Genomic DNA, 57671 nt, shown 5'->3' on the forward strand with positions numbered 1-57671 from the left:
GTTGTGAGCGCTGGTAATTGCGTGAAAGTCGCCGGTGAAGTGCAGGTTGATGTCCTCCATCGGGACGACCTGCGCGTAGCCGCCGCCCGCCGCGCCGCCTTTCATCCCGAAGCACGGACCGAGCGACGGTTCGCGGAGTGCCATCATGGCTTTCTTGCCGATGCGATTGAGACCGTCGCCGAGGCCGACAGTCGTGGTCGTCTTGCCTTCGCCTGCAGGGGTCGGACTGATCGCCGTCACCAGGATCAGCTTGCCGTCTTTGTTGCCTTGAATCTTGTTGATGTAGTCGAAGGAGACTTTGGCCTTCGTCCAACCGAAGGGAATGAGAGCTTCGGCAGGTACGCCGATCTTGGCCGCCACATCTGCAATCGGCTTTGTTTTTGCTTCGCGCGCAATTTCAATGTCGGTCTTGACAGACACTGGCACTTCCTCCGAAGAAATATTGTTTCTCGCGACTGATGTTCACAGTCGCGGCGTTTGGGTTGGCGGGGGATATTGGACTTTCGCAAGCCGGACGCCAAGCGCCTGCGTCCAAAAATCCAGCTCTGAGCGCCCCATAAATCCCGCCGTTACGCGTCGTGCGACAGCGAATCCCCATTTGCAAACGTTCGCGAAGAGAGCGTCGACATACGCAAGCCGTTATCATGCGATGGGGTGCCAGCATGGGCTGACGAATACGGGGACCGCCTTGCAATACAAAGCCGCGCGATTGTCAACACGTCACCGCGCAAAAACGCGACGGCGACGCATCTATGAAATCATCGAGATGGGGCACGGCGAAGACCGGGCAAGCCGTTATTTCGATGCTTTCATCGTCACACTGATCTTATTGAACGTCGCGGCGTTCGTTGCCGAGACCGTTCCATCGATCCGAGCACAATGGAAACCTTGGCTTTACGACTTCGAAGTTTTTTCGGTTGCGATCTTCACCGTCGAGTATGCGTTAAGGCTTTGGACGGCGGTCGAGGTTCCCTATCTTTCAAAAATGCCTACGGCAAAAGCGAGACTGATATTTGCAGGACGGCCTTCGCTTCTGATCGACCTCTTCGCGATTCTACCCTTCTATCTCAGCTCGTTCTTCGCCGTCGACCTCAGAGTGCTGCGGACGCTGCGGTTGCTGCGTTTTCTCAAGCTGTCGCGCTATTCGCCCGCGATGTACACATTGATCCGTGTGCTGTCCAACGAGCGGCGGGCACTGCTCGGCGCCACGTTGTTGCTCGCCACCGCGCTGCTCTTCTCATCGACGCTGATGTATTATATCGAGGGGCAAGCTCAGCCTGACAAGTTCGGGAGCGTTCCCGCCGCCGCCTGGTGGTCTGTCGCAACACTGACGACGGTCGGTTACGGAGACACGATCCCCGTGACTGCGCTCGGCAAGTTTGTTGGTGGACTGACGATGATCGTTGGGCTTTGCATTCTCGCATTGCCGGTCGCCATCATATCCACGGGGTTCGCTCAAGAACTCCATCGTCGGGATTTCGTCGTGACGTGGTCGCTAATGTCGCGCGTGCCGCTTTTAGCCGGACTCGACGCAAAGGAAGCGGCCGAGATCATGCCGCTTCTGCAGGCGCATAATTTCCCGCCGAATGTCGAAGTGATCCGCAAGGGTGCACCTGGCGATGCAATGTATTTCATCGCATCCGGCAAGGTTTTCGAAAACGGTGATGGTGGACCGCAAACCTACAGTGCTGGCGACGTTTTCGGGATCGCCGCGATGCTCGGTAATGATCTCAATCGCAGCGATATCGTCACCTCTTCGAAATGCCGTCTACTGAAGCTGCAGCGTGAAGACTTTCACAGGCTCGCGGCGGCGAAGCCGCGTATTGCCTCGCACCTTCGCGATCTCGCAGAGCGGCTGCAGTCCGATACTGCAGATCTGGCACGAGTCGCGGCAATGGCCAGCGGCTGATTTAGCATTGGAGCCCGCTGCGGAGAGCAATCCTGTCTCGAACGCTCTCCTATTCAGCGCGATAGCGATGTTGATTATGTAGAGCCGCATTCCATGTCGGTCGGAACGGCTTTCTTTATCTCCTCGGGAGTCATATCGCGAACGTGCGTCGCGATTGACCAGCGATGGCCAAACGGATCTTCGACCTGGCCATAACGGTCACCCCAAAACGCATCCGAGACGGGCATCACCAGTTTCGCTCCCGCGTCGACGGCGCGCTGCGCGAAACTATCGGCATCTTCGACGTACAAATGAAGCGTGACCGGCGTCCCATTTAGTGATTTTGGGCCGTATGCATGCCATTTCGGCGATTCTTCCGCGAGCATGACGCGGGAGTTTCCGATTTGAATAGCGGCGTGCATGATTTTCCCATCGGGGCCATCAAGTCGAAACATCTCTTGGGCGCCAAAGGCTCTTTTGTAAAAATCGATCGCGCTTGCTGCCTCCGCGCAAATCAAGTGAGGCGTTACGGTACTTAGTCCTTCCGGAACTGGTTTGACGGCCATGGCTCCTTTACCTCCTTTATGCACGTCGCGATGCGACAAGCGGGATTCCTCCCTGTCTTAGATAAAGACGAACAACGGTTCGGATTTCCGACTTCCGGCGAAAATATTTATGACGGCGCGCAATTCGGGGCAGACATCGCTTCGTCATTTCGGCGTCTCTTGACGGCGGGCGTTCGGGCTGGTTGCTTTCGGCGCGGGTGGGATACTTCGCGATACCGTTTCTGGGGGATTTCGATCATGGCGCAGCTTAACTTACGGCGCAGACGCGAGGATGATCCTGCGGCGCTTGCTATCGAGGCAAGCGGGCACGCCACCAGCGGTGGCAGCGGTCAGTTCACGGCAGCGATTTCCGCACTCGCTCTCGTTTTTTCCGGTTACAGCCTTTGGGATAGCTCGCTAAAGGGGCCTGAGGTCAAAATCTTCGTGCCGCCCGTGACGCAATACAGCTCACCCTACCAGAATAGCAATTTCGAGGTCATCGAAGTGCCGATGACGATCCTGAACGACGGCGGCCGCACGGGCACGATCTTATCGATGGAGTTGCAGGCTACAAATCCAAAGACGAAGGAAACAAAACATTTCTATGCCGCAGACTTCGGGCGGTGGACGATGGATAAAGCTCGCGCCGGGTTCGAGCATTTCGCGCCCATTCCGATTGCTGGAAAAGCGAGCCGTACACAAACGGTGCTCTTCTATCCCAAATCGCCAGCGGAAAAACCAGATCAGCTCATTCATGAACCAGGCGTCTATCAATTCAAGCTGATCGCCGATGAAGCTCGGCCTAATGAATTCGGATTTTTGGATCGGATATGGCCGTCGAAGCCCGCCCAGGTGAACTTTTCTTCCGAACTCCGGTTTTACGACGCGCGCTCATTCCAGAACGGCACGATCGCGATGTATTCGACGACTGGGCAATCCGCGAAGAGCGATGACGAAAATGCGCGATAACGATTGCCACGGAATCATAATGTCGGCGCTCGAACCGAGAAAATCGAATGCCGTTCATCTACTTTACGGAAGGGTAAGTACCCTCACGGATGCGAAACTGCTTAGGTTCGCTACCGTCGATAAAACGCATGGCACTGGCACGGGTGGGACTTAAAGAAAGTGTGCCGCCGTTGCGTCCGACGCGATGCAACAGAGTTTGCAAGTTGCACCAGCTTGCTGCTCGCTCGAGGAGAACAACACATGAAGACGATCTTGGCCGCAGCGGCTTTCGCGGCGCTTGCTCTTGGTTCGACGGGTGCGGCGAATGCCGTCACGCTTGCTGGCGTTCATGCGGGCGACACCGCGACACTCGTGCAGCAAACGACGTTCCATCATCATCGTCACAAGCATTGCGTTATTCGTCACGGCCATCGCCATTGCTGGTGGAAGTAATTTCGTCTGAAGCGGACGAATTCGGGGACAGTGCTTCGGCGCTGCCCCCTTTTTTATGGAGCGATTGGGCGATTAGCCGACGGCCCGCACGACGAGCACAGTCGCATTGTCCTGGTAGGGCTCTCGCACGGCCTCGATCGCGCGGATAAGCGCCTTCGCAACCGCGGCGGCACCGTCGCTGGCGTAGCCTTGGATGACCCGGGCGACTTCGTTTTGATCGAGCGTCGCGATGCCGTCGCTTGCAAGCACGACGTAATCGTCGGCTTCGAGCGTGAGCGGGCGCTGTGACACGTCGAGCAGATCGATATCTTCGCCAGTCACGGCAGAGCGCAGCATATGGCGGCGCGGATCGCGGCGTGCTTCAATTTCCGTCAGCTTGCCTTCGGCCACCATGCGATCGAGTTCGGGCGCCAGGGAATGGTCTTCGTTCAACAGCGCGACCTCGCCGCGCCGGAAGAGAAACAGGGGGCTATCGCCAACGCTTACCCATTCGATCCCGTGCGAACCGAACGCGGCACCGATTAGCGTCGAGCCCATGCCGGCGAGTAACGGGTTTTCCGAGATCTTTGCCGCGACTGCGTTGTTGGCAGCCTTGAGCGCCGCGATCAGGCGATCAACCGAGGTGCCGGGGTGGTCAGCAACGGCCGCGAGAAATTCCTCGCAGACTGTACGGCTCGCAAGCGCGCCGCCAGCATGACCGCCCATGCCATCGGCGAGAACGGCGAATCCGCTCAGATCAAAGCCCGGACCTTCACTCGACAGCCGGACAGGTTCGCCGCCGTCCGGACGGAACGCGGCAGCGTCTTCCTGGTAGTCTCGGGCTCCGCGCGTCGCGGCGACTGCATGCTCGAACGGCGGCATTCGATCCTTAGGCTTCGGAAATCTCGGACCAGTCGAACTCGCTTCCGCAGAACGGCAGGAATGCGACTTGCGTGCGCCCGAGCGTGATGACGTCCATCGGCTGTAACGGCACAGGACCCGCCGGTCGCTTGTCGTTCACGGACACGACGTTGGTCTTAGCAAGATTTGGCACAAAGAGGAAAGACCGATCGCTCGAATCGTAGCGCAAATAGGCCTGTGCCTCGTTGGAGATCGCGTCGTCGCCGAAATCCAGGGGGATGCGGTTATCGGCTGAGCGGCCCACAGTGTTATTGCCCTCGAAAATGGGCCTGTAAGACCCGAGGCCAGGGCCTCCGACGACGACCAGAAATCCGACGACGGGGTCGCGTTCGAAAACGCCGCGTTCGATCTGCTGGCGTCCCCTGACAAGGACGGTGCGTGCAGGTGCTTCGATCGGGGGTTCGGGCTTCTTAGCCCGGTTTTCGGGCCTGACGACCCGCGTCGTCGGGGGGATATCTGCGTCCTTCTCGACGAGAACCGGCTCCGGCGCTTTCGGCTCGGGAGCGGTGCGGGCGAGTTTTGCCGCTTCCTCGGCGCTGAGGCTCTGCGGCTTGGGAGGTAAAGGCGGGGGAGATTGTTCATCCGCAGACATCTTTGCAGGCTGGACAGGCTTTGCCGGCATTGCAGTCTCCATCGGGGTGTCGTCGCGACCGGCAGCCATCAGCGCGTCGCGTAGCGAGCCAAGGAACTTATGCGGCTTCATGGCTTTCGCCTCGTTGCCAACGGTCGTCTCGCCATGCTCGATGGCCATTCTGAAGTCTCCTCATGGTTTGGCGTGCACGGAGTTTGCCGTGCCGGCGGATTCGCTATGAAACGCATGAACTGAAACTCGTGCGGACGACTATTTACGGAACTCAGGCATTCCCGAGGTGAAACCGGAGTTTGCCAGGACCCAGCTGAATAAGATCGCCGTCGTTGAGGCGAGCCTCGCAGCAGCGGCGCCCGTTGACGATCAAACCGTTGCCCTCGACTCCAGACAAATCGGCGATATGCCAGTCGTTATAGTCTTCGCGATAAATTGCGGCGTGATAACGATGGACAGCGCTACTTGCGATGCGAATGTCGTTGTCGTCCTCACGGCCGATCCGGAGCATGTCGTGCGGAATTGGACAACGCATTACTCCTTTTTCCGCCGGGATCTCGACAAAGGGATGTCCGCTGCGGACAGCCTCCTGATCGCCATCCACTTCGGCCTGGAAATCTTCACTTTTTCCCGGTCTGTAGCGCCGCGTTGCATCGGCTGACAGGCTGACGGTGCGAATGATTGGCGAGGCGAGCGCAATCAGCGGAAAGCCGATTGCAAATGCCAATCCCAGCATCAGTGCCGGAGCCACCTTGTATCCCTGCAGAATCGCGAATTTTATTCCGCGCACGAGTTGCGCACCGGCTTCCATCGCATCGCCGCCGAGATGATGAGCCGGATGCATAGACAGAAAGAAGAGGATGAGAGCCGAGAATGCTCCAATCGCCCATATGCCTGTTCGCAAGTGCCCGGCGATCATGATTTGTGCCCAAATCGCGCTGGCAGAATCAGACGTCAAGATGTCGGCGGCAACATGGCTGGAAAGCGACACCGCCAGGATTTATTCATCCAACGTTCATTGCCCGTCGAGAAGCCATATTCTTGCGTCATGCGAGCGAAGCATAGACAAGGGTGGTCGGGCTGGTTTCTCTCACGCCAGCGTAAGGATTGAACAACCGCAAGCGCGAACACGCGCATGGGGATCATGACGCAACTTGTCGCTTTACCGGATGGCACGGAACTCGCGGGCGATTACAAAATCGTGCGCGTTCTCGGGGCGGGCGGATTTGGCGTCACCTATCTTGCGGAAGAGCCGGAGCTCTCGCGTCTCGTCAGCATCAAGGAATACTTTCCAAGCGATTTCGCGTCACGGTTGCAGAACCTCGAAGCGACGCCTCGCTCGGAGGGCTGTCGAAGCGACTACGATTGGGGCCTCGATCGTTTCGTCGACGAGGCGCAGACGCTCGCCAAGTTCAACCACAGCAATATCGTCAAGGTCCATCGCGTTTTCCGTGCGAACAACACCGCTTACATGGTGCTGCATTTCGAGGAAGGTCAAAGCCTCAAGTCATGGCTGAAGAACCTTGGCCGCGCCCCGCGCCAAAAGGAACTGGACGCGATCGTCGGTCCGCTGCTCGATGCGCTGGAAGTTATCCACAACGCTGACTTCCTGCATCGGGACATTGCACCTGACAACATCATCATCCGGAATTCAGGCGACCCGGTGCTGATCGATTTCGGAGCGGCGCGCAGCGATATCGCCGCGCACTCGAAAACCAAGACAGTCTCGGCGCTCGTTAAACCCGGCTACAGCCCGTACGAGCAATATGCCGAGACGAGCCGGCAGCAGGGGCCGTGGACAGACATCTATGCCTTCGCGGCGACGCTCTATCACGCAGTAACAGGCAAGCGGCCGCCCGATTCGCCTTCGCGCATGTTGAAGGATGAGATGGTGCCAGTGCGCGAAGCGGCACTTGGGGGTTATCGCAGCACGTTTCTCGACGCCGTTCAGCAGGCGCTCGCATTAGCGGTGGATAGCCGTCCGAAGTCGGTGGCCGTCTGGCGCAGTGCGCTTCTCGCACCGGAGCCCGAGAGACCGGGCATTTTTCAACGCTTCAAGGACAAGACCGAGGTTCGCCGACGGAAAGAGGAAGAACAGCGGGCCGCAGAGGCGATCATCAATACTGCCGTTCCACCGCCGCCCGACGCTCCGGGTCCGAAAGGCGGTCTTCTCGATTTTGTCGAGTCCCTGAAGCCGCCGGTCGGAGCTGAGGTACCGCCGCCACCCGCTGCCGCGAAGCTTCCCGCGTCGAAAAAGCAGCCCGTTGCGGAAAAGCGCAAACCGGAAAAAGCAAAGGCCGAAAGGAAGAAGGCGCAGGACAAGCTTCCCGCTCCGCTTCCGGCACGCCGGCCCGCCGCAGAAAAACTACGCTCGAAGCCGAAAGTTCGGCCGCAGCCGGACGTCGGGCGCAAGCCGCTGACGCGCGGTCTCAAATCACGCGTGATCGTCGCCCTGGCGCTGGCAGGACTCGGCTTTGCCTTCCACGACCGGCTGCCGCAGCTCCTAAAAGTGCACGAGTCTAACATCACTACGGGTGCTATTGGGCCAACGGCTTCCTCCGCTGAACCTGCACTCAAGCAGACCGCAGAGATAAAGGCCTATGACGGAGCGATCGAACAGCTAGCGCTGAACGGCGACGGGCGTTTGATTGTGACAGCCTCGCGGACGCCGGAACTCAGGATCTGGTCTTTCGATTCGCATCAGGCCAGCGGTATCATCACCCTCGAAGATGGACCTGCGACGTCGCTAGCGGTGCGCAACAATCGCGTCGCGACGGGACACGCGAATGGCGCCGTCGCAATCTACGATCTCGATACGAAACGACGGCTCTATCGCTTCAAGCGCAACGATGCGCGAATTTGGTCTGTCGCGTTCGTCGGTTCGGAGGACCGGGTCGCGGCGGCGAGCCATGATTGGACGGTGGCGCTTTGGGAAACGTCCTCCGAGACCACGCCGGAAGCGGTTCTCGAAGGGCACGAGAACGCGGTGCAGGCGGTGGCGGTCTCTCCATCAGGCGATTGGCTGGCCTCCGGAGGCGCGGATCGGACTATCCGGATTTGGAATACCGCCGCGCACGACGTTCGGCGTATCTACCGCAACAATAGCGATTTCGTCTCGGCGCTCTCGTTTTCGCCGAACGGCTCTTTGCTTGCGACTGGCACGCTCGATGGCACAGTCAAAATCCTGTCGCTCAATTCTTATCGGCTGCAACGCACTTTCCTCGGTCAAAAGTCCCGGATCACGTCGCTCGCATTGTCGAGCTTCGATGAACTTCTCGCTTCGGCTTCGGAAGATGGTGTCGTGCGCGTGCGAAGCCTGAAGCGATCGCGCCAACTTCGCACGCTGCCGGGCATCGGCACAGGCGCTATGACTGTTGCCTTCACGAACGACGGACGCACGCTGCTTACCGGCGGAAAGGACGGCGTTGTTCGATTCTGGCAGCCTTCCGATTCCCAGGTTGCACAGAAAAATTGATTCCATTCGAAGTGCGCCGCGCACCGTTGGCGACTTTTGGGCAGAACGGCATTATGCTCTCGCCGACCGAATCGATGGAGGTGCTTCGTAATGGACATGGACGCCATCTTGCTGGCGCGTATCCAATTCGCCTTTACCGTAACTTTTCACATTATTTTCCCAAGTTTCTCGATTGGGCTCGCGGCTTTCATCGCGACGCTTCTCGTTCGCTGGCGAATGACGGGGGAGGAGCGCTTCCGCAGACTCGCACGATTCTGGACGAAGATTTTTGCGGTGTCATTCGCGATGGGCGTCGTGTCCGGCATCGTTCTTTCCTATCAGTTCGGCACCAACTGGGCGCGCTTTTCGGTCGTCGCCGGAAATATCATTGGCCCGCTGATGGGCTACGAAGTGCTGATGGCGTTCTTCCTCGAAGCGACCTTTCTCGGGATTATGTTGTTCGGATGGGAACGTGTTTCACCTAATCTGCACGTCCTGGCGGCCATTCTGGTCGCGGCCGGAACGTCGCTCTCGGCATTTTGGATTCTCGCCGCTAACAGCTGGATGCAAACGCCGGCTGGATACGAGATGAAGGACGGCATCGCCTATCCGGTGAGTTGGCTCCATATCATTTTCAATCCAAGCTTTCCGTACCGCTTCGCGCATATGTTCACGGCTGCATACCTGACCACATCGCTGGTCGTCGCAGCTGTCGGTGCGCGCTATCTCGTTGCCAATCGCTTTGTCGAAGAATCGAAGACGATGCTCCGCATGGGGCTAGGAATGGTCGCTGTTCTCGCGCCGTTGCAGCTTTTGATCGGCGACGCGCACGGGCTGAATACCGCTGAGCATCAACCCGCTAAGCTTGCTGCGATGGAGGCGCATTGGGACGGCAGCAAACCGGCGGAGCTGGTATTGTTCGCGTGGCCCGACGCAAAAAAAGAAGCCAACGACTATGAGGTCGGTATTCCGCACCTCGGTAGTCTCATCATCAAGCACGATGCTGATGGGCTTTTCAAAGGCCTAAAGGATTTCAAGCCCGATGAGCGACCACCGCTACTGCCGATCTTCTTCGCGTTTCGCGTGATGGTCGGCATCGGTCTTCTGCTGATCGCCATTGGATTGACCGGCGCGTATCTTTGGTGGCGCCGTAAGCTGTTCGAAGCGACATGGTACCTGGCCCCGCTCACCTATGCTTGGCCGCTCGGGTTTATCGCGATCATTTCCGGATGGTGGGTCACCGAAACGGGACGACAGCCCTATCTGGTCTACGGCATCCTCAAGACGGTTGACGCGGCGTCGCCCGTATCGTTTGGCGCTGTTCTGACGACGCTCATCCTTTTCGTACTCATCTATACGAGCGTGTTCTCGATGGGCATTCTCTACATCAACAGATTGATAGAGAAAGGTCCGCAAGGAAAAGCTATCTCGCCCGAGGGTGATCCTTCCGTCGGCGCCCATCCGCTCGCTGCCGCGCAAGGTGCGACCCGAAGCGCGCTTGGATCGGAGGAATAGCATCGATGGATACGCTCGCTTATGCGTTGCCGCTCGTCTGGGCCGCGATCCTTGCCGTTGCCGTTACGCTCTATGTCATCCTCGACGGCTTCGGACTCGGACTTGGCATCCTGTTTCATCTCGAACGGCGGGAAGAGCAGCGCGATGTGATCATGAACACGATCGCGCCGTTCTGGGACGGGAACCAGACGTGGCTTGTCCTCGGTGGCGGCGGGCTTCTGGCGGCCTTTCCTAAAGCCTACAGCGTGGTTATGTCGGGCCTCTATATTCCGATCATCGTGATGCTTCTGGCCCTTGTCTTTCGTGGCGTCGCCTTCGAATTTCGCTGGGTCGCCAAGCCAAAGCAGGAATTTTGGGATCTTGCCTTTTCATGGGGGGCGCTCGTCGCGACATTCGCGCAGGGTGTGGTGCTCGGAGGACTTTTGCAGGGGCTTTCGGTCGACGGGGACCGCTACAGTGGCGGGACATTCGACTGGCTCACGCCGTTTGCGCTTTTTTGCGGCGTCAGCCTTGTCGCGGGTTACGCGCTGCTCGGCACAACATGGCTCATCTACAAAACAGACGGCGACTTGCAGGACTGGGCTCGCAACACCGCAAAGATCGTTCTACCGCTCATGCTTCTTGCAACGGCTATCATCAGCATTTGGACGCCCTATTCCGTTCCGCGCATTGCGGACCGCTGGTTCTCGTGGCCAAACATTATATTACTCGCGCCGGTGCCTCTGCTGACACTCTATGCTGCGTACCGTTGCTGGCACGGAATCGAAAATATTGGCCGTGATGCGGAGCCGTTCGTCGCGGCCGTTGCCCTGTTCCTGTTGGGATTTGTCGGGCTGTTGATTTCCAACGTGCCATATCTCGTTCCGGGTGCAATGACCGTCTGGGAAGCTGCCGCGGCTCCAAGTTCGCAACTGTTCATGTTGATCGGGACGCTTTTGCTTCTGCCTATCATCCTCGGGTATACGATTTTCGTGTATTGGACGTTCCGGGGTAAAGTCCGCGCCGGCGAAGGCTATCACTGACAGCCGTCGCAACCTTCGTCGCCGCTTCACAATGTGCGATGACGCGCCTGCGAGACAAAGGGCTGCCATACTTCGTACGAAATATTTGCGCGCGAGTCGTGTGGGAGGTTGCGGGAAATGTTCGGCTGGCGGAGGCGTAGCGAAGGCTTCGAATGGAAAGAATACGTGCGGACCACGGTGCTCGTGCGACGCGCAGACCGGCAACGCCGGGTTGAAGATGCGCGCGCTGCAGCCATCGAAAAGGTGAAGCACGTTGCCGATGCGGGCGCTGAAGCCGGGCGGGCCAGCGCGTCGTATGTCGGATCGCAATTTTCCAAGGTCCTCTCATTTATTGTCGAAGCCTTGCTCGATCTCGCTGCCGCGACGTTTCTCGTCGCGGTGCGTTGGGCGAAATTTTTGGGTGCCGTATTTTCGGATGCGTTCGCCACGCTGTTGGCGCCACTCGCAAAAGCTTTCCGCGTGCCTATCGGTGCAGCGCGAGACAAGATGCAGCGGTGGCCGGACTTCGTTGAAAAATTTCCGATCAAATCGCATCACGTGATAGTGGCGCTCGTTGCATTGGGTTTGATTTACATCGGCGGGCCCATGCTTCGGAGCGCTGATGGCGTCGCCGTTGCGGACATTCCCTCCGAGGCTGCCAAGCCCGTGACGGTCAGCACCGACATTTCCGGGAGAGCGCTCGCAATTGCGGGCGACCTGATGAAGGTCGACGGTACGCTTGTCCGCATCAACGGCATTGAGGCGCCCTCCACCGGGCAGCCCTGCTATCGTGCTAACGGCCGGCGCTGGAACTGCGCATCCGTCGCACGATCAGGCTTGGCCCGCATTGTCCGTGGTCGCAACTTGACCTGCACGCCATCCGGCCAGGACAACAGAGGCTATGTGCTCGCCGATTGCCGCATCGGGCAGACCGATGTGGCAAAGGCGTTGGTTCAACACGGCTATGTCTTTGCCGTGCGGTCTTTCTTCGGCCAACTGAATGAAACGGAGGACGCGGCGCGGGCCGCCAAGAAAGGTATCTGGCAGGGCAAGGTGCAGCGTCCACAGGAATGGCGCGATCAGCAATGGCAGGATGCGGCCCGGACAGCTCCAGACGGTTGTCCGATCAAAGGTGTCGTGCGCGCTTCATCAAAATACTACGCGTTGCCATGGTCGGCGGGCTACAGCCGGACCAAAGTTCGTACCGACCGCGGGGGACGCTGGTTCTGCAGCGAGGATGAGGCGAGAGCTGCGGGCTTTACGCTTTCGAGCCGATCGTAATGGGCAGCAGACACAAAGAACCCGCGGCCGGGGGAGACCGCGGGCGAAAATAGAACCAGCGCGCTATGGGGGTATGTGGAACGGCGCCAAAGCTCTACTTGCCCCAATACACTTCAGCATCCGTTCTGTTTCAAGTTCGCGCGCGGTCTGATTCGTATTTTGTTGTCAAGATGTGCCTCTTTCGCCGGAGCGACTGGCGGAATTGCAACTGACATTTTCGCTTTTCCCCGTTCTTCACAGCGCCCGCACGCCAAGAATGCCGCTTTTGGCGGTTTACTAAACATCGGAGCTATAGACACAAAGTCTGTGTTGCAGATTCACATCAGGCTTTCATCGGAACGCGTTCCAAGCCCTGTGAAAACCCCTCCGCCCGCTGCCTTTTCAGTTCTGCGCCGTTAGAGTGCGCCTTCGTCGGGGCAAGGGCGCGTCAGTAACCAGAGGGGTTTTGTTATGTTTCGAAGACTGGTTCTAGGGCTGTGCGCGGTCCTGGCAATGAGCTTGTTGTCGAACGCCGAGGCACGCCGCCGGCACCATCATTGGCAGCACCGGAATCAGCTCATTCTCATCGCCGAAACCGACGTCGATCTTTCGCTTGATCACTACACGATCGACGTCAGCCAAGCTAAGGGCGCCTACAAGGGCATTCGCATCAAGAATGCGATGGGCAAGCTCTTCGACGTCCGGCGCGTGCAGATCGTCTATAGCGACGGTTCGGTCTGGAACGAGGATCGCCAGATCGACATGTATTGGGGCGAGCGGAGCCGGCCGATCAATCCGACGTACGAAAGCAAATTTATCGATAAGATAAAGATCACTCAGGAACCGGGCTACGGCCGCGGCCGACTGCAGATCATCGGCATTCAAAGCCCCCACGGACGCCGTATGGATCGCAATGGCTATGAGGGCGAAGGACGATATTCGGGCAGGCCGGACCGCTCTGAACATCTGGTGTCGGATGACCGCTCCGACCTTCCCGTCAAACCGACGGTGCCGATCGCGACTCCAACGGCACCCGGCCAGGCGACACCCGGCGGCGATGTGCTCTTTGGTGCCCAATACGTCGGATTTCTGACGGACCGCGACGTCATTCGCGTCGGAAACGAAGTTGGCAAGTTCGCTAAGATTCGTCTGCGCGTGCTCGACAACGATATTCACATCAAAGAGATGAAGGTCGTCTACAACAACGGCGAAAGCGATACGCTGGCTGTCAACGCCGACATTCCTAAGAATTCGCGAACGAGCTGGATCGACCTTCGGGGTGATCGCTTCATCAAGGAAATTCAGCTCGTCTATCGCTCGCGACCGAATTTCAACGGTCAGGCGCGCATTGAAGTTTTCGGGCGATATGCGCCCGGATGGCTCGGGCCGAACGGCGAAGGCCGCAAGTATAATCAAGGTTGGTTGCTGCTTGGGGCCCAGACCGCCGGTTTCGTCGGTTTCGATAAGGACATCATCCCGGTTGCGAGCAACGTCGGCGGCTTCCGGCGCCTTAGGGTCACCGTGAGAGACCGAGCAATCACTCTGAACGAAATCAAGGTCATCTATGCCGATGGCTCCGATGAGACGATCCCGATCCGCACGCGCGTCGATGCCGGCGGCACATACGGGCCGATCGATCTCCAGGGCAAGCGTCGCCAGCCGATCGACCATATCGAAGCGCGATACCGGTCACGGTTCTTCGATTCCTCGGCCAAAGGGAAAGGCGCCGCAATCGTCGAGATTTGGGGCAAGCACTAGGCCATCCATACAAATGACACAAAAACAACGACTGAGAGGAGCCGGCGGAAAACCGGCTCCTTTTTTAATAATCCCGGCCAGCGGCTGCCTGAGCCTGGTCCGCTTTTTCCGAACACGACGCGTAACACACGAGTTTCTACCGATCACACCGTCAACGCCGTTTCGCGAGCCAGAATGAATATGCTAACCGACGTTGGCCGGTGGACCATATTCGACGCCACTCACGGGGGACCCACATCTTGAACCTCAGTCTCAAGCCGCCGCTTCGTGCGGAGAGCCGTGCCGACCTTCGGAGCGATAAGCGACTGGGAACGGTTATCGAGCCGGAGTCTATGCCCGAAACGCAGAAGCAGCGTGTGCGTCGCCTGGCAGCACATTGTCAGCGTTATCGCGGCTCAGTGCACCGCCTAGCCGTACAACAGCTTGTTACGACCTTGGTCCCCCTCGTGCTCGTTGTCGCGGCGATGTTCGCGACGGTGGAACATGCCTACTGGGCGACGCTTCTCCTCGCCGTTCCCGCGGCGGGTCTTCTCGTTCGCGCATTCATCATCCAACATGATTGCGGGCACGGCTCCTTCTTTGGTTCTCGGGCTCTCAACGATCTCGTCGGGCGATGCATGAGCGTGTTGACAATGGTGCCCTATGGCGTGTGGCGACGGGAACATGCGCAACATCATGCGACGTCGGGCAATCTGGACCGGCGCGGGGCCGGCGATATCGACACATTCACGGTCAAAGAATATCTGCAGCTTTCGTCGCTGCAAAAGGTCCGCTACCGGCTTTATCGGCATCCCTTGTTTCTGTTCGGCATCGGTGTCCCTGCGTATTTCGTTCTGTTGCAGCGCCTGCCGTGGCTACACGCGCTACCGCCGCGCGAGACTTGGCGCAGCGTCGCCGGGCTCAACGTCGCGCTCGTCGCGTTCTACCTACCGCTCGTTTATTGGTTTGGTCTTGCTAACGTTCTCTGGGTAGGGCTGCCGGTTCTACATATCGCGGCGGCGGCTGGCGGATGGCTGTTCTTCATCCAACATCAGTTCGAGGAAACGACGTGGGACAAGGCAGAAGGCTGGGATTTCCAAGTGGCTGCGCTGTTGGGCTCTTCCTACTATAAGCTGCCGCCGCTGTTGAACTGGTTCACAGGCAATATCGGACTGCATCACATTCATCATCTGAACAGCATGATCCCCAACTACCGGCTCATGGCGTGTCTCAATGCGAGTCCGGAACTGAAGGCGATCAACAAGCTGACGCTGCGCGACAGTTTGAAGTGCGCACGGCTGAAACTCTGGGACGAAAATGAGCGTCGCCTGATCCGCTTCGATGAGTTACCTCGGGCCACATGACTGTGGATTCTGCGCAATGGCGGAGAACGATCGGCAGGACGTGGAGCATGAGCTTGTTACCGTTCGCGACTGGTTGCGATATGCTGTGACGGCAATGACGCGGGCCGGTCTCGTTTTTGGGCACGGGACCGACAATGCCGTTGACGAGGCCGCGTTTCTCATTCTTTCGACGCTCGACCTGCCGATCGATGACATCAACGCGTGGCTGGACTGCCGATTGCTCTTAGACGAGCGCAAGGCGATCAACGCCATTCTATCGCGACGTATCAAAACGCGGAAACCTGCGGCCTACCTGACGAACCGCGCCTATATTCAAGGCTATAAATTTTACGTCGACGAGCGCGTGATCGTACCGCGATCATTCATCGGCGAGCTGCTGGCTCGGGATGCTCTTGCTTCTGTCATAGACGATGCCACGGCGATCCGGCGCGTGCTCGATTTATGTACGGGCTCGGGCTGCCTTGCGATCCTAGCGGCGGACGCTTTTCCCAAGGCGGAAATCCATGCGAGCGATCTTTCGGCGGATGCGCTTGCCGTCGCCGAGCATAACATCAAGGATTACGGATTGCAGGACAGGATACGTCTGTTTACCGCCGATCTATTCGACGGGCTTCGTCCCGTCACGTACGACCTCATCATCTCAAATCCGCCTTACGTCGCGGCCGAAGAAGTCGCGGCGTTTTCGCCTGAGTATCGCGCGGAGCCGCAGCTCGCACACCTCGGCGGTGTGGACGGTCTTGATCTCGTGCGACGCATCCTTGCCGATGCGCCGGAGCGATTATCGGCCAACGGGAGCCTGGTCGTCGAGATCGGTACAGGGCAGGAGCGGCTTGAAGCAACGCGGCCCGATCTGCCGTTTTTCTGGCTCGATACCGAATCGAGCTGCAACGAGGTCTTTTCGCTTACCGCATCCGATTTCAAACCGGCGCGGACAAGACGAAAATCCTGAAACAAGACGCGCCGGACAACTCCGCTGCGTCAGGTCTGTCGTGCTTCCACCGGCTCCTTATCCGAAGGCGCCAAAATGGTGCGAAATGCCGGTGCCAATTTCCCGAATGAACTCGTAGGACGATTCCATCGGGGTCAAGATTTCCGTTTCGAGACGCGCGTAATCATCGATACCGCGCGGCCGATAGGTCGCCTGCTCGTCGAACGCAGCGTTCCCCTCCTCAGCGAAATTCTTGGCGCCATGCGGAAAGGCTTTACGAAGAATATTCAAAACTTCCGGAATTTCGAGGCTCAGCGCCATTTCGAGAACCTGAGCGTGCGAGAGTCCGTCTTGCGGCGTGAACCGCGGCAATTGCGCCGCGAGGATGAAAATCCGCATGATCAAAGCGAGCCTGATAGCTTGCAGCAGATCAAGTTCCAACCGGTTCTCATCCGGATCCGTCCCGTCCTCGATTTGCTGATCTTCGAGGATTGCATGCAGATCGATCGCATCAAGGCGCAACAGGTGAACCAGCTCGTTTATCGCCCCCTGGCGTTCATCGGGCAGCAAATGCGTAGCGAGTGTCCGGAATGCGGTGCTCAATACCTGCTCTCGCCCCCACGACGCGCGAGAAGCCCATAGTCCCGCGTTGAAGATCTGGGCATTCGCGCCCATGGCGTTCAGACTCGATATCTGCTTTGCATAGGCGATCATTTCGAGCAGCGAGCGGAGGCGCTTGGACGACTTCGCGAGTTTATTGAATCTGTCGCGGTCCGCACCTACGGCCGTGCCGAGGCCGGCAACGACGTTGGCGATGTAGCCGAACTGCTGCAGAATTGCGTTATTAGGAATAGCGCGCATGCGTGCGGGATTGCCGCGATCAGACGTGTGCTCGCCTTGGCGCTTCACCGGACGAGAGCCCGTCTTGAAAAGCAAGTTTGGACCAAACGCACCAAGTACAGCGCGATAACCATCGTGCGCGAACAAGTGCTGCTGGAATGCGCGCAGCCTCAAGAAGAAATCGAGGCTGAAGTTGTGCTCCGAATAGAACGGATCGTGCTCGCGTTCAGGGATCTCGCCGTCCATCACGATGGTCGCAAGAGCTCGCGTGGTGAGGGCACGGTTGCCGAAGTACATGTAGCCGTCGCCGCCCTGGAAGCTCGTCTCGTGCTTCACTGGGATATTTGCATCCGCGAAGCGGAAGCGCGCTTCATCCGTCATCAAATAATGCAAGCGCGTATGAAGCGTGCCCGGGTGGGCGCCACGCCCCATGGACTCGCCATGGGTGGAGAAGATGAGGATTTCGACGTCGTCGAGCTTGGCGCGATCCAGCAGTGCGGCGAGCCCGTGATAGTAGCGCTCGATCGCAAGCGTCGCGGATATCTGGCCGATGAAGCGACCGGCGTCGGAAAATCCCGTTTGGATGCTCAGCCGCTTACGGCCCTTCACATAATCGCGATACGTTTCCTCTTCGACCAACCGCTCCATGATGCGCGATCCGTTTTCGAGACCCGACGGAGTTTCGAAGAGCGGCGAGATATCGGTGATTCCATCGACACCGAAGAGTTTGGCAAAGAATACCGCAATCAGAACCGTCGCCGGCGATTCGCATTCGGCGATCAGGAAGCGGATCGGCGTTTCCTTGTCCACGTGCTTGTGGATCTGAGCCGTCAGCGCAAACTGACGAATGGCGGTCGCGGTCTCAAGATCGAGCGTCGCGAAGTTCACGGCCTCGCGCGGACAGTTCTTGATCATCTCCACGATACGAGCGAGCGACTGGCTTTCCGTCAGGTCGCGCGTCCAGGGCTCGTGGACGTAAGCGCGGAAAGCGTTGTTGAGCTGAAGTGCGTTGATGCGCAAATGAATGTGCGACGTTCCGAGGCCGGTCGCATCCACCAATCCGGAAAGCGCGGCCACCGCACGCTTCATTTGGGGAGCCTGAACGGTATCGATCAGCGAAGCAAATAGCGTCTGAAGCGGTTCGACCGTCAGCAAATTATAGCCATCGGTCTTCGTGATGACGTTTGCCGCCGTCGCAAGTGCAGATGAATCGTTTTTGAAAGCTTCGAGCGCCTTCAGCTGCTCGTCGACGGATGCGATTGCAAGATCGAGCTTGCCGACGATCTGGCGTGCCAGCCGCTGCGCCTCATCCGTTTCTTCAAGCTTATGCTTCAAGACGACGAAGCGCTCGCGTATGTCGGCAAGAGCGCCTCGCTTTTCGAGCAGGCGGACTTCGAAAGAAAACGTCCAAGCAATGTCGGTGCGGCCGTCGAGGTCGTAACCGATCCACGATGCCAACGTCGTCAATCTCGGACGGAGCTTGAATGCTGCGTCGCCGAACTTCTGGGAGGCAACGCTGTAGAACCCGTGTAAAAGCTCTTCATAGGCATTGCGGAGATTACGTATCGCGTCCTGCGCGCACTTGTGCTCGTGCTGGAGCGTCAGTTCGCGTTCAGGCGCGTGCGGCAGGCCGATGGTGACATCTCCGGCCGGATCGGCGACGGCAATTTCGACCATCCGACGATAAAGCGCGTCCGATAATCCAAATGTCGGATGAGCAGTCAACACGATGCCTGTGCGTGCGCGCTCCCAGCGCTCGGCAAAGGCTTTAATTGAACCAGCTTCCTTCGCCGTTTTCTCGACGTAAGAGGTGAAATCCTTGAGCGTCGCCGCCTGATCGACGTAGCCAACCTTCTCGCGTAACCGGCGTGCGCGACGCACACAGGCGCGGTCCATCAGCCGGCCTGCGAGCGATCTGACCTCTTCAGACGAGACATCCCCGGACTCGAGCCGGCGGGATAAGTCGAACGCGACGTTCAGAATTGGATTGAGCGACGGATTATCGGGAATTTGCGTGCGGAGACGCTTCAATTCCTCAATAAGCTGAACTTCGCTAAGGTTTTTCGCGTTTTTCGCTCGCGTCTTTTCTTGCATCCACCAAGCCTCCGCGTCCCTTAAGGGACCGCGATCGAGCGTAAATTTGTTAGCTCAGCGTGCAAAGACCGGAGCACGCCAAACCGCTGCTCCGGTCCGCACCAATGTGTCAGGCGACTTTCTTAAGGCTACCAAGTACCTTCGCCACAGTCGAACCCATTTCCGACGGCGTCGGCGCAATGGTCACGCCACAACCCTGGAGGATTTCGACCTTTTCGGCAGCCGACTCGCCGAACGCGGAGACGATGGCGCCCGCGTGGCCCATGCGGCGGCCCTTTGGTGCCGAAAGACCCGCGATGTAGGCAATGACCGGCTTCTTCATATGCTCTTTAGCGAAGACGCCCGCTTCCGCTTCCTGCGGACCACCGATCTCGCCGATCATCAACACAGCGTCCGTCTCGGGATCGTTCTCGAAGTGCTCGAGCACGTCGCGGTGCGACGAGCCGTTGATCGGGTCGCCGCCGATTCCGACAGATGTCGAAACGCCGATGCCCAGCGCTTTGAGCTGCGAGGCTGCTTCATAGCCGAGCGTTCCCGAACGGCCGACAATGCCGACACGGCCGGGGATATAGATGTGGCCGGGCATGATGCCGAGCATGGCCTTACCTGGCGAAATCGTTCCGGCGCAGTTCGGGCCAGTCAGGATCATGCGCGCTTCTTTCTTGTAGCGGCGCATGTAGCGTTTCACGCGGATCATATCCTGGGCCGGAATGCCGTCCGTAATGCAGACGCAATATTTGATGCCGGCGTCGGCGGCTTCCATGATCGCGTCGGCGGCGAAGGGCGGCGGCACGAAAACGATCGAGGCTTCCGCACGCGTCTCATCGACGGCGCCTTTCACCGTGTTGAATACGGGACGGCCCAAGTGAGAGGTGCCACCCTTACCGGGCGTCACACCGCCTACGACATTGGAGCCGTAGTCGATCATTTCCTGGGCATGGAAGGTGCCGATACGTCCGGTAAAGCCCTGGATCAGAATCGGCGTCTTTTCATTGATGAAGATTGCCATTGGTGCGTCTCTCCGGGCTTACGCTTTTTTTGCCGCTTCGACTGCTTGTTTTGCAGCGTCGGCGAGCGTTTCGGCGCTGATGACGGTCAGACCGCTGTTATCGATGATCTTGCGGCCTTCCTCAACATTCGTCCCTGCGAGACGAACGACGATCGGCATTTTGATATCGAGTTCTTTGACGGCATCGACGACGCCCTTGGCAACCCAGTCGCAACGGTTGATGCCCGCGAAGACGTTCACGAGGATCGCCTTGACGTTTTTGTCGCGAAGAACCGCCTTGAACGATTTCGTGACGCGCTCGGGCGAGGCGCCGCCGCCGATGTCGAGGAAGTTCGCCGGTTCGCCACCTGCGAGCTTGATCATGTCGAGGGTTGCCATCGCGAGGCCCGCGCCGTTGACGATGCAGCCAATGTCTCCGTCTAGGCCGACGTAGGCAAGACCGCGATCCGATGCGTAAGTTTCGCGCGGGTCTTCCTGGCTCTTGTCGCGCAGCTCGGCGATATGCGGGCGACGGAAAAGAGCGTTGTCGTCGAACGACATCTTAGCATCGAGCGCGAGGACCTGCTTTTCCTTCGTGATGACGAGAGGATTGACCTCCACCATCATCGCGTCGAGATCGCGGAACGCGCGATAGCATCCCATGATCGCCGGGACGAGCTTATTGACGATGTCTGGGTCGACGCCCAGACCGAAAGCCAGCTCGCGCGCCTGGAACTGCTGCATGCCGACGGCCGGATCGACACTCACGCGAATGATCGTGTCGGGCTGGGTCGCCGAGATTTCCTCGATGTCCATGCCGCCCGCCGCTGACGCAACGACAACGATGCGCTCGGATGCGCGATCCATAACGAAGCCAAGATAGATCTCGCGATCGATGTTCGTCGCTTCCTCGATGTAGAGGCGCGAGACCAGCTTGCCGGATGGACCCGTCTGATGCGTGACGAGTTTGCGGCCAAGCATGAACTCGGCCGCCTCTTCGATTTCCTTCTCCGTCTTACAGACCTTGACGCCGCCGGCCTTGCCGCGGGCGCCGGAATGGATTTGCGCCTTGACGACGACGGTGCCGCCCAGTTCGCTGGCGCGATACGTCGCCTGCTCGGGGCTATAGGCTAGGCCTCCGCGCGCGATCGGCACGCCGAACTTCGCGAGAAGCTCCTTAGCCTGGTACTCATGAATGTCCATGTCGTTGGACTCCTTGGGATAGCGTTTCCGAGGCTTCTTTTATTTTGCGCTGGCGCGTGCAGCTTCAGCTGCCTTGATCGCCGCTGCGGTCGCAAGCATGTTCTTTGCCATCTTCTCAGAAGCGGCGTCGATCATCTTGCCGTCGAGAGAAGCGGCGCCTTTGCCCTGAGCTTCGGCTTCCTTCAAAGCGACGAGAATTCGCTCGGCGCGCTCGACCTCTTTGGGCGTCGGCGAATAGATTTCGTTGGCGAGTTCGATCTGCGAGGGATGGATGGCCCACTTGCCTTCCATGCCGAGGGCAGCGCCACGACGTGCGGCGGCCTTATAGCCTTCCGGATCATCGATGCCGCCGAACGGTCCATCGATCGGGCGCAGACCGTAAGCTCGGCATGCGACGGTCATGCGCGAAAGCGGGAAGTGCCACTGGTCACCGGGATAATCTGGATTCAAGCCCCCGATGACGACAGTGCGCGCCTTATTGAAGGCCGAGTAGTCTGCGACGCCGAAGTGCATCGCTTCAAGGCGGCTGTTCGCTGACGCGATGGCTTCGACATTGGCCATGCCGAGCGGCGTTTCGATCAGTGCTTCCGTGCCGATCTTGTTTTTCAGGCCCTTTGCGACTTCGATCTGACTGACGATGCATTCGACCGTGTAAACATCGGCCGGGACGCCGACCTTCGGAATGAGGATCGTGTCGAGCTTCGCGCCAGCCTGCTCGACGATGTCGACGACGTCGCGGTACATGTAATGCGTATCCAGGCCGTTGATGCGGACCGCGACGCTCTTGCCCGCGCCTTTCCAATCGAGATCGTTCAAAGCCTGGATGATGTTCTTACGAGCCTGCTCCTTCTCGGGCGGCGCGACGGCGTCTTCGCAGTCAAGAAATACGAAATCGGCCGCGCTTTTGATGGCGCGATCGATCATGCTGGGGTTTGAGCCCGGCACGGCAAGATAAGAGCGTTGCAGACGCTGCGTGCGGGACGGGGTCGGGGTATAGCTCATGTGGTCGTCGCCTTCCTGGACTAGAGTTCGATCGTTTGTTGTTCGGCGCGATGCAATTCGTGGAAATGCTCGTGCATGACCAGCATTTCCCCGGCTCTCGCGCACGTCGAAAGACGCGCCCGGCCTTGCAGCCGGGCGCTAATTCTCGCTTAGGCGGCCTTTGCCTGCGTTGGGCCGGTCGCGGATTTGGTGGCAGTCTTGCTGAAGTACTCCGCAGCAGCTCCCGTTCCCGAACCGAGCTTGATGTTGACGCCGTTGTCCTTGAGCGCCATTTCGACCGCGAAGAGAACGCCGCCGACCATGAATTCGTCGAGCGCGCCAAGGTGGCCGATGCGGAACACCTTGCCCGCGACCTTGTTCAGGCCGAGGCCGAGAGATGTGTTGTAGCGATAATAAGCCGTCTTGGTGATGGCGTTGCTGTCAACGCCTTCCGGCACGAGGACCGCCGAAACCGTATCGGAATACCACTTCGGCTCTTTCGCGCAGAGCTTCAGACCCCACGCTTCGACACCCTTGCGTACGCCGGTCGCGAGACGGTTATGACGGGCGAAAACATTGTCGAGCCCCTCGGCGAACAGCAGATCTAGGGAGGTCCGCAGACCGCGAAGCAGCTGCGTCGCCGGCGTGTACGGGAAATATCCGAGATCGTTCGTCTTGATCATGTCTTCGAACGAGAAGAAGCAGCGGTTCATGCGGCCGTTCTTCGACTTGTTGACATCAAGCGCCTTCTGGCTGACGGCGAGAATGCCGAGGCCCGTCGGGAGCATGAAGCCCTTCTGCGAACCCGAGACGCAGCAATCCACGCCCCATTCGCCCATACGCATGTCGAGTGAACCGACCGAGGACACGCCGTCTACCATCAGCAGTGCGGGGTGCTTCGCAGCATCGAGAGCTTTGCGGATCGCGCCGATATCGCTCGCAACGCCCGTTGCCGTTTCGTTATGGGTTGCGAAGACGGCCTTGATCTCGTGATTCTTATCCTTGGCGAGAATGTCAGCGTACTTCTCGACCGGAACGCCAGTACCCCACTCTTCGTCACACAGCTCGACCTTGAGCCCAAGACGCTCGGCCATATCAACCCAAAGTAGCGAGAACTGCCCGAAGCGGCTCATCAGAACCTTATCGCCGGTTGCCAGCGTGTTCTCGATTGCCGATTCCCAGGCGCCTGTGCCCGACGATGGGAAGATGAAGACCCGGCCGTCCTTCATCTTGAAAGCTTTCTTCAGGTCTTCGAACAACGGAAGGGTGAACTTCGGAAATTCGGGTGACCGCATATCCTCCATGGGGAGATTCATCGCCATGCGCACAGCGTCAGGAATGTTGGTCGGGCCGGGGATAAAAAGGTGAGGCGTGACGGTCGTCGTCATGGGCGTTTCTCCGCACTGCGTTGAGCCAAACCGGACGTCCCCCGAAAGGAATGCAGGGATGCGTGATCCGGCGTGCTTTTGCTGATCCTTCCGCCCGATCGCAGATGCGGGCGTTAGTCCTAACTAGCAGGCGGACAGTGAGGGTGTGAACGAAAAACTAACAACACCCCGTTGGGCAGCCAGAGCTACCCACCTCTGCGGCTTTATGTGCGTGACAAGTTGTACCGATCCGTGGGATCGGGCTCCCAGCGTGTTAATCGTTTCGGTTAACCGACACGTGCAGTGCAACAGCCATCGCGCGATTCGAAACGCCGAGCTTATCGTACAAGTTTTTCAGATGGTATTTCACCGTATTGCGAGAAATGCCGGTTCGCGCAGCAATCTGCAGATTGGTCCATCCGTTCGCAAGTGCAGCAAGAAGTTCGCGTTCGCGTGCCGTCAACCCTTCGAGCGGATCATGATTGAGCAAATCGATATCGACGTAGGGCAGCGACAAGCGGCCGCGCGCAACGGAGATGACGGCTTCCAGCAGAACCTGCGGATCTTCTGTCTTCGAGACAAATCCCCACGCGCCCCCTTTGATCGCTTGTCTCAGTACGTCACCGCTGCGCTCGCCGGTATAGATGACCACACGCGTCTGCCATTTTTCCTGCTTCAGACGAGCAAGCACAGCACCGCCCGTCATGTCCGGCAATGTCCAGCCGACAATTGCGATCTCGACCGGCTTGACCTTTAGGGCGTCGATCAGCGCGGCGCCGTTTGCGTGGACACCGCAGACGCTGAACCTGCCGTCACGTTCGATGAGCGCTTCGAGACCCGATCGCACGACCGGATTTTGATCCGCTATGGTGACCTCTATTTTACCGGCCATCAACGCCACGACCCTTGAGAAGCGGCCACGTTCTGGCCTCCAGCGTACGCATTTCAAAATTCTCCGGGAACCCGCGACCCGGAAATGATACCGTCTCGTCCCCTATGTCATTGTCGCAACTATAGTTTTTTAACGCAAGCGGTGGAATGCCTCCGGCGCCGCACGATCAGTCCGTCCGCGAACATAGCAGCGCCGATAATGGCCAGCGCGTTGGAAATTGGACCAGCACTTGAATCATCCGAATGCGATCGAAGGACTGGTCAATCGGTCCGCCAAAGCGCCCGGGTCACTAGCGAACAGAAACTTTTCGAGCTTCCGTAGGACTACCGAGGGTTTCACGCACGATCATCGATAGGCGAATCCGTGCTATTGGAGTTCTCGTTTACAGACCTCAACTTGCAGACCCCGCTCTTCTTTTGAAGAACGGGGTCTTTTGTTTCGACTCTCTACTCGCGGATTGCATACTCGACCGATTACCTACGTAGTTTTACGGCCGTGTCCGTGCTGATACTTCTCGTTACACGCTTGTTAATTGCCCTTGATGACTTCCTTTCACCGGCATCGAAGCGTTGATGCACGTCAGCTGACTGCTGCCTGCTGAATTCGAGACCGGGCTGCCTTGTTTGAGTCAAGGCGGGGGGTTTTCTTTCAGGGGAGCATGATAATGGATGGTCGTGTTTGGGGGACGCGTGCGTCTCTATGCGTCTTGGTGAGTTTCGTAGCTCTTATATCGACGGACGCGTTGGCGGCAGATCTTTCCTCGCCAAACATTCCCGATGATCGGGAGGTGGTCAACGTTCTGCCGGACGGCAGTCTCCAGATCGGAGCCGTCAATCTGAAACTCGGCGGCTTCAGCGAATTGGCAACGTTTTGGCGATCCAGAAACGAAACGGCGGACGTCGGAAGCAGCTTTGCGGGCATTCCGTTTGGAAACGACCCTAGACACTACGAGCACGAAACGAGATTCAGCGCGCGACAGAGCCGGATTGCGGCTTTGGCCTCCGGAGATATGGACGAATACACCCATCTCGCCGCTTACATCGAGGCCGACTTTCTCGGCGCAGGCACGACGTCCAATTCGGTTGAGAGCAACAGCTACGCCCCGCGCATACGTCATTTCTACGGCACGCTCGATGACGACAGATGGGGGCTCCATATCCTTGCTGGCCAGACGTGGAGCTTGCTGACAACGAACACGGAGGGAATCAAAGCTCGCAACGAACAGATTCCGTTGACGATCGATGCGCAGTACGTCGTCGGCTTCAACTGGACGCGTAATCCTCAGATTCGAATCGTGAAGACGTTCAGTCCGATGATATCGGCGGGCATTTCCGTTGAGAGTCCACAGACCGTCATAGCCGGTCAGACGCCGGGCGGTGTGCCTATCAATGCCAACAACCCTGGCGGACCGTTACTCAATTCCGGAGCGAGCTATAGCAATGACATCATGCCGGACGTCGTTGCCAAGATCGCCTTCGATCCCGGATGGGGCCATTACGAGCTGAAGGGCGTGGTGCGTGGTTTCACCGATCGCGCGGATCACGACAACCGGACGACGATTGCCGGAGGCGGAGGCGCATCAGCGACGATTCCGTTGATCCCAAAGTATCTCGAAATTCAAGGAAGCTTTTTGGCGGGGAACGGAATAGGCCGCTATGGTTCGGGTCAAATGGCCGACGTCACCTTCAACGAAGACGGCAGTTTCGCAGCAATACCCGAGATCCAAGCTCTGGCCGGCATTGTTGCCCATCCCGGCAAGGGAACCGACCTCTATGCATATGGCGGCCTTGAGGAAGCGACAAAGACCGTCGACGGCGCTGCCGGGTATGGTCTTGCATCGCTCAATAATACGGGTTGCGAAATCGAAGATGACCCGGCGAGTTTATGCCAAGGCGTCAACAAGCGGCTTTGGGAAGTGACGGCCGGCGTCTGGCACGACATCTACAACGGGCACTTCGGCCGCGCCGCTATTGGCGCTCAAGGGCAGTATGTCAAGCGTGAAGCATTCGAGGGAGTCGGCGGCGCGCCGTCGACGGATGAAGCGATCGTGATGACGTCCTTCAGATACTATCCCTTCAAATAAGCTGCGCGTTGGCGAGAGTCTGGCCGAGGCCGCACTCTCGCCAATCGATTAGCAATCCCGAATAGTTTCGCTCGGTGGGAGAGCGGCGCCGAAGTTCTGTGCGATTTTTCACTCGTCGATTTCTCTTCGGTGTTTCTACCGATGTGCGAACGCCGATGGCTTATGGCCGAAGGCATCGAGCGGAATAACAGGCTCTGAAAATCCCGCTTACCCTTTTCTCCATGCTTAGGCGCGCGACGCCGTTGGACCAATTCCGCGTCTCCGCGCCGAGCATTCTGTCAAACGCTGAACCAAAGAGAGTAAGACATGCGGAGCTTGTTCATTGCCATGTCGACGGCATTATTGGCGTCGGGAATGACCGCGGGTGCGGCCAGCGCCCACTCCAGGTGCGATGGCGACTTTGAAATGATCCACGGAAGCTGGGTCGCCACGCGTTCGTGTCAAGAACACGAGGCCGAAAAGGTTTCCAGGCAAATGCACATGCACATCTCTGAGCATCCATCGGGTGGCAACGAATGGTCTGCCGAGGAATTTTGCCGAGGCAATCCGGATATTCGAGTCGCAACGTTCTGCGCTGCTTATAAGGACTGATCGTCCTCTAGAACGCCAACAGAGCGCGGCCTGGGTCGAATTGAAGAACCATTCTCTTCCAAGCGCATCGCAATTCTTACGAGATCGGCGATATTTCGCGCTCCTGTTTTTTCCATCACCCAGGCCCGGTATGTTTCCACGGTGCGTGGGCTGATCTTTAGGCTCAACGCAATTTCCTTGTTCGATAGTCCCTTTACGGCCAGGTCCATGACCTGTTTTTGCCGGTCCGAAAGTTCGTTTATGCGAGCCGACAAGCGGACGATCTCTTGATCCTGGTTTCTCTTGTGCTCGTTTTGATCGATTGCGGACTTGATGCTTTCGATAAGGCGATCAGGCGCAAACGGCTTTTCGACAAAGTCGTAAGCACCAGCCTTGAGAGCATTTACCGCCATGCTGACATCGCCGTGTCCAGTGATCAGCACGAGTGGCACCATAGGCCACTTTTTTGCGAGTTCTCGCTGCAGCTCCAAACCAGACATTCCGGGCATGCGAATGTCGCAAACTACACATGACGGGAGGTTATTTGCACCTATCACCGCCATAAATGCGTCGGCCGAAGCAAACGAGCAGACTCCGAACCCGTGATTGCTGAGCATCATCGCCAGCGAGTCTCTGACTGCTTCGTCATCGTCGATTACTGCGACTGCAGCGTCCATGGTCATGTGCGCATCTCCAGCGGAAATGACTTCAATCGAATTTGAACGACCGCACCGGGTTTATCTTTCCCGAGCAGCAGTTCTCCTCCGTGTCCTTCGATAATGGTGCGGCTCAGTGAGAGCCCGACGCCCAGACCCTCTTTTTTGCTTGACGATCGAATTCCCGACTGCCGGAAATTGAAATCATCGGGAAAACCTGGTCCGCTGTCGCGGACTTCTATTTCAACCCTACCGTCAGCAAGATTGAACCCGCGAATGGTTATCAACCTTTCGTCAGATTCGTTGTCATTTATCGCATCGATAGCGTTGGAAATGATATTCATCAGCACTTGCTCGATTTGGAGCCGATCAACGACCACCTCGTGAACGTCGCGAGCAATTGAAACTTTGACCGTGGTGTTCGTTCGGCGAAGATTTGGTTCGAGCAGATCCAACGCTTCGCGTATGAGGACGTGCACGTTTTGTTGCCCGACTTGTCTGCGCCCAAGGCGGATCAGGTCGCGGAGGTTTTTTATGACCGCGGCCGTCCTGTCAACCTGGGCCGTCATTTTTGTGGCGGCTTCAAGGGCCGAAACTTTATCACCGTCTCCGCGCTCAAGGTACTGCTGTATCAAACGAGCGTAATTAGAGATGGCGGTTAGCGGTTGATTAATTTCGTGTGCTATGGCGGTCGTTAATTCTCCGGCGCTGCCCAGACGGAAAATATGCGCGACCGATTCTTGGTTTAAGCGCAGGTCCTGCTCAAACCGGCGACGCTCCGTTACCAGGCCGCCGATCGCTAGTCCCGTGAAAGCCAGTACGAGCATGAGAGCTTGATAGGTGGTCACGCTTGCGGATTGAGTGCCGGAAAGGTGAAGCGCAACGATCAAGCCGATTTGCGTGAACACCAAGCCGTATGTCGCGCCTTCCAGTCCAGCTCGAAGTGCAATCCAGATGATCGGGAAAAACATCACGTTGAACAGGCGGAAGTGCGGGAGATTGGTAAAGCTGAAGGCAAATGCCAACGCCGCGATAATCGAGATCCCCTGCAGGACCGCTTCCCGCGTTAGCCTGCGGAAGCCGCCGGCACTCGCGAGCAGCAGCAAAAAGGGAGCGACGATCGAAATTCCGATCAAATCTCCGACGGCCGAACGAAACATATTATAACCGATGTCGCCGGTTGCGAGCAGGCCCGTCGCGGCCAGTAGAATGACGCATGCGCACGCGACGCCGGTGGCAGCAGCGATTGCAGTCGATTCAAACACAAGTACATCGCGGAGAGTCGGCAAGCGGATATCGAATTGCCACCTGGAGGATTGGACCCAGTTCAACGCCAAGGCGTAGCCACCACCGACAACTATCGGACTTAAAATATGATAGAGCAGCGGGAAGTCGGACCCGTGCAAAACAATGTTGGCAACAGCCACCGCCGCCACGAGGTATGGCAAAAACGATCGTCCAAAAATCAGATAGGCGGCAACGCTTAGACCTGACTCGGGATTCCACGCGACGATCCCAAACGGCGCCGAGGACGTGGCAATGCTCAGCCAAGCGAGCGCCACATAAGACAGTATGTAGCCGAGCCCCGATAACCATAAAGGAAGCGCTTGGATGCGAGACATATGGTCAGTGTGCGCTCTTTCGGTTTCAATCAGCTCAGACATCAACTTTTTCCTATGCCTGCCAGTGCCCCGCCACTCCGTAGGCATCCGGAGGGTTACTCACGGAGCGTTTATCACGCAAGCGCTCGGCCGGAATATCTTCCTATGGTTCTGGACTGATAAACGCGGCAGGCTGGCCGTGTGGAAATAAACGGCGTGTTTGGTGCCGTGCCCGTAAGAGGTTCCTGGAGCGGTTTTGGCACTTGCCTGATGGGCAGCTTATCGACCCTGGGTCAGAGCTTCGGCGATGACTTCGTTCGGCCGGTAAGCGCCGTGGCACTCGATGGTAACGTTGCTTGTTAGTTCGTTGGTCGCGGCGACTTGACGCTCGGCCGCGAAAGACGCGTCGCGGCGTTTAAGCGGTGGCTGAAAGAGTATTAGGGAAATCGAACTGATGTCTTTGCCGCGTTTTGCTCTTAAATATCCCTATTCAATCGCGGCAATCATTCTTCTCGTGTGCCTGCTCGGGATCGGCGCGATCTTGCGCATGCCGGTAGATATTTTTCCCGACATCGACATTCCTGTCGTCAGCGTCGTCTGGACGTACAACGGCATGAGCGCGCAGGAGATGCAGGATCGCATTCTGATCAAGCACGAACGCCAGATGGCATCGCTGGTCGATGATATCGCCCGGATCGAGGCGAACAGTTATACGGGTGTTGGAGTCATTAAGGTCTATCTGCACGAAGGCGCCGACGTTAGCCGTGCAATCACGCAATTGGCGAGCTGCGCCCAGACCGTGCTGAAGAGCATGCCGCGCAATATTACGCCCCCCTTGATCGTCCGATACAGCGCAACAGACGTTTCGGTCATACAGCTCAGCCTCGCCAGCCGGTTTCTGCCCGATCAGCGCTTGACGGATATCGGTCAACAAGTACTGAGACCCAGTCTTGCCGTCGTCCATGGCGCCCAGGTCCCATATCCTTACGGGGGCAAGGTCCGCCTGATCATGGTTGACCTCGATACGCAAGCTCTTCAAGCGCGTGGCCTTACGCCGTCAGACGTGGCCAATGCGGTTCAACTTCAAAACATCATTGTTCCGTCGGGCGATGTGAAGGCCGGCGACAAAGACTATCCAATTGCGATGAACAACACGCCGGATGTCATTTCGTCTATCGCGAATTTCCCCATCAAACAGATCAACGGGCAAACGGTCTTTCTTCGAGACGTTGCGCACGTTCACGATGGAAGCCAGGTGCAGACCAACTCCGTCAGCCAAAACGGTTTACCCGGCGCGCTGATGCTCGTCCGCAAAACTGGGGGCACCTCGACGCTGGACGTTATCAACGGCGTGAAGGCAGCGCTTCCAGCCCTGCGCAGGCTGATGCCGAAGGGGGTGTCGATAAAGCCAATTTTCGATCAGTCGATCTTCGTCAAGGCTGCGCTGAGCAGCGTGATCATGGGCGGATTGATGGCAGCCGGTCTAACCGCACTCATGATCCTCCTGTTCCTTGGCAACTGGCGATTGACGCTGATCATCCTGGCCTCAATACCGCTTTCGATCATTGCCGCGCTGTTGTTGCTTTACGTCGACAAGCAGACCTTAAACACGATGACGCTCGGGGGTTTCGCGCTCGCGGTCGGCATCCTCGTCGACAACTCAACGGTGGTTATCGAGAACATCGAGCGCCATATCGGGCTGGGCGAAGAATTGGAGCACGCAATTCTCAGTGGCGCCGCCGAAGTTGGAATTCCGACACTTCTCTCGACTCTTTCCATCAGCGTCGTGTTCGTGCCGGTCTTTTTGCTGACGGGAACGGCGAAATATTTGTTTTCGCCGTTATCCCTTTCCGTGATCCTTTCACTCTTCGCTAGCCTTGTCCTGTCATTCACGCTGGTGCCCGTACTGTTCAAATACCTTATGAGATCGCAGGTCGGCGCTCATGGAGCGGATTCGAAAGCTCATTCAAAATCGCGCTTCAATCCCTTCAGGGCGATCCATCATGGCTTCGAACATGGGTTTAACGCTTTCAGGGAAGCGTATCGCAATACGGTTGCATGGTGTGTCCATCATGCATTGTCGACGACCATATTCTTCGCGCTTCTGCTGGTGGCGACAGTCCTGCCGTTCCGCAATCTCGGAATGGATTTCTTCCCTCAAATCGATGCAGGGCAAATGCGGCTGCATGTACGGGCGCCGCCGGGAACCCGAATAGAACAAACACAACGGTATTTTGCGCAAGTCGAAAAAGCCGTTCGAAAGATTGTCGGAAATGACCAGATAAACGTCATTCTCGACAACATCGGACTTCCCTATAGCGGTATCAACATCGCGCTCAGCGATAGCGCGACCGTCGGCCCGATGGATGGAGAGATTCTTATCGCGCTGAACAAGAAGCATACTTCTACCCCGGCGCATATCGCACGCCTCCGCCGCGAGCTGCCGAAGCTATTTCCGGAGCTGCAATTCTTCTTTCAACCTGCCGACATCGTCAATCAGGTGCTCAATTTCGGCCAACCGGCGCCGATCGACGTTCGTGTCTCAGGTCGCAACAGCGAGAAATCGTTCGCCATTGCGTCCAAGATCGCGCGTGACTTGAATGCGGTACCCGGGATTGTCGACTCACACGTGTTCCAGGTTCCCGACGCACCTGCGGTCAAAGTCGACGTCGACCGTACCAAAGCGCGCGAGTTGATGCTCGACCAGCACGGCATCGCCAATGATGTCCTGGTGACGCTAAACTCGAGTGCGCAAGTCTCGCCGAATTTCTGGTTGAACCCGCACAATAATGTCAGCTATCCGCTGGTCGTCCAAACGCCCTCGTACCGCGTTAAATCGACGAAGGACGTCTGGACTATCCCTGTCACTGCGCCCGGCCAAAAAGATCCGCAGCTCTTAATGAGCGTCGCGCATTTCGGACGCACGAAGGTACCTATGGTTCTCTCGCAGTTAAACATCCGGCCGGTATTCGACGTCCATGCCGACGTTCAGGGGCGCGATCTTGCATCGGCGGCTGACGCAATCGACAAGGTCCTCGCAAAAGACAGGCCCGCTCCTCAGAGCAACATCAAAGTGACGCTTGGAGGCCAAGTCGAAACGATGCGGGAAAGCTTTTCAGGTCTATTCGGCGGCATGGGTCTGGCCGTCGTGCTCGTCTTCCTGCTGCTCGTCATCAATTTCCAGAGCTGGGTCGATCCGCTTATCGTTTTGATGGCCGTTCCTTTCGCTTTGGCTGGCGTGGTTTGGATGCTCTTCATCACAAACACAAACATCAGCGTCCCTGCTCTCATGGGAACCTTGATGTGCATCGGCCTTACCACGGCGAATGGCATCCTTGTCCTGACTTTTGCCAACCAGCGCGCCGAGATGGGCGTCAATAAAATGCAAGCTGCAATCGAAGCCGGATACACGCGCCTTCGCCCGGTGCTCATGACCGCAGGAGCTATGATCCTTGGCATGATCCCAATGGCACTCGGCGTCGGTGAGGGCGGCGAACAGAATGCACCGCTTGCTCGCGCCGTCATTGGCGGCCTGTTGTTCGCGACCGTCGCGACACTGATCTTCGTTCCGACACTTTATCGCCTGCTGCGACGTGATCCAGTCTCGCAACCTGAAAATGGGAGTGTACCCCTTGCGACTGCGTAGAAATAGAGAAGACGCAAAAACGAACAACGATAAGCAAACGGCGTTTGATGCATTCGATGATGAAAGCGAGGAAAAGGGCTCCTCGACGTACGGACACACGCCCGTTGCGGGGCGGTGGGGGAAACGTACAGGCCACTGGATCGGTGTTTTCGCGCTTTTAATTGCGGTCGGATTGACCACGGCGTTCTTCACCGTAAGCAAAATCAAGGCGCGGGAGGAGTTCGACCTTCAACAGCAGACGCGCAAGAAAGTCGCCATGTTGCCGCTCGTCGACGTGGCCGTGGCAAAACCGGCTCCACGGTACAAGTCCTTGGTTCTTCCCGCCGCAACGGCGGCCTGGTACCGGACGATCATTTACTCGCGAGTCACGGGATACCTCAAGGATTGGAAAGTCGACCTCGGCGATCGCGTCAAGAAAGGCCAAGTCCTGGCGACGATTGAAACTCCGGATCTGGACGCCCAGCTCGATGCAGCCCGCGCCGAGTTGAAAGCTGCACAGGCGGAGGCGAAAGTCCGAGAAGCTGATGCAGCATTCGCTCAGAGCACCTATAATCGATGGCGTGATTCGCCCAAGGGGGTCGTGTCAGAGCAAGAGCGTGAAGCAAAGAAGGCGGGGGCGGCCTCCAGCGTCGCTCAACTCAATGCAGCAAATGCGAAAGTTGCGGTCGATCAGGCAAAGGTGAATGGATTGACCACGCTCACCGGATTCAAGAACGTCACGGCGCCGTTTGACGGCATCATCACCGAGCGCCGGATCGATCCCGGTGATCTTGTCACGGCAGGCAGCGCTTCGAGCACTACCCCGCTTTTTGTCATTCAACAAATCGACAGAATTCGTGTTTTTTCGAGCGTGCCACAAAGCGTTGCCGCTCGCCTTTCCATCGGATCGCCGGTGCACGTATCGACGGACGACGGGACAGGCCGAACATTTGACGGAAAAATCACCCGCATGACCGGCTCGCTCGATCCTCAGGCCCGCACGATGCAAATCGAAACCGTGCTGCCCAATTCGGACTACGCTCTTGCACCTGGCATGTACGTTCGTGCGCGATTCGAAGTTGGAGAAACAGCCACCGTGCGCGTTCCGGCCAGCGCAATCGTTTTCCGTGCGAAGGGCCCCCAGGTCGCGGTGCTCGGCAGCAACGGAAAAATATCGTTCCGCGACGTCACTATCGTCACCGACGACGGCGAGTTCGTCGATCTCGGCTCCGGCGTAAAAGCAGGGGAGGATGTGGCTTTGAATATCAACAGTCAGATTGGCGACGGCGACAAAGTCGCAGTCAATAATAGTCCTGGAGCCCAGAGTTAATGACGCTAAGGGGGGGATTCAAACTACTTCAAGCGGTCTCGCTGCTCACCCTATCCGGGTGCGCCGTAGGTCCAGATTATCTTCTGCCGAAGATTGGTACGCCACATCTTTTCACGAGCAGCATTGGCGACAACGCTCAACGAGCGGTCTCGATCAAACAGGCCGATTCTGAATCGATCGTGCACTGGTGGTCATTATTCAGGGATGCCGAACTCGAATCGCTGATCGGGCGCGCCGTCGTCGCAAACCCGGATATCAAGATCGCTGCCCGTCGCATAATGGCGGCCCGCGAGAACGAAATTGCGGTGCGTGGTGCGGCACTTCCGGATGTCGAAGCAAGTGCCGGCGCTGGACGGGGTTCGGGAACCAACTCCGCAAAGGGACGCGTTGCGTCGCCGCTCAACGCCGCCACCGATACGACGGGGCTAAAGGAGATCACCTACGTTGCGGGCTTCGATGCGGGTTGGGAGATAGACCTGTTCGGCAAGAACCGGCGCGCGCTCGAAGCGGCGCGGTACATGACGGACGAAGCCGTCGAGACGCGGCGCGCGGTCCTTGTTTCTGTGGTTGCGGAAGTCGCGCGCGCCTATGTCGAGACACGCGGCGTCCAGGCTCGTCTTAAAGCCTTGAATGAAGACATCGCCCGTGCGCGCAAGACGCTCGATCTCGTACAAACGCGCTTCAAGAGAGGATTGACGAACGAACTGGATGTTACCTTGGCCTCGCGCGAACTGAATGCCCTCAAGGCTCGCGCCGCGCCGCTTTCAGCCGATGAATACGGCGGCTGCTCTCGCATCGCCATTCTTCTGAACACTTATACCGGCGGCATATGCGCGGAACTTGCGTCATACAAAAAGATCCCCGGCACGCCGAAAACGCTCAAGACCGGCTTGCCCGTCGATGTTGTACGCCGGAGGCCGGATGTTCGTAAGGCCGAACGTGCCCTTGCCGTTGAAACTGCACGGATCGGCATTGCGACGGCCGATCTCTTTCCCCGAATTGCAATTACGGCAGGCGGGGGAGCGCAAGGTCAGGGTTTGGGCGTTGTGCCCGTGGTTTCGAAAAGCATCTATTCGGTCGGGCCAGCGCTCTATTGGCCGGTGCTCGACTTCGGAACGCTCGATGCGATCGTACACATCCAGCAGCTGCATGCGGATGAAGCCTACATTAATTACAAGCGTGTCGTGGTGGCGAGCGTAAATGAAGTCAATATGAGTCTCGCCCGATATCGCGCTCTGATGTCGACGCAAAAAGCCTTGGAAAGCGCGATCAATGAAAGCAAGCGTGCGGTTAGCCTCGCGACGGAGCGCTATGACAGGGGTGTTACGGATTTTCTGAATGTTCTCGACGCGGAGCGGCAGGAAAGCGAGCTCGAGGTTCAGGATGCACAGGTGAGAGCCGATGCAGCGGACGCATTCATCGCTGTGTACAAGGCGCTTGGAGGCGGCTGGGAAATGTTCGACGAGTCCCTACCCACTCCAACGGCACGACCTGCGCTCGTCGCTGCGTTCCATCACCTGCACGACGGCTGAAGGTCGCCGCACGCGTAAAAATTCGGGACCTTTACCGATCCAAATCGTCGCGCACGTCATGGGCGAGAAATCACCTTTCTCTTTTTGCACTGACGATGGATCGAGGCTCGGCGCAACAGCGGCTCCCGCAGCTGCACGGTAGGACACCGCCTCCGCTATCCGCATAAATACGGAAGGGTGAGTCCCGACGTATTGCCGAGCCGCGACGTGCCTCAACTCCATACGATATAGCAGAGTGGAAATTCCGTATGGGGGACGGTGAAAATGAAATCGGTGGCGAAATATGTTGCGACAATCGGCTTAGGTTTGTTCGCAAGCGGGAACGCGCGAGCGGGCGATCTTCTTCAACTGGGAAACAGCCAACCCCCTTCGAGCCCGGCGGTTGTTCTTCCTGAGGCCATACCGTTTCACCTCGGCGCCAACAGCGGCTCCGACGATCATACCAATAGCGAGGTGCAGAGTTTTTTCGACAGATGGGCTGAGATCGCGCACGAGGCAAAGGCCTCGCAGCCCGACTGGATGACACCGCTGGCGACCGTTACTCCACGACTGGAGCAAGAGTTTCGCTCGGACCAATTCTTTGAACATCTCGGAAATGGAGCCGACCTGAACGTCTACGATGGCGGCAAAGGCGTTGAACTCATTCCGACGACCACGAACGAAATTCTCATCAACCTGCCGCCTTATGATGAACGTACCGGCGTCAATCAGGCGCGCGGCTGGGGAGATTGGCCAGCCCTCACGATCAAGCAGCGGCTCATCAGTGCCAATAAGAATAACGGTGACTATATCGTAACCGCATTTCTTGGAGTTCAAGCTCCAACAGGCGAAGTGCCGTTCACGAACGATGCCTGGGTCGTCACGCCGACGTTAGCGGCGGGTAAAGGCTGGGGTGATTTCGATATCCAGGCGACAGTCGGTGTACCCATTCCTTTGGAACACGAAAATACAATTGGCACGTCGGTCGTGACCAACGTGGCATTCCAATATCACTGGGCGAAATATTTTTGGCCGGAGTTTGAGGTCAACTATACACATTGGGCGGATGGCGAGCGAAGCGGAAAGGATCAAGTCTTCCTCACGCCAGGTTTGATTCTGGGCCGCTTCAACTTAGCCAAGGACGTCAACTTTATCGTGGGCGCCGGATATCAATTTGCCGTAACGCCGGAAACAAAGGTTCCGGTCCTGACGCCGACCTACGACAGCAATTGGATCCTCACGACGCGGCTGTCATTCTGAGCGGATCGATTTCGCCGTTTCCGGTTCGAGAACAAGCGCCAAGTCCGGCTTCATGGCGGGTACGTGTTTTTGTGGCGACCCCGGCAGGATTTGAACCTGCGACCTACGGTTTAGGAAACCGTTGCTCTATCCAACTGAGCTACGGGGCCGGATGACGCTTTGCGGCAATCGCGAAAACGCTTGTTCGTGCGCCGCAAGCTATGCGATTTGCGCGGCGGCCGGTCAAGCAATTGGCAAGCTTTTCGCCTCGAAGCGCTGCATCGCGTTAAGGTCCTGCGCCGGCTCAATATTCTACTTATGATTGAAACTGCGTGCCGCTTATCGTATGGTAAATTGGTGGCCGCGGGCGCGCGGGAGGCTGGAACGCTCAGCGGGGCCCCGCGAGGGCCGCTCGCGGCTGCTCACAATAAACTTCATCGCAACTACCGTTCGGCTCTGCCGACGATAAAAGCTCGGGCACCCCATCGAGTTGTGTTGACTATTCCCTTTGCGGAGGCCGTACGCGCTTGGCCGCGAGGCCGCTCTATGCTGTCCTATCGCGATGTGGTGGGTTCTGGCCATGCGTGTTGTCATTGGCGTCGCGAGCGTCTTCGCATTCGCGTTTTCGGCGGGCGCTGCGGAGACGCATGTTACGCCGTGCACGCTCAATCCGGGTCCGATTCACACCGTCACCCGCGTTCTCGACGGAGAGACGTTGGTGCTCGACGATGGAAGCGCGGTAAGGCTTATGGGTGCTCTTGCGCCCCGTGCGCGCGATGCGAACGCCGAAAGAGGGGTATGGCCGCCAGAAATCGACGCAATTAAAGCGCTTTCCGATCTGGTGCTCGGCAAACGCGTAAAGCTAGCTTTCGGCGGCCGGCAACGGGATCGCTACGGGCGTTTCCTTGCACAGGTTTTCCTGGAGTATCGCGGGACCGAACAATGGGTGCAGGGCACACTTCTCACCGCAGGACATGCTCGCATGTACGGACTGCCCGGAAGTTTCGCGTGTGCGCGCGAACTCCTGGCTCACGAAGCCGAGGCCAGGCGCGCACGCCTTGGGCTATGGAGCAATGGCGTTTATCGCGTCATGCCGGCGAACCATCCTGGTGCACTGATGAAGCTGCGAGGAAAATACGAGCGTGTGATGGGCAGCGTCGCGACGATCGGAAAAACGAAGAGCACGACCTATCTTAACTTCGGAGCCGACTGGCATTCCGATTTCACGGTGCGAATAGGCAAAAAGGTTCTCGCGGCAAACCCCGATTTTGCACGTATTGTCGACGGACTTACCGCGAAAAGGATTATCGTGCGCGGTTGGATCGAGCGGCGCAACGGACCGCTTATCGATGTCGTCGACCCTTCACAGATCGAAGTTCAAGGGGATGATGGGAATCCGAACGTCAGCGCGATCGCGCCGCTGCGTGGTCCGCAGCCAGCAAGTGCGCCGGGTCGTTTGGAAGACAGTGACCCAAAAGAATTGCGCCCGGCTTCGCCAGAAAGCGGCAAACCAGGCGCAGTCAATTTGTAGTCAAAAGGGTATCGTTCGCCGGTCAGGCGGCTTCCCCGACCGATGATTCGTTCTCGGCGATGCGGCGGCCCTTGGCGCTCTTCGACAGAATGTCGGTGATACGCTGGACGGCTCCGCGTTCATCAAGCTTTTCGACAGCCGCAAGCTCGCGCGCCATACGATCGAGCGCATCCTCATAAAGCTGGCGCTCGGAGTAGGACTGTTCCGGCTGTGCTTCCGAGCGGTAGAGGTCGCGAACGACTTCAGCGATCGAGATGAGATCCCCGGAGTTGATCTTGGCGACGTATTCCTGCGCGCGGCGGCTCCACATCGTGCGTTTGATGCGGGCGCGGCCCTTCAGGGTCTCCATGGCTTTCTTGACAAGGTTTTCATCGGCAAGCTTGCGCATGCCAACGCTGGCGAGCTTGCCCGTCGGAACGCGGAGTGTCAGCTTCTCTTTGTCGAATGTAATGACAAAGAGTTCGAGTGACATGCCTGCGATTTCCTGCTCCTCGATGCCGACGATGCGGCCGACGCCGTGAGCCGGATAGACAACGAACTCGTTGGCCTTGAACCCATGCCGCTGGTTGACCGGCTTCTTCTGCACAGCGAGAAGCTGGCGAGCGGCTGCGGCCTTCTCGGCGATGGCCTTGGGAGATGCCGGTTGCTGCGCCGCGGACGCGACCGACGTCGACAGCTTCTGACCAGCCGGTTTGTGCGCTCCGGCGGGAATGGCACGCTGCGATCCTGCCGCGGCGGCAGCCTTGGCCGCAAGATGGGTTGCCGCTGTCAACGGCTTCTTCGGAGCAGTTTCGGCTTTGGGGGCAACTTTCTTCGCCGTTTTGGCGGCTACCCCAGCCGGCGCGGATTTCGGCGGCTTCGAAACTGCTGCGGATTTTGTTTTGGCGGGCTTTGCGGATTTTTGGGTGCTCGCGGCAACTTTCAACGGAACAGCCTTACGGACCGCGGGCTTCGCTGCGGACTTGGGGCTGACCGGAGCTTTTTTCTTCTGCGCCATAATCTTTTTCTCACTCTCGCATACTGGGCGAGTGCCGGGGCGGCTCGCCTTCAGGCCGCCTTGGAAGGGCGGGACGTCGATGTTGCAGCTTAGAGCCGGCAACACGCACGCATTGGACCTAACCTCGTCCCTAAAGAGAGGCCGCCCCTGCGCGCTCATATGTGGCCTAACTTTGCAAACTCCATCCGACTCTGAATTGGCCTAATGACGCCCCATAACGTCTCTTTGAGAGAAGCCCATCAGAGCGGGGCGACCCTCTTTTGTTCACGGCCGTTTCGGATTTGTGCAGACTTAACGCCATCGTTGGAGAGACTAACACAATATTGCCCGCAAATGAAGGGCGACCTCCTGAGACAATCTGGTCGAGATTAACCTTCGCGCCAAAACGGCACGTCGCGGCGCCGAGACGCCGGAAAAGTTCTTTCAGTATGGAGCCATTATCCCCGAATTCTACGTAATTTAGTCTCCAGACCCTGGATTTGGCGAAAAATACTTTTCAAATTTGCCTGGTTCGTCCTTCAGCGCGTCGGCATCCGGCAGTGCGGGCTTCTTGGCTGTGATGTTCGGCCAGCTCTCGGAGTACTTCCGGTTTAGTTCGAGCCACTGCTCCAGATTGGGCTCTGTGTCGGGCTTTATTGCGTCGGCCGGACACTCCGGCTCGCAAACGCCGCAGTCGATGCACTCGTCAGGATGAATGACGAGCATGTTCTCGCCCTCATAGAAACAGTCGACCGGACAAACCTCGACGCAATCGGTGTACTTGCACTTAATACATTTATCGTTGACGACGTAGGTCATGCTTATTCCCGGGCTGGCTTGCCCCAAGGCTGCGAATCTCAAGCGCGCGCGTCGGGGCGGGTCTTCTTAGCATAGGCTCAACGATTGCCTAGATGGAGCAGAGTCACAGTTCCGAGCGACTTTTTAGCCTATCGATTTGACGGCGTTCGCGCTTGGTCGGTCGCCCCGTACCCCCGGCCCGCACGCCGGATGGCGGCGCATCGAGGCTATCAGAAACTATCGTCTCACGAGATGATGCACGGGGCGACACTTTGATCAAGTCATTGAACAAAAGCCGGGCCTCCGTTGCTGGGCCGCGCCGCGCTCCAATTGCAACGATCTCAAGGCTTCTGACAGTGGGCCCGAGCACGAGAGTCAGGACGTCGCCAGGCTTTACCGGCGTGCTCGGCTTATCAATCTTGATGCGGTTCACGCGAACCTTGCCGCGGACGACCAACGCTTGGGCGAGAGTGCGCGATTTGGTGATACGGGCAAACCAAAGCCACTGGTCAATTCGCTGATTTGCACCAGGACCGGTTGGGCCCATCAGGTCGAGCCCGAGTCTTCGCCGCGCTTTTCCATCTGGGCTTTTAGCGCGGCTAGCGCCGCAAACGGCGAGGACGCATCTGCTGCGGCTCCCTTTGGCGGCGCAGCCGTCATTATTTTCGGTGAACGGTGGGTATCGTCGCGCCGACGGCCCTCGCCATGGCGGTGATCGCCGGGGCGGCTAGGCCGTCTCTCCTGATCGCGCCTGAACTTGCTACCCTCGTTTTTCCGGGCCGCGCGGTCGCCGGGCTGGTTGCCGCTTCGATTATGACGGTCGTGCTGTCGGTCCGATCTGGTGTCGCCCGTTTGACCTTCCGATGCATTTGCCGGAACGGCGCCTTCGGCCGTTGTCGACGCCGGACCGCCTGACGCGGAGCCGCGCTCATGCCGGTGTCGGCCGCGATGATGCTGACGCGCATCGCGAGCCCCCTCGCGGCGTGGACCTTCGCGCCGGTGATGCCGGCGCGGCCGCCAAATTTCCTCGAATTGCGGCTCCGGCGGAGCGGCGGTTTCGGTGCCCGTGGCATCGGCGGCTGCGGTCGCTTCCGAAGTTTCAGATGTTTGCGTGTCCTGCGCCGAAGCTCCGGCGACTTCAGCAGCGGCCGTCGTTTCGCTGGTCGTCGTTGCAAGCTCGGCGTTGGCAACAGCGGCGGTCCCGGATTCCTCAGGTGGCTGCGGCTCGGAACCGGCGTCCGGCGACGGAGCCTGTGCTGACGGTTCCGCGACGGGGACTGCGATCGGCCGCCGCTCAACGCGGAAGCCGAGCGTCTTCAAAACTTCGCCGAGTTCTTCGCCGGAACAGCCGAGGATCGACATCATGTCGTCGGTCGCCTTGAAGCCGCCATCTCCCGTCGAGCCTTTGGGCGGCATGTCTGGTCTGTCGGGCGAAGATCGCCATGCGAGCAAGGGGCGGATCAGGTCCGCCAGGCGTTCCAGGATATCGAGCCGAACTGCCCGGGGGCCGCAAACGTGAAAACCATGTGCGCGATAGAGTGCTTCGGGCACAGCCGGATCGGTCGCAACTGAAGTCAAACCGGGGCGGGGCAATTGCGGGATTGAGCCATCTCCAACCGGCCCGTTTTTCAAAAGCCAAAGCGTTGCCGCGAGATCGGCAGGCGCGGGCTTCAGCATGAGCGGGAAGAAGACGTTGAACGCACCGAAGCGCAGTCCGTATTTACGTAGCTCCGCGCGTGCCGATTGATCGAGCGCGTTGATGTCGTCGGCGACCGTCTCGCGTTTCAGCGCGCCGATATTTTCCTTCAGCTGAAACGCAATCCCCCGGGCGAGGCCCTGCAATTCGTCCGATTTCGACATATCAACGAGCGGCTTGAGCTTGTCGGCGATCATGCCGTCGATCCAGCCTTTCAGCCGTGCGAGAACTTTTTCGCGATCGCTCTCGCTCATATGCTCGTCGACGAGCAGCGAAACACCGGGCTGAAGCGGATCTTCGGAGCGCTCAAGCTTTCCGATTTCCTCGTCGCGCCACAGAATGGCGCCGTTGCGCGAGAGCTTGAACGCATCGTTCTGGCCAGCGGCAACACGCCGGGCACGCATGCCAAGCTCGCGCGTGACAACCTGCATCGCAGCTTGCCGCACGGCTCTCTCGTGAATTCCGTCTCCGGCCGCGTCGAGCGTGAAGCGGAAGCCCTTGAGCCGTCCGACGAAGTGATTTTCGACCGCGATGGCGCCGTCCTCGGCAATATCTGCGGTCAGCTCTTCCTTGTCTCGCATGCCCTTCATCAGTGCGCTGGTCCGCCGATCGACGAAACGCTGGGTCAAGCATTCGTGCAGAGCGTCGGAAAGACTGTCTTCTATGGCTCTCGTGCGTTCCTGCCAATGGGTCGGATCGCTGAGCCAGTTCGGCCGGTTGGCGACGAACGTCCACGTGCGGATGTGGGCGATACGGGTCGCGAGCGTATCGATATCGCCGTCTGTTCGATCCGCCAAGGCAACTTGTTTGGCAAACCAATCTTCTGGAATGCGATGGCTGGCGCTCGTCAGGTGACGATAGAGATTTGAGACGAGCTCGGCGTGACTTTGTCCCGAGATCTTCCGGTAATCTGGGACCTGACAAACTTCCCAGAGGAGCGCCACGTTTTGCGGTGTCGTTGCGATATCGGCGATCTCCCGGTCGCTGCTCAGCGTTTCGAGCGCCGCGACGTCATCGGCGGTTCGCGCTCGCGTGAGCCTTTGCTCGCGCGGAAGCTGGCGCAATGAATCGTGCAACGCGGCAAGCGAGCTGAACTCGAGATTACGGTTCCGCCACTGCAATGTGCGGACGCTATCGAAGCTGTGTGTTTCGAGTCGTTCTACCATATCGGCATCAAGCGGCTCGGCACCGCCCGTTACGCCGAACGTGCCATCGTTCATATGGCGGCCTGCCCGGCCTGCGATCTGCGCAATTTCACCGGGCGTCAGATTGCGATGGTTCTGGCCGTCGAATTTTCTCAACGCGGAAAACGCAACGTGATCGACATCGAGATTGAGGCCCATACCGATGGCGTCGGTCGCAACGATGAACTCGACGTCTCCCGATTGATAGAGCGCGACCTGCGCGTTGCGCGTGCGCGGCGACAGGGCGCCTAGGACGACTGCGGCACCGCCGCGCTGGCGGCGGATCAATTCAGCGACCGCGTACACGTCTTGCGCCGAAAACGCGATAATGGCCGAACGGGCGGGCAACCGCGTGATCTTTTTCTCACCACTGTAGGTCAGCTTCGAGAGCCGCGGCCGGGAAATGAAGTTCGCACCGGGGATAAGCTCGGCGATCGCATCGCGCATCGTCTGCGCGCCGAGCAGAAGCGTTTCGGAGCGCCCGCGTGCGTGCAACAGGCGGTCAGTGAAGACGTGGCCCCGTTCGGGGTCGGCGCAAAGCTGGATTTCGTCGATCGCCAGGAAGTCGACATCGATGTCGCGTGGCATCGCCTCGACCGTCGACACCCAATAGCGGGCACGCTCGGGTTTGATTTTTTCTTCGCCGGTGATCAGGGCGACGTTGTCGACGCCGGCACGTGTCTTGATTTTATCGTAGACCTCGCGCGCCAATAGCCGCAATGGCAGACCGATCATGCCGCTTTCGTGGCCGAGCATGCGCTCTATGGCGAGATGCGTCTTGCCGGTGTTTGTCGGTCCAAGCACCGCCGTTACGTTGCGAATGCGGGCTTCGATATCACTTACCATGTTGTGCCTGACTCCGGATCAGGCCCTGGCATTACAGAGCAGGGCCACGAGATCAAGGGGTTATTGTTCGCTACATTCCGGCTTGATCTTCGGTTCCATGCCACCCCGTTAGCAGCCAGAGAACCTTATTGCTTGAGTGCGATCTGAACATTATTGGCCGCCGTGATGCGGATTTCCTCTGCCGTCATCACTGCGGGGCCGATCTTCGAGGGCACATAGACCCTGTAGGGGACATAGATCCCGACACTTGGGATGGCGCGCAAAGCGATCTCGATGCGATCGTAGTCGATCCACGGGTGAACGAAATCTTTCGGCTTGTGCCCGGCGATCGGAACGTATTTCACGCGGCAGACCAAAAGTTCCCGGGGCTGGCCTGTCGGGTGCTTTTCCCTGATTGCTTCCCGGCCTTTAAACGACAGCCTGAGATCGAACCGCGCCTTACCGTCGAATACCGGTATGGTCCGGTTGCAGGCATCCGACCCAGTGGCATTCGAGATTGCGAGGGTCGCCGAGATCGGATCGAACACATGCTTTAGATTGTCGGGTTTAACCTTGACGGCATCGGGGTGCGGCGGTTTTTTCGGCGATAGAGCAATCGATTTCACCCCCGAGGGATCGAAGCCCATCCTTACCGAGGTGACCTTCTTGCCTTTCTTGTAGGTCATGCCGTAGCTGGCGGGATGGGGACCGGCATTATCGACCGAACCGCTACCGGTGAACGTGCCCGTCCATTTGAAGGCACCGAAGAGAGCGCTGATCTTCGTCTTGCCGGTCGCCGAATATTTGTTGCCAGCGTAACGCGAGGCGAAGTTGTAGACGCCGACATTGAAGCCGTCGAACGTCAGGCGGTAACGTGCATCGACCTCGTTGGGCCATGCCAAATCGCGCGCTGACGCCGGAGAAATAGCCACGGCCGCAATCGCACCTGTAAATACTCTGAAAGCCGTGCGGCGTCGCCGCGCACGGGCCGTAGATGTCGGCATCGGGTTTTCCCTGCACCCCGGGCGCAAGCGCGCAAATTCGCCTGACTTTGCGTCGATTCTTGGACTTCCAACTCCGGGCGGAGGGCTTGAACCGAACTTTCCGGCCGAAAAATCAGAGCTTTCTCCGGCAAGATGCCATTCACCTCCGCTTGACGCGCGTCCCGACCCTCAATTATACAGCGCGCCAGAGACCCCGTGAGCCCCGCTGACGGGGCGCATTTTTTACTGCGATAGCAGATTTCGATGGACCGCCCCCGCTTCATGGGCTGCGGCGTAGGAGACTATCATGACGAGGCGCTGCGAGCTGACCGGCACTCTGCCACTGTCAGGCCAACTCAGAAGCCATGCCGAGAACAAGACGAAGCGCAAGTTCAGGCCGAACCTGCACAACGTCACGCTGATGAGCGACACGCTTGGACGGAAGGTCCGTCTTCGCATCACCGCACGTGCTTTGAAGTCGGTTGAACATCGCGGCGGGCTCGATGCTTTCCTTCTCAAGGCAAAGAACGAGGAGCTTTCAGCGGCGTGTCTGAAGCTCAAGCGCGAGCTTCAAAAAGCTCAAGCTGCCAGCACGGCCGCTTAAACCCAGCGTGCTTTCCTTGCGACGAATTTGGCCCGGCCCCGGTCAATCCTGAGGCCGGGCTTTTGCTTGTCCACCGGGTTTAACGACGAACTGAAGCAGCATTGTCCTCTGGAAGATGTGGTTGAAGTTATCGTCCGAGATCATGGTGACAAGCACCTCGCCGCTCTTGAGCGGCGTCACCGATAGCCCTTCCATGTTGTCGATCTGATCGCTCATGTCGGCATCGATGAGGGTTTCACCCTGCATTGTGCGACCAGGTTTCAATTCGCCGGGTGCGATGCGAACAAGCCGCATCTTGACTCCCTCGGTCCAGCGGAAGCGGCGTTCCAGGACGAAAAGCGTGCCATCGTCGAGGCTCGAAAGATCGGTGACGTCGTAGTCGCCCGTATTCTTCAGGTGGATCGTCACGGAGCCTTTGCGCGTCCACAGCCAGCCGGTGTGATTGCGCGACGTATCATAAAGCCTTTCGGAAAAGGCGATCAGTGCCCCTTTGTAGCGTCCGCCGCGCATCACGGTGACGCCTTCGAGGCCCTGATTGGGACGCATCCGTCGTGCGCCTCGGGGCAGAGAAACGCTGCCGAGATCCTTCGTCAGACCGGCGGCCGACAATGCATATTTTTCGATCCGGTGATGGCGCTCGAAGCCTACGAGCGCCGTTCCCTTTGTAAGCGTGCCGCGTTCGAGCGCGATGGATTCCGAATCCCGGTCGCTGGCACGCCGGATCGGCAATCCGTTGCGGCCGGGTACGGGGCCGAGGCGGGCTCCGGCGATACCCGAAAGATGATCGCCCTCATAGACAAGCGTTCCCGTCATCCAAACTCCGGTATCGGAAATCGCGAGCAAGGATTTTGCGTCATCGCCTAGGACGAGGCCGGACCAGCCGCCGAAGTGGGGCGACGGCGATGACAGAACGAGGCCGCCGCGAAACGTGACCTTGCTGCCGGAAAGGCGGTGCTCCGCATCTTCGGTGCGCACGAACGTCTTTATAATTGCAGCGTCGATTGAAATCGGGCCGGCTTTCAATCCCGCGATGTCGGGTTTCGCACCAGCGAAGGCGGCGACGGACCAGCTCCCGACGAATATGGCGGCGAGAACAGAGCGCGGGAAACCATTGAGCCTCACGCGCTTACCTCAGTGCACAAGAGCGCGACGTGCTCGTCTCGGTCCATGCTCTTCGGGCTCGGGCTTTTCCTCGAAGAGTTCGACCAGCTTTTCGGTCATGGCGCCCGCAAGCTCGGAGGCGTCGGTGATCGTCACGGCGCGACGGTAGTACCGCGTGACGTCGTGGCCGATGCCGATGGCAATGAGTTCGACCGGCGAACGCATTTCGATCTCGTTAATGACTTGACGAAGGTGCTGTTCAAGATAGCTGCCGGTGTTGACCGATAGTGTCGAGTCGTCAACGGGCGCGCCGTCCGAAATCATCATCAGAATGCGACGTTGCTCAGGTCGGCCGACGAGGCGCGAATGTGCCCACGCCAAAGCTTCGCCGTCGATGTTTTCCTTGAGCAAACCTTCGCGCATCATCAGGGCAAGGGCGTTCTTCGAACGCCGCCACGGGGCGTCCGCCGTTTTGTAAATGATGTGACGGAGGTCGTTCAACCGGCCGGGCGAGGAAGGCTTTCCGGCCGCCAACCATTCCTCGCGCGACTGCCCGCCCTTCCATGCTTTCGTCGTAAAGCCGAGGATTTCGACCTTGACGCCGCAGCGTTCGAGCGTGCGCGCGAGAATGTCGGCGCAGCAGGCCGCGACCATGATCGGCCGGCCGCGCATCGATCCGGAGTTATCGAGAAGCAATGTCACGACGGTATCGCGAAAATCAGTATCGCGCTCTTTCTTGTAGGAAAGCGCGCCGGTCGGATCGGTGATGATGCGCGTTAAACGCGCGGCATCGAGCTGCCCTTCTTCAAGATCGAAATCCCAACCGCGGTTCTGTTGCGCAAGCAGGCGGCGCTGCAATTTGTTCGCCAGTTTCGCGACGGCGGCCGATAGAGTCTTGAGCTCTTTGTCAAGAAATGCGCGAAGGCGTTCGAGCTCTTCGGGCGTCGAAAGCTCCGCGGCGCCGACTTCTTCGTCGTGCGCGCGCGTGAAGACTTTATATCCGAAGGCTTCGGGGTTATCGAGGACAGTCATGTTCGGACGCCAAGGCGCAGGCGCCTCTTCGTCGTCGACGTTGTCCTCGTCCATCTCGCGCTGCTCGGTCTGACCGGCGTCGATCATCTCCTCCGTTTCGGAGAGATCACCTTCGGAGAGCTGTTCCTCGCTTTCCTTGTCCTGGCCATCGGACCCTTCGTCGTTGGTTTCTTCCGACTCGTCCGAACCGCCCTCAACTGCGCCCTCGTCGCCCTCATCCTCTTCGTGATCGGGCTCCGTCTGATCGGATTGCTCGGTCATTTCGAGGATCTTCAGGAGATCGCGGATCTGGCGGCCGAACTGTTCCTGATTTTCGCTGAGCGCTTCGAGCCGTTGCAGCAGCTTGCTGCCGCGCGCTTCGATCACCGGACGCCAGATATCGACGAGACCCTTTGTAGACGGCGGCGGCGGCAGGCCGGTCAAACGCTCGCGGATAAGCAATGCCAGCGCGTCTTCGAGCGGCGCATCGCCGCGATCGCTCACCGACCGGAAGCGGCCGTGGCTGTATTGGTCTTCCAAGCGGGCCGTCAGATTTGCTGCCATGCCCGGCATGCGTGTTGCGCCAAGCCCTTCGACGCGGGCGCGCTCGGCTGCTTCGAACACGGCGCGCGCGGGACCGGGCGGTGGTGCGACACGGCGATGGATCTTCGCGTCATGGCAGCCGATCTGGAGCGCCAAGCTATCGGCCCAACCGCGCGCGAGTGCGATATCCTTAGGTGTCGGCGCGCGCGGCGGTTCGGGAATGTAAACGGACTTCCCCGCGACATCTCCCTTGCCCGGACCGAAATCGACCTCGACGCCGCTGTCGCCGGCAATGGCGCGGACCGCCGGGCCGAGAACGCGCTTCAGCGGCTCGGACGGGGCTTCGCGGCGTTTATTTGGAGGCGTCGACACTTTCTTGTGTCCGTTCGACGTGTGGAATCAGCTCAACGCAACGTTGGCGGTACTTTCGGATAACTCTTCGCCAAAGCAGCGCTGATAGAACTCGGCGACGAGCGGCTTTTCGAGGTCGTCGCATTTGTTCAGGAATGTCACCCTGAACGCGAAGCCGATGTCGCCGAAGATTTCGGCATTCTCGGCCCAGGTCATGACCGTACGCGGGCTCATCACGGTCGAAAGATCGCCGTTGATGAACGCCGAACGCGTTAGATCGGCGACGCGGACCATGTGCGAGACCTGTTTGCGCTTTGCTTCCGTCTTGGCAAATGCCTTGACCTTCGACAGTACGATTTTGGCCTCGTCATCGTGCGGCAGGTAATTCAGCGTCGCAACGATCGACCAGCGGTCCATCTGGCCCTGATTGATTTGCTGGGTACCGTGATAGAGCCCCGAGGTGTCACCGAGCCCGATGGTATTCGTCGTCGAAAACAGGCGGAACGCAGGATGCGGACGGATCACCTTTGACTGGTCGAGCAGCGTCAGCTTGCCAGAAACTTCAAGCACGCGCTGGATGACGAACATCACGTCGGGGCGGCCTGCGTCATATTCATCGAATACGAGCGCCGTGTTGCTCTGGAGCGCCCAGGGAAGGATGCCTTCCTTGAATTCGGTGATCTGCTTGCCGTCCTTCAGCACGATCGCGTCCTTGCCGACGAGGTCGATGCGCGAGACGTGGCTGTCGAGATTGATGCGAACGCAGGGCCAGTTGAGGCGCGCGGCAACCTGTTCGATGTGCGTGGATTTGCCGGTGCCGTGATAACCTTGGATCATGACGCGCCGGTTGTGTTTGAACCCGGCGAGGATCGCGAGCGTCACGTCACGGTTGAAAAGATAATCCGGATCGAGGTCCGGCACGTGGTCGTCGGATTGAGAATAAGCCGGAACTTCAAGATCGCTGTCGATTCCGAAGACCTGGCGGACGGACAGCTTCATGTCCGGCAAATTTGCCGTTTGCGCGCCGGAGGCGCTCGTCGTCGTGCGCATATAACGTGAATTCCCGCTTAAATGCCGTCCAGCGGCCGTCCTGGCTTCGGCCGGTGCGACGTGGAGGCATGCACGCGGCTCTCAACGGCTCAGCGCTACGCCAAGCCTGCTTGCTTCAGATAGTTATAGGCTTGAAGGATTTCGCGCAACTTTTCCTCGGACCGGCTGTCACCTCCGTTGGCGTCAGGATGGTGAATTTTCACCAGCTCCTTGAAGCGCGTCTTAATCTCCTCGCGCGTCGCTTCGTCACCAAGATCGAGCGTCCGGAGCGCCTTACGTTCCAAGGGTTTCAACTGACGGCGGAAGTTGGACGGTTCGGTACGCGACGACCGGGCGCGCCGGGTCGTTCTGGCCGTGCTCGCGGCCACGCGTGCTGCTGCTTCTTCCGTGCGCACACCATCGCGCGTGCCATGTGCCCAGGCGTTGGCACCCGCCTTCCAAGTCGGCCGGTGGCCGGTCAGAGCGTCCTTGCGGAAATTGTTGACCTCCGCGTCGCTCATCCCATCGAAATAATTATAGTCGTGATTGTATTGACGGACGTGGTCCATGCAGAAGTTGAAATATTCGCCGTCTCGCCCCCGGCCTTTGGGCGCTTTGTGCATTCCGGGCTTATCACAGCCCTTCCACTGGCAGCCCGGCGCGCGCGTCTCCTTCTTGGCGCTGCCTGAGCGCCGTGACGACACGCGGATGCTGTCGAAGTATTTGGAATCGAGTTTCATCGGCCGGGCAGTATGATGGTTCGCTACGTTCGAAACAAGGCGTCAAGAAATCCGCTTGACCTTCTTGCTAAGTTTGCGGGGAAGCACTTAACAGGACGTTTCCCTTTGCGTTTCACCCCCACATAGGGGTCCTACTCCAAGCGAGCAACATGTGATGTCGATCATGAACCGCCTCCGAGAAAAGTTGATGGTCGAGTTCGATCCCACGCGGCTCGACGTCGTAAACGAATCGGAACTGCACGCGGGCCATCGAAACTCTCCGGGCACGGGGGAAAGCCATTTCCGAATTCTTATCGTCTCGGCGGCTTTTGCGGGAAAATCCCGAGTCCAACGCCATCGTCTCGTAAATGATCTGCTTAGAGACGAACTCCGCGGCGGCATTCACGCGCTGGCGTTAGCGACAGTCGCTCCAGGAGAAGCTATTCCGCCGGGGTTTTCCGGGCAAGGATAGCTATCCGCGCACTCGCGATACCGTTGGCGTGCTGTCTTTTCCTTTTGCTGCTGTTATCGGCTTGATCCGGATGGCCGTGATTTTATTGCGGCTCTTTCGCAGGATCTCGAACCGGTATCCGTGGAAGGTGAACACCTGTCCCGGCTCCGGTATCGTCTGCGCTTCATGGATGACGAGACCAGCGATCGTCGTTGCCTCGTCGTCCGGTAGATCCCAATCCAAGTGGCGATTGAGATCGCGAATTGCAACAGTGCCGTCAACATTGACCGTGCCGTCGGATTGCACGCGAATGTGACTATCGGGCTGATCGTGCTCGTCCGTGATCTGGCCGACGATCTCTTCTAGGATGTCCTCTAGCGTGATGAGCCCTTGCACCTCGCCGTATTCGTCGATGACCAGCGCCATCTGCATTTTTTTCTTCAGAAACTGGTTGAGCTGATCCTTGACGCTCGTAGTGTCGGGCACGAACCAGGGCTCGCTCGCCGACTTCATGATATCGAGGCTTTCCGGATTCCAATCCGTGCGGGAGAGCGCGAGCAGAAGATCCTTGGTATGGAGAACACCGATGATGTTCTCGGGCTCCTCCTGCCAGATCGGAACCCGGGTGTACTGTGACTTCATGAGCTGATCGAGGATCTTGGCAGGCGGGTCGTCAGCGTTGACGGTCTCCATCTTGGTGCGATGGACCATGATGTCGGCGACCTGCAGATCACCCAGATCAAGGATGCCGCCAAGCATTTCGGCGTCGCCCTTCGCAACTGTTCCTTCCTTCGCCTGAAGATCGATGGTGCCGCGAATTTCCTCATGCGCGGCAAGGATGTTCGCTGCGTCGTCCGCCTTGCCAGGAGTCAACTTCAAGATGTTACGGACGATGAACTCGATGGCTCTTGTGAAAGGCGTCAAGATGTAGATCAGACCACGCATCGGCGGTGCGAGTATGAGTGCAACGCGGTCGGCGTAAGCAAGCGCGTAAGTCTTCGGCAAAACGGCCGCGAAGATTACGATCAAAATCGTGATCGCGACCGTCGCGTAAGCAACACCGACCTGGCCGTAAAGCTCGACCGCGAGGTTCGCTGCCATCGCGGAGGCGAGCACGTCGACCAGGGTGTTGCCGAGTAGCACGGTTCCAATCATTTTCTCGGGACGAGAGAGAACCGCATTGACCACGGATGCTCCGGCGTTGCCGTCCTCCTCAAGCGCGTGCATGCGGGCGCGCGACGCCGCCGTCAGCGACGTTTCAGCACCGTTGAAGAACGCCGACAGGAAGATCAGCACGATGATAGCGAGCAGGCTTAGAACAATTGTCATGTGCAAGATGGCGTCGTTGATCCGAAATCAATGGTCGGCAAGTCTAGCACACCTTCGCTCGCGAAGGAGACAACGTGCCTTAACGGGCAATTTCACGCGTTAGAAAGCCTCTAACTGTTTCCGGCGGGACGTCGCGAGAAACGTAAGAATCGCCGATGTCGCGTGCGAGAATGAATGCGAGCTTGCCGCCTTTGACTTTCTTGTCCTGTCCCATGAGACGTTGAAGCTCGCCGGCATCGGCGCCGGGCTGGGGAATATCGCTGATCTTCGTCGGAAGCCCTACGGCCTTGAAATGCGCTTCGACGCGTTCAGCTCGCCCATGCGAACAGACGCCGAGTTCTTCCGACAATCGGAATGCGAGACACATGCCGATTGCTATTCCTTCTCCGTGGAGAAGTTTGTCGGAATACCCGGTCCACGCTTCGAAGGCGTGTCCGAACGTGTGGCCAAGATTGAGAAGCGCGCGGTCCCCTGTTTCGGTTTCATCGCGCGCGACAATCCTGGCTTTGGCGGCCACGCTCGTCTCGATCGCATGCGTGAGCGCAGGACCGTTGTTGCCAAATACGCTCGGCCAATTGGTTTCGAGCCAGCTGAAAAATTTCGCGTCGCCCAACAGGCCGTATTTTGCAACTTCGGCGTAGCCTGCCCGCATCTGCCGAGGCGGCAAGGTGGTCAAGACGGCCGTATCGGCTATGACGAGGCTTGGCTGATGGAAGACGCCGATAAGGTTTTTTCCTTGCGGCGTGTTGATACCTGTCTTGCCGCCGACGGAGCTATCCACCTGCGCGAGGAGGGAGGTCGGGATTTGCACGAAACGAACGCCGCGCCGAAGGATGCCTGCCGCGAACCCCGCCAGGTCGCCGATGACGCCACCTCCCAGCGGCACGATGAGATCGCCGCGTTCGAGGCCCATCTCCAGCAAACGTTCGGAAAGTTCGGCCAGGTCGCGAAAGCTTTTCGTCGCTTCGCCCGGCGTCATCACGACCGAACCCGCGAAAAGGCCTTCGGCTTTGAGGCTATCCTCAAGCGTCGCGAGATGATGCCGAGCGACATTCGCGTCGGTAACGATGCCGCATTTGACGGCGCCGAGACGTGACTTGATGAGCGCGCCCGTGTCGGCCAGTAAGCCGTTGGCAATCAGAACATCGTACGAGCGCTCTCCGAGTTCGACGCGGACACTGCGAGATGGGCTTGGATTTTGTGCGTTAGCCGAAGATCCGTGACCGCCCGCAGCAAGTCGGTTCACGATCTCTGCGACGGCCAGATCGTGTGGCTCGTCGCGGCTATCTACGGTCATGTCTGCCTCGGCATAGATTGGATAGCGAGATTCGATCAGCTTTCGCATGGTGGCTTCGGCGTTACCGTCGCGCAATAGCGGCCGCGTATCGCGTTTCATAACCCGGCGCATCAGGACCGGCAGATCGGCCCGAAGCCAGACCGAGACGCCTTTTTCCCTTATACGTTGACGCGTCTCGGGATGCATATAGGCGCCACCACCGGTTGCCAACACTTGCGGACCATCTCTGAGAAGCCGGGCAATCACCTTGCGCTCGCCGTCGCGAAAATGGGCTTCGCCGTGATCGGCGAAAATGTCGTTGATCGTCTTGGCGGCCGCTCTTTCGATCTCTTCGTCCGCGTCGATGAATGGCAGCCCAAGCTTGAAAGCGAGACGCTTGCCGATCGAGGACTTGCCACAGCCCATGAGACCGACGAGCACGATCGATCGCTTGCCAAGACGCTTTTTGGCAATGTCTATGGCTTCAGCTTCCGTCATCTCGGTCTCAGGGCACCGTCCGCGGGGCGAATCGGCTAGGTTCTACGCGAAGCGCCGTGGTGGGCTCGTCATTAGCGCGCCGTCATGCCACGAACCTAAATGGGCCGCAAATACGAAACACCGGCTTAACGACATCGGCCGTTATCAACAAAATGCCCCGATGGCACTTTAGCGCAATGTGTCGAAAAGAGTCATAACCGCCCTACCGATGGCGCCCACCTAGCGAGGGAGATGGGAACCAAAAATGCCGAGCCTTTTCCGGCTATTGTTCGTACTTTGCGCATTCACAGGGCTCGTTTTCGGGGCGCTTTACATCCTGGCGACCCGCTTCGAGCCCGAGCAGCAGACGATCAGCAAGCCCGTTCCGGGCGTCAAAATTCGGCGTTGATAAGCCATGCGGTACAACTATTTCGCTCGACGAGTGCCGGCGGCCGCGAGGACTGGGGCTATTGCCGTTATCTTTACAGTTTTGGCCCAAACGGTGGGCGGCGTTGCGGCTCAGGGCATTTCCAACAGTCCGGACACGTCCCCGCATTCTTCCGGCTCTAAGAAACGCGTGCATAACGACGCCTATTCGCCTCCGCCAGATAAGCAGACATATTTTCCGCAAATGGGTGCTCCGCCGGGAGGAGCAAGTGGCGGAAACGGATTTGGCGCTCGTGATAACGGGGACGCTTGGTCGCCCGCGCCTCGGAACTTCGATGCGCCCTATCCCGGAAACGGGCGATCGTCACCGCAGAATTCGGTCATGCGGGGTGCCTTGCCAACCCCTGTCCAGAAGGGCGACCTGGCTCCCGTCATGTCCTCCGACGGGTCCGGCCTGCCCTACGAACTGTGGCGCGGCCTTGATGTCGCCAGCGTCGAAAAGCTGATGAGCACCATCGTGATCCCGCCCCGCTCACCGGCGCTACATGAGCTTTGGAAGCGGCTCATCACGGCACAGTCAGGCGACTCGTCCAACCCGGATTTCACGGCACTCCGTCTTGAAGCGCTTTACCGGTCCGGGCTTGCACGCGCGGCGGCCGATGAGATCGCAAAACAGAGCACGCAGGAGACGCCGTTGCTCCTAACGCTCGAAGCCCGGAACGAACTTGCGTCGGGGCATGCCGATCGCGCCTGCGAGCTTGTAGGGCGTTCTGCTCGTGCGAAAGGCGAAATCCCAGCGCGCCTCAAGGGTGAGGCGATCATGATGGCCGGCTATTGCTCCGCCATTCGCGGGGATACCGCAGGAGCCGGACTCGCGGCTGACATGGCGCGAGAAGAAGGCGTCGAAGCTTCGCTAGGGCTTGAGGCTTTGGATGCCATATCGATCAAAGCAAAGCCGAAGTTTACGCGCGTCAAACAGATTTCGCTTCTCGATTATCGGATCGCGGAACGGGTCGGGGGCCTTTCTCACAAGGACGTTCTTGAAAAAGGTGAACCGGCATTGCTCGTCGCACTGGCGTCGGACCCGTCCACGCCTGTCGATCTCGGTCTGCCCGCTACGGAAGCGGCTGCGCATCTGAACGCTCTTTCGCCCGATACACTTGCTGGTATCTATCGGGTGAATGCGGAAGCCGTTTCACCCGACGATTTACTCGCGGGCCGTGGCCCAAAGGGCGTTGCACGGCGGGCCGCTCTGTTTAAAGCCGCCGAGAACGAACGCTCCCCGATGCGCAAGACGCGTCTCATCCGCGCGTTTCTCGATGAAGCGAAGCATCAGGGGCTCGAAATAATCGCCGACAAGATGATTGCCCGGGCAGCGGCTGAACTGAGGCCAGCCCCTGAAGTAAGCTGGTTTGCCGAGACGGGTGTCGAAATCGGCCTTGCATCCGGGCAGTACGATATGGCTCGCGACTGGATCAGGCTTGGAAGCGAACCAGGACGCGGGGGAAGTCTCGACCACTGGCGCGCCTTGCTCGACATCGCCAATCCGAACGAGCCGGATCACGGCCGGAATTTCGCTCCGCTCGAGAACTATGCCGAGAACGGTCGCTTTCCTTCCGCTGCACTCTATCGGCTGACGACCGTTCTTGAAGCGCTCGATTACGTCGTGCCGCTGCCGCTCTGGGAGGCCGCGAACAAAACGGCCCAACCGACGTCGGGTTATCTCCCCGAGACAGGTGTTCTGACCGAGCTGCAAAACGCATCCAAAAAGCAAGAGTTCGGGCACACAGTCCTTCTGGTGATGAAGGCACTCGGTCCGAACGGGGCTGAGGACGCCAATCTGATCGCGCTCGGCGACAGTATTCGTGCGCTGAAACGCGCCGGTCTCGAAGCCGATGCACGCAGGCTTGGTCTCGAAGCGTTGCTGCCTTCGTGGCCACGTCTTGAAACGAACTGAAAAAGATATGAGCCCCGCCGAAGCGCGCGATAGCCATGTCACGGAATTTCTCGACATGCTCGCCGCCGAAAGAGGCGCGTCCGCTAACACAATCGAGGCTTACGGCAATGATCTCGGTGGCTTTCTGGAGCACCTTTCCGATCTTGGCGTTTCACCGCACGAAGCGACAGCAGGCCATATCCAAAGCTACATTTCAGAATTGGCGCGGGCCGGACAGGCTCCAGCATCCAGGTCCCGACGCCTGTCGGCTATCAAGCAGTACTACGGGTTCCTTCTCGCCGAAGGCGTCATTGGCAGCGACCCATCGGTCGGACTTCAGGGACCGAAAAAGCAGCGGCCGCTACCGAAAGTCCTGAGCGTTGCGGAAGTCGACCGGCTTCTTGAGGCAGCGGCGAAGCGCTGTCACGATGCCGAGGGCCGAGCGCTTTTCCGGGCGCGCAGATTTCACTGCCTGCTCGAAATTCTATACGCGACCGGGATGCGTGTTTCCGAGCTTGTCAGCTTGCCTAGAACAGTTCTACGTGGCGACACGCGTATCTTCGCGATCAAAGGTAAAGGCGGGCGCGAGCGACTTGTTCCGTTGAATGCGGCGGCGCGTCTCTCACTTGACCGGTTTCTTGAAATTTCCGGCCGATTCGACAATTCGGAATGGCTCTTCCCTTCCAAGTCGGCGTCAGGTCATATGACGCGCCAGGGATTTGCGCAGGATCTTAAGGATGTGGCCGCAGAAGCCGGAATTCATGCCGACCGTGTCTCACCGCACGTCTTGCGCCATGCGTTTGCCAGCCATTTGCTCGACCGTGGCGCCGACCTTAGAACCGTTCAGCAGCTTCTCGGCCATGCTGACATTTCAACGACCGAGATTTATACGCACGTCTTGCAGGAAC

General features: G+C 58.5%; 46 protein-coding genes and 1 tRNA gene (1 of these 47 running past the window's edge). 21 read left to right on the plus strand and 26 right to left on the minus strand.

Features of this window, described 5'->3' with window-relative positions; translation table 11 throughout:
* Window positions 1-420: formate--tetrahydrofolate ligase (locus VHB22_RS08500; RefSeq protein ID WP_325456537.1), on the minus strand; the 420-nt coding region annotated here is incomplete at its 3' end.
* A gap of 268 nt (window positions 421-688) precedes the next feature.
* Between VHB22_RS08500 and VHB22_RS08505 the strand changes: the two genes are divergently transcribed.
* Complete coding sequence (locus VHB22_RS08505; protein WP_325456538.1) at window positions 689-1909, plus strand: cyclic nucleotide-gated ion channel; 1221 nt, start codon at window positions 689-691, stop codon at window positions 1907-1909.
* Window positions 1910-1983: 74 nt separating this feature from the next.
* Here the strand turns inward: VHB22_RS08505 and VHB22_RS08510 are convergent, their stop codons facing one another.
* Window positions 1984-2454, minus strand: coding sequence for a VOC family protein (locus VHB22_RS08510; protein ID WP_325456539.1), 471 nt, complete (start codon window positions 2452-2454; stop codon window positions 1984-1986).
* Window positions 2455-2691: 237 nt separating this feature from the next.
* Between VHB22_RS08510 and VHB22_RS08515 the strand changes: the two genes are divergently transcribed.
* Both VHB22_RS08515 and VHB22_RS08520 read left to right on the plus strand, forming a co-directional pair.
* Entirely contained in the window at window positions 2692-3402 is a 711-nt protein-coding gene (locus VHB22_RS08515) for a hypothetical protein (RefSeq protein WP_325456540.1), read from the plus strand.
* Window positions 3403-3642: 240 nt separating this feature from the next.
* Window positions 3643-3834: a hypothetical protein gene (locus VHB22_RS08520; protein WP_325456541.1), complete on the plus strand. Its 192-nt coding sequence runs from the start codon at window positions 3643-3645 to the stop codon at window positions 3832-3834.
* Window positions 3835-3906: 72 nt separating this feature from the next.
* Here VHB22_RS08520 and VHB22_RS08525 read toward each other — a convergent pair whose 3' ends face one another.
* From VHB22_RS08525 to VHB22_RS08535, 3 genes are all read right to left on the minus strand, one after another.
* On the minus strand, window positions 3907-4695 hold the full coding sequence (locus tag VHB22_RS08525; protein ID WP_325456542.1) for a PP2C family serine/threonine-protein phosphatase: 789 nt from the start codon (window positions 4693-4695) through the stop codon (window positions 3907-3909).
* Window positions 4696-4702: 7 nt separating this feature from the next.
* Window positions 4703-5485, minus strand: coding sequence for an FHA domain-containing protein (locus VHB22_RS08530; protein WP_325456543.1), 783 nt, complete (start codon window positions 5483-5485; stop codon window positions 4703-4705).
* 103 nt (window positions 5486-5588) lie between these two features.
* Window positions 5589-6308: an FHA domain-containing protein gene (locus tag VHB22_RS08535; RefSeq protein WP_325456544.1), complete on the minus strand. Its 720-nt coding sequence runs from the start codon at window positions 6306-6308 to the stop codon at window positions 5589-5591.
* 144 nt (window positions 6309-6452) lie between these two features.
* On the opposite strand from VHB22_RS08535, the gene VHB22_RS08540 reads away from it, so the two are divergent.
* The 7 genes from VHB22_RS08540 (at window position 6453) to prmB (ending at window position 16597) form a co-directional block, all read left to right on the plus strand.
* The gene (locus VHB22_RS08540) at window positions 6453-8792 is read left to right on the plus strand and encodes a protein kinase domain-containing protein (RefSeq protein WP_325456545.1); all 2340 of its coding nucleotides are present in this window, start codon (window positions 6453-6455) and stop codon (window positions 8790-8792) included.
* Window positions 8793-8882: 90 nt separating this feature from the next.
* The gene (locus VHB22_RS08545; RefSeq protein WP_325456546.1) at window positions 8883-10286 is read left to right on the plus strand and encodes a cytochrome ubiquinol oxidase subunit I; all 1404 of its coding nucleotides are present in this window, start codon (window positions 8883-8885) and stop codon (window positions 10284-10286) included.
* A 5-nt stretch (window positions 10287-10291) separates the two neighbouring features.
* Complete coding sequence (gene cydB / locus VHB22_RS08550; RefSeq protein WP_325456547.1) at window positions 10292-11308, plus strand: cytochrome d ubiquinol oxidase subunit II; 1017 nt, start codon at window positions 10292-10294, stop codon at window positions 11306-11308.
* Window positions 11309-11425: 117 nt separating this feature from the next.
* The gene (locus VHB22_RS08555; RefSeq protein WP_325456548.1) at window positions 11426-12568 is read left to right on the plus strand and encodes a thermonuclease family protein; all 1143 of its coding nucleotides are present in this window, start codon (window positions 11426-11428) and stop codon (window positions 12566-12568) included.
* A gap of 450 nt (window positions 12569-13018) precedes the next feature.
* A complete protein-coding gene (locus VHB22_RS08560) occupies window positions 13019-14305 on the plus strand; it encodes a DUF2541 domain-containing protein (RefSeq protein ID WP_325456549.1) in 1287 nt (428 codons plus the stop codon).
* A 239-nt stretch (window positions 14306-14544) separates the two neighbouring features.
* Entirely contained in the window at window positions 14545-15648 is a 1104-nt protein-coding gene (locus VHB22_RS08565; RefSeq protein ID WP_325456550.1) for a fatty acid desaturase, read from the plus strand.
* Window positions 15649-15664: 16 nt separating this feature from the next.
* Window positions 15665-16597, plus strand: a complete 933-nt coding sequence (gene prmB, locus VHB22_RS08570) for a 50S ribosomal protein L3 N(5)-glutamine methyltransferase (RefSeq protein WP_325456551.1) — start codon at window positions 15665-15667, stop codon at window positions 16595-16597.
* Window positions 16598-16654: 57 nt separating this feature from the next.
* Here the strand turns inward: prmB and VHB22_RS08575 are convergent, their stop codons facing one another.
* The 6 genes from VHB22_RS08575 to VHB22_RS08600 all read right to left on the minus strand — a co-directional run bounded on the left by VHB22_RS08575 (window position 16655) and on the right by VHB22_RS08600 (window position 24941).
* The gene (locus VHB22_RS08575) at window positions 16655-19510 is read right to left on the minus strand and encodes a phosphoenolpyruvate carboxylase (RefSeq protein WP_325456552.1); all 2856 of its coding nucleotides are present in this window, start codon (window positions 19508-19510) and stop codon (window positions 16655-16657) included.
* 109 nt (window positions 19511-19619) lie between these two features.
* A complete protein-coding gene (gene sucD / locus VHB22_RS08580) occupies window positions 19620-20519 on the minus strand; it encodes a succinate--CoA ligase subunit alpha (RefSeq protein ID WP_325456553.1) in 900 nt (299 codons plus the stop codon).
* An 18-nt stretch (window positions 20520-20537) separates the two neighbouring features.
* Window positions 20538-21701, minus strand: a complete 1164-nt coding sequence (locus VHB22_RS08585; protein ID WP_325456554.1) for a malate--CoA ligase subunit beta — start codon at window positions 21699-21701, stop codon at window positions 20538-20540.
* Between the two features lie 39 nt (window positions 21702-21740).
* The gene (locus tag VHB22_RS08590) at window positions 21741-22703 is read right to left on the minus strand and encodes a CoA ester lyase (RefSeq protein WP_325456555.1); all 963 of its coding nucleotides are present in this window, start codon (window positions 22701-22703) and stop codon (window positions 21741-21743) included.
* Window positions 22704-22852: 149 nt separating this feature from the next.
* Window positions 22853-24070, minus strand: a complete 1218-nt coding sequence (locus VHB22_RS08595; protein ID WP_325456556.1) for an aminotransferase class V-fold PLP-dependent enzyme — start codon at window positions 24068-24070, stop codon at window positions 22853-22855.
* Between the two features lie 253 nt (window positions 24071-24323).
* The gene (locus tag VHB22_RS08600) at window positions 24324-24941 is read right to left on the minus strand and encodes a response regulator transcription factor (RefSeq protein ID WP_325456557.1); all 618 of its coding nucleotides are present in this window, start codon (window positions 24939-24941) and stop codon (window positions 24324-24326) included.
* A gap of 664 nt (window positions 24942-25605) precedes the next feature.
* Between VHB22_RS08600 and VHB22_RS08605 the strand changes: the two genes are divergently transcribed.
* A complete protein-coding gene (locus VHB22_RS08605) occupies window positions 25606-27024 on the plus strand; it encodes a hypothetical protein (protein WP_325456558.1) in 1419 nt (472 codons plus the stop codon).
* Window positions 27025-27302: 278 nt separating this feature from the next.
* Here VHB22_RS08605 and VHB22_RS08610 read toward each other — a convergent pair whose 3' ends face one another.
* The 3 genes from VHB22_RS08610 to VHB22_RS08620 form a co-directional block, all read right to left on the minus strand.
* The gene (locus tag VHB22_RS08610) at window positions 27303-27455 is read right to left on the minus strand and encodes a hypothetical protein (RefSeq protein WP_325456559.1); all 153 of its coding nucleotides are present in this window, start codon (window positions 27453-27455) and stop codon (window positions 27303-27305) included.
* 147 nt (window positions 27456-27602) lie between these two features.
* Complete coding sequence (locus VHB22_RS08615) at window positions 27603-28277, minus strand: response regulator transcription factor (RefSeq protein ID WP_325456560.1); 675 nt, start codon at window positions 28275-28277, stop codon at window positions 27603-27605.
* The gene (locus VHB22_RS08620; RefSeq protein WP_325456561.1) at window positions 28274-29959 is read right to left on the minus strand and encodes an MASE1 domain-containing protein; all 1686 of its coding nucleotides are present in this window, start codon (window positions 29957-29959) and stop codon (window positions 28274-28276) included. The genes VHB22_RS08615 and VHB22_RS08620 overlap by 4 nt, the downstream gene beginning before the upstream one ends.
* A gap of 346 nt (window positions 29960-30305) precedes the next feature.
* On the opposite strand from VHB22_RS08620, the gene VHB22_RS08625 reads away from it, so the two are divergent.
* From VHB22_RS08625 to VHB22_RS08640, 4 genes are all read left to right on the plus strand, one after another.
* Window positions 30306-33497 (plus strand): efflux RND transporter permease subunit, encoded by a 3192-nt coding sequence (locus VHB22_RS08625; RefSeq protein WP_325456562.1) that lies wholly within the window; start codon window positions 30306-30308, stop codon window positions 33495-33497.
* Entirely contained in the window at window positions 33484-34806 is a 1323-nt protein-coding gene (locus VHB22_RS08630; protein WP_325456563.1) for an efflux RND transporter periplasmic adaptor subunit, read from the plus strand. The genes VHB22_RS08625 and VHB22_RS08630 overlap by 14 nt, the downstream gene beginning before the upstream one ends.
* A complete protein-coding gene (locus tag VHB22_RS08635; RefSeq protein ID WP_325456564.1) occupies window positions 34806-36338 on the plus strand; it encodes an efflux transporter outer membrane subunit in 1533 nt (510 codons plus the stop codon). The genes VHB22_RS08630 and VHB22_RS08635 overlap by 1 nt, the downstream gene beginning before the upstream one ends.
* A gap of 264 nt (window positions 36339-36602) precedes the next feature.
* Window positions 36603-37577: a hypothetical protein gene (locus tag VHB22_RS08640; protein WP_325456565.1), complete on the plus strand. Its 975-nt coding sequence runs from the start codon at window positions 36603-36605 to the stop codon at window positions 37575-37577.
* A 72-nt stretch (window positions 37578-37649) separates the two neighbouring features.
* On the opposite strand, the gene VHB22_RS08645 is transcribed toward VHB22_RS08640, so the two are convergent.
* Window positions 37650-37726: transfer RNA gene (locus VHB22_RS08645), tRNA-Arg, on the minus strand.
* A gap of 410 nt (window positions 37727-38136) precedes the next feature.
* Here VHB22_RS08645 and VHB22_RS08650 point away from each other — a divergent pair.
* Window positions 38137-39087, plus strand: coding sequence for a thermonuclease family protein (locus VHB22_RS08650; protein ID WP_325456566.1), 951 nt, complete (start codon window positions 38137-38139; stop codon window positions 39085-39087).
* A gap of 22 nt (window positions 39088-39109) precedes the next feature.
* Here VHB22_RS08650 and VHB22_RS08655 read toward each other — a convergent pair whose 3' ends face one another.
* The 5 genes from VHB22_RS08655 to VHB22_RS08675 all read right to left on the minus strand — a co-directional run bounded on the left by VHB22_RS08655 (window position 39110) and on the right by VHB22_RS08675 (window position 45570).
* The gene (locus VHB22_RS08655; protein WP_325456567.1) at window positions 39110-40084 is read right to left on the minus strand and encodes a CarD family transcriptional regulator; all 975 of its coding nucleotides are present in this window, start codon (window positions 40082-40084) and stop codon (window positions 39110-39112) included.
* Window positions 40085-40543: 459 nt separating this feature from the next.
* Window positions 40544-40882, minus strand: coding sequence for a ferredoxin FdxA (gene fdxA / locus VHB22_RS08660; protein ID WP_325456568.1), 339 nt, complete (start codon window positions 40880-40882; stop codon window positions 40544-40546).
* A gap of 103 nt (window positions 40883-40985) precedes the next feature.
* Window positions 40986-41408, minus strand: coding sequence for an RNA-binding S4 domain-containing protein (locus tag VHB22_RS08665; protein WP_325456569.1), 423 nt, complete (start codon window positions 41406-41408; stop codon window positions 40986-40988).
* The gene (locus VHB22_RS08670; protein WP_325456570.1) at window positions 41408-44587 is read right to left on the minus strand and encodes a helicase-related protein; all 3180 of its coding nucleotides are present in this window, start codon (window positions 44585-44587) and stop codon (window positions 41408-41410) included. The genes VHB22_RS08665 and VHB22_RS08670 overlap by 1 nt, the downstream gene beginning before the upstream one ends.
* A 125-nt stretch (window positions 44588-44712) precedes the next feature.
* Window positions 44713-45570 (minus strand): DUF3108 domain-containing protein, encoded by an 858-nt coding sequence (locus tag VHB22_RS08675; protein WP_325456571.1) that lies wholly within the window; start codon window positions 45568-45570, stop codon window positions 44713-44715.
* 286 nt (window positions 45571-45856) lie between these two features.
* Here VHB22_RS08675 and rpmB point away from each other — a divergent pair, with 286 nt between their 5' ends.
* Window positions 45857-46153 (plus strand): 50S ribosomal protein L28, encoded by a 297-nt coding sequence (gene rpmB, locus VHB22_RS08680; RefSeq protein WP_325456572.1) that lies wholly within the window; start codon window positions 45857-45859, stop codon window positions 46151-46153.
* Between the two features lie 42 nt (window positions 46154-46195).
* On the opposite strand, the gene VHB22_RS08685 is transcribed toward rpmB, so the two are convergent.
* The 4 genes from VHB22_RS08685 to VHB22_RS08700 form a co-directional block, all read right to left on the minus strand.
* Complete coding sequence (locus tag VHB22_RS08685; protein WP_325456573.1) at window positions 46196-47275, minus strand: esterase-like activity of phytase family protein; 1080 nt, start codon at window positions 47273-47275, stop codon at window positions 46196-46198.
* A 9-nt stretch (window positions 47276-47284) separates the two neighbouring features.
* A complete protein-coding gene (gene cobT, locus VHB22_RS08690; RefSeq protein ID WP_325456574.1) occupies window positions 47285-49180 on the minus strand; it encodes a cobaltochelatase subunit CobT in 1896 nt (631 codons plus the stop codon).
* A gap of 27 nt (window positions 49181-49207) precedes the next feature.
* On the minus strand, window positions 49208-50209 hold the full coding sequence (gene cobS, locus VHB22_RS08695; RefSeq protein ID WP_325456575.1) for a cobaltochelatase subunit CobS: 1002 nt from the start codon (window positions 50207-50209) through the stop codon (window positions 49208-49210).
* A 95-nt stretch (window positions 50210-50304) separates the two neighbouring features.
* Entirely contained in the window at window positions 50305-50928 is a 624-nt protein-coding gene (locus VHB22_RS08700; protein WP_325456576.1) for a J domain-containing protein, read from the minus strand.
* Window positions 50929-51082: 154 nt separating this feature from the next.
* Here VHB22_RS08700 and VHB22_RS08705 point away from each other — a divergent pair, with 154 nt between their 5' ends.
* On the plus strand, window positions 51083-51379 hold the full coding sequence (locus VHB22_RS08705; RefSeq protein ID WP_325456577.1) for a BolA family protein: 297 nt from the start codon (window positions 51083-51085) through the stop codon (window positions 51377-51379).
* Here VHB22_RS08705 and VHB22_RS08710 read toward each other — a convergent pair whose 3' ends face one another.
* Both VHB22_RS08710 and aroB read right to left on the minus strand, forming a co-directional pair.
* Complete coding sequence (locus VHB22_RS08710; protein ID WP_325456578.1) at window positions 51380-52687, minus strand: HlyC/CorC family transporter; 1308 nt, start codon at window positions 52685-52687, stop codon at window positions 51380-51382.
* Window positions 52688-52766: 79 nt separating this feature from the next.
* Window positions 52767-54461: a 3-dehydroquinate synthase gene (gene aroB / locus VHB22_RS08715; protein ID WP_325456579.1), complete on the minus strand. Its 1695-nt coding sequence runs from the start codon at window positions 54459-54461 to the stop codon at window positions 52767-52769.
* A gap of 244 nt (window positions 54462-54705) precedes the next feature.
* Between aroB and VHB22_RS08720 the strand changes: the two genes are divergently transcribed.
* The 3 genes from VHB22_RS08720 to VHB22_RS08730 form a co-directional block, all read left to right on the plus strand.
* Window positions 54706-54849: a hypothetical protein gene (locus tag VHB22_RS08720; RefSeq protein ID WP_325456580.1), complete on the plus strand. Its 144-nt coding sequence runs from the start codon at window positions 54706-54708 to the stop codon at window positions 54847-54849.
* A 360-nt stretch (window positions 54850-55209) separates the two neighbouring features.
* Window positions 55210-56784 carry a hypothetical protein gene (locus tag VHB22_RS08725; protein WP_325456581.1) on the plus strand — a complete coding sequence of 525 codons (1575 nt, stop codon included), beginning with the start codon at window positions 55210-55212 and terminating at the stop codon, window positions 56782-56784.
* Between the two features lie 7 nt (window positions 56785-56791).
* Window positions 56792-57671, plus strand: partial view of a site-specific tyrosine recombinase XerD gene (locus tag VHB22_RS08730; RefSeq protein ID WP_325456582.1) — the 5' portion only. Its footprint extends 53 nt past the window's final position; the window shows 880 of its 933 coding nt (coding positions 1-880); it begins with the start codon at window positions 56792-56794; its stop codon lies beyond the right edge, outside the window.

The sequence above is a fragment of the Hyphomicrobium sp. genome (genome assembly GCF_035548195.1).
Classification (GTDB): Bacteria; Pseudomonadota; Alphaproteobacteria; order Rhizobiales; family Hyphomicrobiaceae; genus Hyphomicrobium_B.

Bases quoted from the DNA above. Each gene is read 5' to 3' on its own strand.
- VHB22_RS08510 (WP_325456539.1), bottom strand. From the start codon at position 2,454: ATGGCCGTCAAACCAGTTCCGGAAGGACTAAGTACCGTAACGCCTCAC.
- VHB22_RS08515 (WP_325456540.1), top strand. From the start codon at position 2,692: ATGGCGCAGCTTAACTTACGGCGCAGACGCGAGGATGATCCTGCGGCG.
- VHB22_RS08520 (WP_325456541.1), top strand. From the start codon at position 3,643: ATGAAGACGATCTTGGCCGCAGCGGCTTTCGCGGCGCTTGCTCTTGGT.
- VHB22_RS08525 (WP_325456542.1), bottom strand. From the start codon at position 4,695: ATGCCGCCGTTCGAGCATGCAGTCGCCGCGACGCGCGGAGCCCGAGAC.
- VHB22_RS08530 (WP_325456543.1), bottom strand. From the start codon at position 5,485: ATGGCCATCGAGCATGGCGAGACGACCGTTGGCAACGAGGCGAAAGCC.
- VHB22_RS08540 (WP_325456545.1), top strand. From the start codon at position 6,453: ATGGGGATCATGACGCAACTTGTCGCTTTACCGGATGGCACGGAACTC.
- VHB22_RS08545 (WP_325456546.1), top strand. From the start codon at position 8,883: ATGGACATGGACGCCATCTTGCTGGCGCGTATCCAATTCGCCTTTACC.
- cydB (WP_325456547.1), top strand. From the start codon at position 10,292: ATGGATACGCTCGCTTATGCGTTGCCGCTCGTCTGGGCCGCGATCCTT.
- VHB22_RS08555 (WP_325456548.1), top strand. From the start codon at position 11,426: ATGTTCGGCTGGCGGAGGCGTAGCGAAGGCTTCGAATGGAAAGAATAC.
- VHB22_RS08560 (WP_325456549.1), top strand. From the start codon at position 13,019: ATGTTTCGAAGACTGGTTCTAGGGCTGTGCGCGGTCCTGGCAATGAGC.
- prmB (WP_325456551.1), top strand. From the start codon at position 15,665: ATGGCGGAGAACGATCGGCAGGACGTGGAGCATGAGCTTGTTACCGTT.
- VHB22_RS08575 (WP_325456552.1), bottom strand. From the start codon at position 19,510: ATGCAAGAAAAGACGCGAGCGAAAAACGCGAAAAACCTTAGCGAAGTT.
- sucD (WP_325456553.1), bottom strand. From the start codon at position 20,519: ATGGCAATCTTCATCAATGAAAAGACGCCGATTCTGATCCAGGGCTTT.
- VHB22_RS08585 (WP_325456554.1), bottom strand. From the start codon at position 21,701: ATGGACATTCATGAGTACCAGGCTAAGGAGCTTCTCGCGAAGTTCGGC.
- VHB22_RS08590 (WP_325456555.1), bottom strand. From the start codon at position 22,703: ATGAGCTATACCCCGACCCCGTCCCGCACGCAGCGTCTGCAACGCTCT.
- VHB22_RS08595 (WP_325456556.1), bottom strand. From the start codon at position 24,070: ATGACGACGACCGTCACGCCTCACCTTTTTATCCCCGGCCCGACCAAC.
- VHB22_RS08600 (WP_325456557.1), bottom strand. From the start codon at position 24,941: ATGGCCGGTAAAATAGAGGTCACCATAGCGGATCAAAATCCGGTCGTG.
- VHB22_RS08605 (WP_325456558.1), top strand. From the start codon at position 25,606: ATGGATGGTCGTGTTTGGGGGACGCGTGCGTCTCTATGCGTCTTGGTG.
- VHB22_RS08615 (WP_325456560.1), bottom strand. From the start codon at position 28,277: ATGACCATGGACGCTGCAGTCGCAGTAATCGACGATGACGAAGCAGTC.
- VHB22_RS08620 (WP_325456561.1), bottom strand. From the start codon at position 29,959: ATGCCTACGGAGTGGCGGGGCACTGGCAGGCATAGGAAAAAGTTGATG.
- VHB22_RS08625 (WP_325456562.1), top strand. From the start codon at position 30,306: ATGTCTTTGCCGCGTTTTGCTCTTAAATATCCCTATTCAATCGCGGCA.
- VHB22_RS08635 (WP_325456564.1), top strand. From the start codon at position 34,806: ATGACGCTAAGGGGGGGATTCAAACTACTTCAAGCGGTCTCGCTGCTC.
- VHB22_RS08640 (WP_325456565.1), top strand. From the start codon at position 36,603: ATGAAATCGGTGGCGAAATATGTTGCGACAATCGGCTTAGGTTTGTTC.
- VHB22_RS08650 (WP_325456566.1), top strand. From the start codon at position 38,137: ATGCGTGTTGTCATTGGCGTCGCGAGCGTCTTCGCATTCGCGTTTTCG.
- VHB22_RS08655 (WP_325456567.1), bottom strand. From the start codon at position 40,084: ATGGCGCAGAAGAAAAAAGCTCCGGTCAGCCCCAAGTCCGCAGCGAAG.
- fdxA (WP_325456568.1), bottom strand. From the start codon at position 40,882: ATGACCTACGTCGTCAACGATAAATGTATTAAGTGCAAGTACACCGAT.
- VHB22_RS08665 (WP_325456569.1), bottom strand. From the start codon at position 41,408: ATGGGCCCAACCGGTCCTGGTGCAAATCAGCGAATTGACCAGTGGCTT.
- VHB22_RS08670 (WP_325456570.1), bottom strand. From the start codon at position 44,587: ATGGTAAGTGATATCGAAGCCCGCATTCGCAACGTAACGGCGGTGCTT.
- VHB22_RS08675 (WP_325456571.1), bottom strand. From the start codon at position 45,570: ATGCCGACATCTACGGCCCGTGCGCGGCGACGCCGCACGGCTTTCAGA.
- rpmB (WP_325456572.1), top strand. From the start codon at position 45,857: ATGACGAGGCGCTGCGAGCTGACCGGCACTCTGCCACTGTCAGGCCAA.
- cobS (WP_325456575.1), bottom strand. From the start codon at position 50,209: ATGCGCACGACGACGAGCGCCTCCGGCGCGCAAACGGCAAATTTGCCG.
- VHB22_RS08700 (WP_325456576.1), bottom strand. From the start codon at position 50,928: ATGAAACTCGATTCCAAATACTTCGACAGCATCCGCGTGTCGTCACGG.
- VHB22_RS08705 (WP_325456577.1), top strand. From the start codon at position 51,083: ATGTCGATCATGAACCGCCTCCGAGAAAAGTTGATGGTCGAGTTCGAT.
- VHB22_RS08710 (WP_325456578.1), bottom strand. From the start codon at position 52,687: ATGACAATTGTTCTAAGCCTGCTCGCTATCATCGTGCTGATCTTCCTG.
- aroB (WP_325456579.1), bottom strand. From the start codon at position 54,461: ATGACGGAAGCTGAAGCCATAGACATTGCCAAAAAGCGTCTTGGCAAG.
- VHB22_RS08720 (WP_325456580.1), top strand. From the start codon at position 54,706: ATGCCGAGCCTTTTCCGGCTATTGTTCGTACTTTGCGCATTCACAGGG.
- VHB22_RS08725 (WP_325456581.1), top strand. From the start codon at position 55,210: ATGCGGGGTGCCTTGCCAACCCCTGTCCAGAAGGGCGACCTGGCTCCC.